Genomic DNA, 57,671 nt, shown 5'->3' with positions numbered 1-57,671 from the left:
CACCTGTTGTGCACCCCCTCTTATTTTGAATATAGGAAGCTGCTGTGCTAACTTTGTTGCTGAACTATTTATTGAACTAATCAATCTAATCATGTACTATTTGTTATTGACGCTGGTCATTTTTATTGCTGTTGCTGGTTTTTATTTCATCCGTAAACGAAAGGTTTCCAATTTTCAAGAGTATGCCGAAATGCAGGTTCGGGTATTGTTGGACCGTAATAATATGGATTATGTGAAGCAGTATGGTTGTGTGATCTTCCAATTAAATATTTTGGATGATCAGCTGAAGGAAGTGGTCGTTACGGAAATAAGAACCACTAACCGGAATTTTCTGATCAATAACTTTGAGAAATTGAATTTTTTTATCTCCCCATCGCATAAAGGGGAATCAGCGATGAGATCAGTTGGCTTTTCCATATATAATGATTATCTGAAGAATTACAAGCCGAAGAAGGAGGGATTGATTGTGAAGGGATATATCAAAGATGTGAAGAATATGAAAAGAGCTTTTATGGTGACATCGTATTTTAAGATGGAACCTTTGGGAAAGGAGATTGAACAGGAGACTTTTAATGGAAGGGCATCTTCATTGACAATTTGATTTTTTTCTGAATTTCGGGGTTATATCTGACATAGCGAGGAGGTTTTCCCCTGGTACCTCCTCGCTATGGATTGAATGTTCGACCATGACTATTTGCCTTCCATCAGCAAGTGCCAAATAAGTACCATGAATTAAAATGTAAGGAACTTTTAGCACTTCCCCCCACTTACTTCCCTTTACAACCCGAGGCTCATGGAAGTCAGATGGGGCCAGATATAATCACCAACATTAATAAAATGTTAAGTTTTCTTGTTTACTCATCAAAATTTGGTTTATAAAAAATCAATGAGTACTTTTGTTGCTCACAATACTAACATGCTTGATACGATCATCACGTCCAAGACCAGGCTTAAGTTGCTGATTAAGTTTTTTGTGAGTTCCACTAACAAGGGATACCTTCGTGGGATAGCAGAAGAGTTCAATGAGTCGACCAATGCCATCCGGAAGGAGCTGAACCAGCTTTCTGATGCCGGATATTTGTCCAGGACCTCTGAAAACAACCGAATCTACTACCAGGCCAACACCCAACATCCCTTATTCCAATCCTTACAGAATCTAGTCCGTACCTATCTGGGTATTGATCAGGCCGTGGATTATGTTCTGGAACGCGCGGGTGATGTGGAAACGGTATCCCTATTGGGCGATTACGCCAAGGGGGTGGATTCTGGAACGATCGAGCTGATGGTATTGGGCGATGAGCTGGACAAGGCATACTTATTGCAGTTGAGTGCCAAACTGGAGAAACTTCTGAATAAGGAGATCAAGCTCTATTTCGAGCGGCCTGAGGAAGTTCTTCAGCAGATCATTTTGTACCAGGGAGAAGATTAGGAAAATTTTTTACACTCCAACAGAAACACGGAATTTATATTCAATGGAAATAAAGAAAATAACATGTATTGGCGCAGGCTACGTTGGGGGACCGACCATGTCTGTGATTGCCCAGAAGAACCCCGATATCCAGGTGACGGTTGTGGATCTGAATGCACAGCGTATTGCCGATTGGAACCAGGATGACCTGAGCCAATTGCCGGTCTACGAACCGGGATTGGACGCGGTAGTTGCTGAAGCGCGCGGAAGAAACCTTTTCTTCTCTACGGAGGTGGAAAAGGCGATCCAGGAAGCCGACATGATCTTTATTTCAGTGAATACACCAACCAAAACTTACGGTAAAGGCAAAGGACAGGCGGCAGATCTGAAGTTCATCGAACTTTGTGCACGTCAGATTGCGGATGTTTCTACCAGCTCGAAGATAATCGTGGAGAAATCTACCATTCCGGTCCGTACGGCTGCAACCATCAAGAATATCCTGGACCATACCGGAAAGGGCGTGCAATTCCAGGTCTTATCCAATCCGGAATTCCTTGCGGAAGGTACGGCGATCCGGGATCTGCACCATCCCGACCGCATACTGATCGGTGGAGAAAATCAAGAGGCTATCCAGGCCTTGAAGAAGATCTATGAAGCCTGGGTACCATCGGAAAGGATCATAACGACCAATCTTTGGTCATCGGAACTGTCCAAATTGGTGGCCAATGCGTTTTTGGCGCAACGGGTATCCTCGATCAATTCTATCTCGGAGCTTTGCGAGGCAACTGGGGCCAATGTGGATGAGGTGGCGAATGCCATCGGACAGGATTCCAGGATAGGATCCAAATTTTTAAAGGCCTCTGTGGGCTTTGGGGGCTCCTGTTTTCAAAAAGACTTATTAAATTTAGTTTATATTGCCCGTTCGTATAATCTACATGCCGTAGCGGATTATTGGGATCAGGTCATCAAGATCAATGATCACCAGAAGACGCGGTTTGCGGAAAAGATCATCCAAACGATGTACAATACGGTAAATGGCAAGAAAATTGCTTTCTTGGGATGGGCATTCAAGAAGGATACGAATGATACGCGGGAATCGGCAGCGATCTACGTAGCGGACCATTTGTTGGAGGAGCAGGCAGAGATTGCGGTGTATGACCCAAAGGTACAGGATGTGCAGATTTACAAAGACTTAGACTATTTAGCGACAAGAAGCCTGGAAGAGAACAAATACCTCTTACAGGTAGAAACTAACCCTTATGATGCAGCAGCAGGTGCGCATGGCTTGGCGATATTAACCGAATGGGATGAATTCAGAGATCTCGATTGGGCTAAGATCAAGACTCACATGAAGAAACCGGCCTTTATTTTCGACGGTAGGAAGCTATTGGATGGAAAGAAACTGACGGAGATGGGATTTGTGTATTATGCGATTGGTGAATAACAGGAACTTATGCTAATTTCTTATGGAAAAGAAAGAAAAAAAGGTGAAATTAAAGGATTATAACCCTGGTCCTAGGGTGGGGATTACATTTAGTACGTTCGATCTATTGCATGCGGGACATATCATGATGTTGGCAGAAGCAAAACGTCAATGTGATTACCTGATCTGTGGATTGCAGATGGATCCGACATTGGATAGACCTGAAAAGAATGCACCTAGCCAGACTGTAGTAGAGCGTTATATCCAATTGAGGGGCTGTATCTATGTGGATGAGATCGTTCCATACTCTACGGAACAGGATCTAGAGGATATTCTGAAATCCTTTAAGTTGGATGTTAGGATTGTTGGGGATGAATATAAGGATAGGGATTTTACAGGTCGTAAATATTGTGAAGAAAAGGGAATTGAGCTTTACTTCAATAGCAGGGACCATCGCTTTTCTTCTTCTGGATTGAGAAAGATCGTGGCGGAGAAGGAAAATTTGAAAAACGGGAAATAAAATAAAAATCAACATAAATAAATGAGCAAGATATTAATCACTGGAGGAGCTGGCTTTATTGGTTCCAATCTAACTGAGTATTTTTTGGGTAAGGGACATCAGGTTGTCGTTTTAGACAATTTTGCTACTGGTCATCGCCACAATTTAGCCCAGCATGAGGGTAATCCAAACTTTGAATTGATTGAAGGTGACATCAGAAATACCGCAGATTGTGAAAAGGCAGCTAAAGGAGTGGATTATGTACTTCACCAAGCTGCACTGGGATCAGTACCACGGTCGATCAAAGATCCTCAAACATCCAATGAGGTTAATGTCTCAGGCTTTTTGAACATGTTGGTAGCTGCTAGAGATGCAAACGTAAAGCGTTTCATCTATGCTGCTTCTTCCTCAACTTATGGTGATTCTGAAAGTCTTCCAAAAGTAGAAGATAAGATCGGCAAGCCATTATCCCCATATGCCATTACTAAATATGTAAATGAATTATATGCGGAGATTTTTTCGAAAACCTATGGAATAGAAACCATCGGTCTGCGATATTTTAATGTGTTCGGCCGCCGTCAAGATCCAAACGGCGCATATGCTGCTGTAATTCCATTGTTCGTTAAGAAATTCATGAACCATGAAAGTCCTGTGATCAATGGAGCTGGCGATTATTCAAGGGATTTTACTTATGTGGATAATGTAATCCAAATGAATGAACGCGCCATGTTGACTGATAATCCAGAAGCGGTTAATACAGTTTATAATACAGCGGTAGGTGATCGTACGACTTTGAATCAATTGGTAGGATACTTGAAAGAATTTCTTACTGAATTTGATGCCGAGATTGCGAATGTGGAAGTTATCCATGGACCAAATCGCCAAGGAGATATCCCTCATTCCTTAGCTTCTGTAGAAAAGGCAAAGAATCTTTTGGGATATGAACCTTCCCATGTTATCCGTGAAGGGCTGAAAGAAGCTACTAAATGGTATTGGGAGAATTTAAAATAAAAAACTTATAAAAAAAGCTTTTCAACATAAAGAAATCAGCAAAATGAAAAAAATTGCCGTTATAGGATTAGGTTATGTGGGTTTACCATTAGCACGTTTATTTGCTACGAAATACCCAGTATTAGGATTTGATATCAATCAAAAAAGAATCGATGAACTGCGTTCAGGCAAGGACTTGACTTTAGAGGTTGAAGATGATGTTCTTCAGCAGGTTTTGGTAAAAGAGAATCCATTCCATACTGCATCAAATGGTCTATATTGTTCTAATCAATTAGCAGATATCGAAGATGCTAATTTCTATGTGGTAACTGTTCCGACTCCTGTGGATAAGCATAATCGTCCTGATTTGACACCATTGTACAAAGCTTCTGAAACAGTTGGTAAGGTGTTGAAAAAAGGGGATATCGTAGTTTATGAATCTACTGTATATCCAGGTGTAACAGAAGAAGAATGCATTCCGGTTTTGGAGAAAGTTTCCGGATTGAAATTCAATGTTGATTTCTTTGCTGGTTATTCTCCAGAACGCATAAATCCAGGAGATAAACAACATACGGTTGAAAAGATCTTAAAAGTTACTTCAGGTTCTACTCCAGAAATTGGTAAAGAAGTGGATGAGGTTTATAAATCTGTGATTACGGCCGGTACACATTTGGCTCCTGCAATTAAAGTTGCTGAAGCAGCTAAGGTTATTGAAAATTCGCAGAGGGATATCAATATTGCATTTGTGAATGAATTGGCCAAGATCTTTAATATTTTAGAAATTGATACTCATGCAGTCCTTGAGGCAGCAGGAACCAAATGGAACTTTTTACCATTCAAACCAGGATTGGTTGGGGGTCACTGTATTGGTGTTGATCCCTATTATTTAGCGCAAAAAGCTCAAGAACATGGTTACCATCCAGAAATTATTTTGGCAGGTCGTCGATTAAATGATTCCATGGGTGAATATGTAGCTTCTCAGGTGGTAAAAACAATGATCAAAAAAGGAATCAATGTGAATGGCGCAGAAGTATTGATGTTAGGTGTAACTTTTAAGGAGAATTGTCCTGATGTTAGGAATACCAAGATTGTTGATGTTATTCGTGCTTTAGAAGATTATGGAATTAAGGTTACTACTTATGACCATTGGGCAAATCCAGCAGAGGTAAAACATGAATATGGAATTGATAGCGTTTGTGAGTTGCCAAGCAATAAATATGATGCAATTATCTTGGGTGTAGCTCATCATGAATTTCTGAACATTGAATTTGAAAAATTAAAAAGGGAAAATGCCGTTGTTTATGATGTGAAAGGTTATTTGTCTTCTGAAGTTGATGGAAAATTATAAAAGGTGGCCTCTTTAAAAAAAGAAATTATAAGGGGTAGTTTTTGGACTACTTTAGGGCAAATTTCCGTATTAGGATTATCCTTACTCACCAACATATGGCTTGCAAGATTGCTTAGTCCTATTGATTTTGGTCGTGTTGGTATTATAATGTTTTTTATTTCAATAGGATATGTGTTGAGTGAAGGTGGGCTTTCAGGTGCTTTAATTAGGAAAAAAGTGGTTTCTGAAGAACAATATTCAACTGTTAGTGTATTTAATTTGATAATTTCAATTGGATTTAGTTTATTAATTATATCATTTGCTGGGTCAGTTTCAAAATATTATAATGATGACTTTTTAAAGTTACCACTAATCATTTCTTCTTTAATTATAATAATTAACGCATTTCAATTTGTTAAACTAACACAACTATACATTAATCTAAATTTTAAGGATAAAGCTATATTTGAATTCATTTCAGTTTTAATAAGCTCAATTATTGCAATTGTCTTAGCCTACAACGGGGCAGGGATTTGGTCTATTGTTTTGTATAATATACTTAGATCATTATTAATGTCAATATGTTTATATATTAATAACCCAAAAGGGGTTGGATATAAATTTAATATTAGTGTTTTTAAAGATATTTATGGATTTGGAGTTAATACTTCTTTTTCTTCTGTTCTAACCATAATTTTTGATAATATTTATTCACTTATATTAGGGAAATATTTTAATCTTTCTCAAGTCGGTTATTATTTTCAAGCAAGAAGATTGCTCGATGTTCCTTCAGGAGTTCTCACCACATTAAGCAATGGCCCAATTTATTCAGGACTTTCAAAAATTCAGGATAATAAGGACCAGTTTTCACAAGGCTATATTAAAACAATTAATATTTTAATGGCAATTTCTGGGATTATGGTAATTTTTGTATACTTATTTTCAGATGATATCATATTAATAATTTTCGGAAATAAATGGATTCAATCGGTGATTTATTTAAAAATACTCTCTCTATCTGTATTAATTTTTATTCAGGACTCATTTAATAAGGTTATTTTTAAAATATATAATAAAACCAGAACCATGCTTAAATTAGACCTATTCAAAAAAGGAATTCAGCTAATTGGAATTGGTATCGCTATATATTTTCAAAATATTAATGTTTTATTGATTAACTACATAATTTCTTTGTTTATTGGTTATTTATTAACTAATTATTACTCAAGAAAAATATTAAATAGTGTCTATTACGTTGAACAGAGGAATTTTATTTATCTAGTTGTTATAATTTCAATATTATTATTTGGAAGTGATTACTTTTATACTATTTTTAATAAAACTATAGTTCGTTATTTGTTTTTTGTATTTATTACCATTCCAGTATATGCTTTTTTGTTATATAGATTTAAAATTTTAGACGTTAAATCAATTTTTAAAGGGGCATTAATTTTAAAATAAATGGGACTCAAAATTATTTTACTTTTTTTATCTTATGCATTTTTTATATATGCTCCGGATGTATATTCTTTGAAATACTGTAATTATATTTTTATTCTATTTTTAATTACCGTCATCCCTTTCATAGTTCAGACTAGTAAAAACAAAAACTATTTTAATTTTCATCTATTTTTTCTTTTAAGTATTTTCTTCACAAATTTTGCTTATCCATTGTTTATTTACCCATTTAATCCAGAATACTTTAGTGTATTTAGTTTTGGATTTAATCAAAATATTATTACTAAAGCTACGGCATTAAGTCAATTAGCAGTTTCTTCATATGTTTTTGGTGTCAGTATTTCCACAAATAAGAATAAAAAAAGAAAAGAAATACTATATGTATTTTCAAAAGGGTTAGAAATATTTACTATAAACATCGCATTGTTTTTTTCTTTTATTTTTTGTGCATATGTAATATATACAGCATTTAATAATTCAAATGAGGAAGTTTTAAATACCCAAATCGTTAGTGTAACAATTGTTTTCTTAGTTATTGCAATATTAATTAGTTTGTTGAATAATAAACATGAATTATATCGAAGTCCCTTAAAAGCATTATTGAGAAACAAAAAATTACTTGCAACATGTATTCTAATTTTATTATCAAGTATTTGGTTTGGTGACCGTGGTCCTGCTATTCAAGTCTTTTTTATTGGAATGTATTTTTATGTCACATACATTAAGAAGATAAGCTTAAAAACTTTATTGATGCTGGTTGTATTTGGCATGTTTATTCTAACTATGATTTCTTATACACGTGGAACAAATAGTAATTTGCGTTCGGGATCTTTAAGTGGAACTGTATCAGAAGCCTATAATCAAATGACATCGTTTAATACTTTTTGGGATTATGGGATGGATTTAATAGGTACTAATCGAAATCTTTTTATAGCTATGGAGCTTAAAGAACGAGAAGGATTGTTATATGGTTCTAGTTATTTTCCAGTAATATTCTCCCCTATCCCCGGTTTACCTTATTTTATAACTACATCAATTTTTAACAATACGCCCGATGAATTGTCTACAGCCTATATTATTACAGATTATACCGGGATAAAAGATTGGGGTATGGGAACTAATTCAGTAGGTGATATTTACATGAATTTTGGAACCTTGGGCGTAATAATTTTATTTTATTTATTTGGTTATTACATCCATAAGTTATCAGTTCAACGAGATATATATAGCATTCTTGCTTATGCTTTATTTTTTGGACTAGTTATTTATTATCCCCGAGCGTCTTTGTTAGATCAATTAACTTTAATTATAAGAGCGATTATAATTTTATATGTTATGTTAAGAATTAGTGGAAATCCAAGAAAAATAATTAAATAATGAATATTGTTGTATTTGATAATTCAGGTCTTGTAGAAAATGGAGATGATTTTTGCGTCGAAGTGGGCACAGGTTCATTTGCTAAAGAATTAGTTGATCTTGGACATAAAGTTACTTTCTATGGTCAAACAGTTGGAGGTCTATCAAATACTACCGACGTTTTTCCATTAAAATCTAACGGGATAAAAGTAATCGGTATAAAGAGATTAAATAATAAGATTTTCTCTTATTTGAGGATATATTGTTTGGCATTAAAACCAATTTTGAAAGCCGATATAGTATATTTTTTCTATCCATCAGCGATGAGATTCCTAATTTTCACTTGTATTTTATTCAGGAAGAGATATGGTATTTATATACGTGGAATTGATGATTTGGAGAATTTCGAATCGAAGATATTTTTTAAAAAAGCTTCATTTGTTTTAACAGTTGCGGATTTTTTTACTGATTATGTAAATGATATTGCAAAAAGAAAGATTGCATCCAATATCCGACCTATGATTAAACTTGGTGAACAAAATATTGTTTGGAATAGGAGTTATTCTGATGGAAAGAATTTAGAGATATTATTTATTGGTAGAATGACCAATGATAAGGGTGTAATAGAATTAATACATTCTATATCTCAATTAAATCGAAAGGGAATAATTGTTAAAGCAAATTTAATTGGGGATGGAGAATATATAAATGAGTTAAAAGATTTGTCTAATAATTTGGGATTACATGATTTAATTCATTTTAAGGGACCGCTTTTTGATAAAGAAGAAATAATTAAATATTATTTAGATGCAGATTTATTTGTTCTACCGACTTACCACGAAGGTTTTCCCAGGACATTATATGAAGCTATGATTTTAGGAATTCCCATAATAACGACCTTTGTGGGAGGAATTTCAAGTGTAATGATCGATAAATTTAATTGCTTGAGAATAGAGGAAAAATCTATTGAAAGTTTGGAAAATGGTATTCTCTTTGCAATAGATAATTACGAAAAATTTATTGAATATGCTGAAAATGCTAGAGATACAGTATTGAAAATTTTGACGAATAGAAAAGAATCTCACGCAGAATTGTTTAATTCCATAATTAAAAAATCATGAAGGTCTTGAAACCATTTTTATTATTTCTATTTATTTTTACTTTATCAAATGTCGGAGTATCACAAAGTTTTATATATAGAGATTTACCAAATAATTTAAGAAATTTATCAAGTAGTTCATCAATTGAAATTGATGAAATTAAAACAACTTTATTTCGCAATGGTTCTGATCTAACAACTTATCTGCCAAAAAAATATAACACTAGCGGTAAAATTGATTATACTAATTTTCTTCAAAAGGGAATTGATCAAAATTCTTTGGTAATTTTACCGAATTTTCCAATTTTAATAAATAGTTCTGGTCTTCGATTAAAATCAAATTCCAAGATTTTATTTCAAAAAAATAGTTTGTTAATTGTAAAAGCGAATGATAAAGAGTTTTATTCAGCATTAAATATTGAAAATGTATCAAATGTGGAGGTGTATTTTGCCAAATTAAAAGGAGATAGGAAAGTTCACTTAAGTAAATCTGGAGAATGGGGGATGGGTATATATATCATACATTCAAGAAATATAAAGCTATATAAATCAAATATTTCTCAGTTTTGGGGAGATGGTATTTATATTGGTCGAAACCAAGGTAATACTTCTCAAAATATTCAAATAATAGGATCTATATTAGATAATAATAGACGCAATGGGATTTCAATTATTTCTGGGAATAATGTCTTAATTAAAAATACCGTAATTTCTAACACAAATGGTACATCTCCAGAATATGGAATTGATCTAGAACCAAATGGACCTGGAGATATTATGCAAAACATAGTTTTTGATAATGTAATAAGCTATAACAATAATGGAGGAGGTGTTTTATTTGCCTTTGATAATTTACAAGGTGGAAATAAAAAGTTTATAGGGGTCTCCATAAATAAATTTGACGATTATTACTCAAAAAACAGTTTTGGATTTTATTTTGATAGAGGATATCAAAAATACGCCTATCCTTTGGGCGGAAATATTAACATAACGAATGTTAACCTCAATCAAATTAAAAGACCTATAGAGACTTTTGAAAGTCGTAAATCAAATATTACAGTAAATATTTCAGGTTTAAAGATTAATAATAAATCAAAAACAAATAGTGAAATAAAAGGATTTGTTAAGAATATTCATACCGGAATAAATGGCATATTAAAATAATGAAATAATGAATAAACTCGTTAGTGTAATAATACCATTTTATAATGGTGCGAATTGGCTTGTGGAGGCAATTGATAGTGTTTTAAATCAAACTTATAACAATTTTGAAATTATTGTTATAAATGATGGATCTCCAGAAGATATCAGTTTTATAACTGAAAAGTATGCCGATAAGGTGATCTTTATAAGCAAAAAAAATGGTGGTCCGGCATCTGCAAGAAATATGGGGATTGAACGTTGTAGCGGTGATTATATTGCTTTTTTAGATTCGGATGATATCTGGTTGCCCACTAAAACTGAAGAACAAGTTTCTTTCATGGAGAAGAGAGATATTATGTGGTCTCATACAGGTTATTGTAATTGGTATCCAGAAAGTGATTTATGTGTGTCAAAAAGCAATAAGAATGATTATGGCGATGTATACATTCGGAGTTTTTTATCCTTAAGAGCTCCTACACCTGCCATTATGATTAAAAGAGATTATATGACAAAACATGGTGATTTATTCTTTTTTGAAGATATGAGGTTTTCGGAGGATTCTGCTTTATGGTCAAAAATCGCTATAAATTATAAACTTGGACTAATTAATAAGTGTTTAGTTAAGGTTAGGCAAAGAGGCTCTAATGCAGATCTGTTTGCAACCATTCGTTTTCAATCGAAAAATTCAATTTATTCAAAAATTGAAGAAGGTATTTATCCTAATTTACCCTTCTTAATTAAGTTTATATGTAAGATTTACATTTTCGAGGGGAAAATAGTTGAGTTTTTAGAAAAGAGATTGAAATTGAATAATAAAACTGTTGAATTTATCGGAAAAGTATTATGGAGTTTTCCATTTGTAATGGAAAGAATTTATTTAAAAACATTGAATTCTAAAAGAGATTTAAGATTTATAAAATGAAAGAAATTAGAGAATACCAAATCTGCACAAAAACTATAATGGATACTTCGGATCCTAATATAATTTTTAATGAAAAGGGAGAAAGTGATTATTATATTAATTTTGTCAATGAAATATTACCCAGCTGGAATACTGGAGAAGAGGGGTATAAACTCTTAATGCAAACAGCAGATAAAATTAAAAATGATGGGAAAAATCGTGACTTTGATTGTATAATAGGATTGAGTGGTGGACTTGATAGTTCATATGTAGCTTATATCGCAAAAGAAATTATGGGTCTACGTCCACTATTATTTCATGTGGATGCTGGTTGGAATACAGACAAAGCTGTGGGGAATATAGAAAAACTTGTGAATGGATTAAATGTAGATTTGTATACTCAAGTTATTAATTGGGAGGAAATGAAGGACTTACAAAGATCATTTTTTAAATCTCAAATACCTGATCAAGATATGCCTCAGGATATTGCATTTTTTTCAGGACTATATAAATTTGCAAAAAAGCATAAAATAAAATACGTATTAACTGGTGGTAATTTTTCCACAGAATGTTGTCGAGAACCAGAAGAATGGGGAGCCTATCCAGGAATTGATAAGAAATTAATTCTCGATATCCACAAGAAATTCGGTGAAAAAAACCTGAAAACCTTCCCAATTGTAGATATTTTACAATACAAAATTTTTTATAAATATTTTCTAGGCATGGAAGTTTTCAAACCATTGAATTTGATACCATATATTAAAAATGAGGTTGAGGAATTATTAGAAAATAAATTTGGATGGGAACCTTTTCAACATAAACATCATGAATCCCGATTTACAAGATTTTTTGAGGATTATTGGTTACCTAGAAAATTTGGGTTTGAAAAGAGAAGAGCCCACTTTTCATCTTTAATTTTAACAGGTCAAATGACTAGAGATGAAGCTTTAATTAGAATTTCTAAGCCTGAGCTTTCAGAAGAATTCTTGAGAAAGGAATTTGAATATGTGGCTGAAAAACTTGATTTTAAAGTTGAAGAACTTGAAGCAATTTTCAATGGCCAAAACAAAACATTTAATGACTATAAAAATAAAAGGGCTTTGATAGGTCTTGGAGCTCAGACGATGAGAAAATTGGGATTGGAAAAACGCTTATTTAGATAGATGATTACATTAATTGATTACGGTGTAGGGAATATAAATGCTTTTGTAAATGTTTATAAAAGAGTAGATGTTCCTGTAAAAATAGCTCGAAGTAAAGAAGAGTTAGCGGGTGCTGAAAAGTTAATACTTCCTGGTGTAGGTCATTTTGATCATGCAATGACACAACTTAATACTTCGGGAATGCGAGATACCTTAGATAATTTAGTTTTAGGAGATAAAATTCCTGTTATTGGTATTTGTGTAGGTATGCAAATGATGGCAAATAACAGTGATGAAGGAAATTTGGAAGGGTTAAAATGGATTGATGCTACAGTTCGAAAATTTGATGAATCTACTATTAAACAGGTGACTCGATTGCCCCATATGGGATGGAATGATGTCAAACCTGTAAAAGACATTAGTTTATTTCGTGGGTTAGAAAAAGAAGCTATTTTTTACTTTTTACACACTTACTTTTTTGAATGTAATTATAAAGAGGATATTATGGCAGTAACAGATTACGGTATCACTTTCGCATCTGCAGCTAATCATGAAAATAAATACGGAATTCAGTTCCATCCTGAAAAGAGTCATCAATATGGGGAGATTTTATTACATAATTTTGCAAAACTCTAATAACAATGTTACGACCTAGAATCATCCCAAGTTTACTAATACAAGATAATGGATTGGTAAAAACAGTTAATTTTAAGAATCCGGTATACGTTGGAGATCCTATCAATGCGGTTAAGATTTTTAACGAAAAATCTGTTGATGAATTGGCTATTTTCGATATTGATGCCACGGTTAAAGGATATGAACCGAACTATAGCTTAATTGAGAGAATTGCTAATCAATCCAGAATGCCTTTATGTTATGGTGGAGGAGTAAAAACTGTTGAGCAAGCTCAACGTATTTTCGGATTAGGTATTGAAAAAATTGCTCTTTCCTCTGCTGTTTTACAAAACCCGCAGCTTATTACAGATATCGCAGACCGTGTTGGTGCTCAATCTGTAATCGTAGTTTTAGATGTAAAAAAGAAGATATTTGGAGGTTATGAAGTTTTCATTCATAACGGTAAAAAGGGAACTGGTATTAATCCATTTCAATTCATTAAGGAAGCTCAAATGAAAGGTGCCGGAGAAATTATTATTAACTCTATTGACCAAGATGGAGTTATGAAGGGATTTGACCATACGTTAATTGATAAAGCTAGAGAACAAACTTCTTTACCTATGACAGTCTTAGGTGGTGCAGGAAGTTTAAGCGATATAAAAAAAGTCATAGATAAGCATCAAATAATTGGTGTAGCTGCAGGAAGTTTATTTGTATTTAAAGGAGTTTATAAGGCAGTACTAATTAATTATCCCACTAAGGAAGAAAAAGATAAACTGTATACTCAACATTAATTATGAAAATTAAAAATGAAATCTTACTTATAACTGGTGGGACTGGTTCTTTTGGAACAGCAGTCTTGAACCGTTTTTTAGATGCTGATCATTTTCGGGAGATAAGGATATTTTCTCGTGATGAAAAAAAGCAAGATGATATGCGAAATCTATATAAAAATAATAAAATCAAATATTATATAGGTGATGTTAGAGATTTCAATTCTCTAGAACCCGCTACACGTGGAGTGGATTATATATTCCATGCTGCAGCTTTAAAACAAGTTCCATCTTGCGAATTTTTTCCAATGCAAGCTGTAAAGACAAATGTTGAAGGAACACAAAATGTAATTCGTGCAGCCGCTTCTAATGGAGTTAAAAAAGTAATCTGTTTATCAACCGATAAAGCCGCATATCCTATAAATGCTATGGGAATTTCGAAAGCAATGATGGAAAAAGTAGCTGTGGCAGAGGCAAGAAATCTAAAAGAAACAGTAGTATGTCTAACTAGATATGGAAATGTTATGGCTTCTCGAGGATCAGTAATTCCTTTATTTCTAAATCAGATTCAAAAAAATGAACCGATCACTATTACAGATCCAAATATGTCTCGTTTTTTCATGTCCTTAGAAGATGCGGTTGATTTAGTATTATTTGCGTTCGAACATGGTAAACCAGGTGATTTATTTGTAAATAAAGCACCTGCTGGAACAATTGGCGATTTAGCAAAAGCTTTAATTTCTTTGACAGGAAAAGAAGTGCCAATTAAAGTTATTGGCACTCGTCATGGCGAAAAATTATACGAAACATTGTGTACTCGTGAAGAAATGTTAAAGGCAGAGGATATGGGTGATTTTTACCGAATTCCTGCAGATAATAGGGATTTAAATTACGCAAAATATTTTTCAGAAGGCGAAAAAGATATTTCAGAAATTGAAGATTATCACTCACATAATACTGAACAGCAAGGGGTTGAAGGTTTGAAGAATTTGATTTCTAAATTACCATTAATTCGAAAAGAAGTATTTGGGGAAAACATTTTGCAATACCCATATTAATTTTTAATGATTGAAAACTAATGTTTGGTTATCATCAAGAAATAAGATTTAGAAAAACGTTGTTATAAAGATTTTCGATATATTTTATAATTCTTAAATACAAAAAAATTCTAATAATTATTCAAGTCCGAGAAAATTTTAATTAATAAAAATAATAAAATGATAAATATAGGAATCACTGGTCAAAATGGTTTTGTCGGACAGCATTTATATCATACTTTAAAATTAAAACCTGATAAATTTAATGTTGTAGAATTTCAAAAGGATTTTTTTGAGGATGAGTCAGAAATGGATAAATTTGTATCTCAGTGTAATGTCATTGTGCATTTAGCAGCCATGAATCGTCATGAAAATGAGCAATTTATTTATGATATGAATATTATGCTCGTAAATAAATTGGTTGCCTCATTAGAACGTACAGAAACAACACCCCATGTCCTTATTTCATCATCTACCCAAGAAGAACGCGAAAATTTGTATGGGAGGTCCAAAAAAGAAGGTAGAGAGACTTTGCTAAAATGGGCTTCTGAAAATGATGCAAAGTTTTCAGGGTTAATTATTCCAAATGTATTTGGAGCCTTTGGAAAACCATTTTATAATTCATTTATTTCTACATTTTGTCATCAGTTGACCCATGGTGAAATTCCTACAGTAGTAAATGATGGTGAAGTAAATTTAATTTATGTTCAAGAGTTAATTGACCATATTATTGCGGAAATAGATTCGGAGAAACCTTCATCAAATTTGTCAATAGAGCCTACAGCTACTAAAAAAGTTTCAGAAGTATTGTCAATGCTTTTAGATTTTAAATCAAAATATTTTGATACAGGTGAAATTCCTGTTTTAAACGATGATTTTGAACATAATCTTTTTAATACATATAGGTCATTTATAGATTATAAAACACATTTCCCCGTAAAATTTATACAACATAAAGATCCCAGAGGTGCTTTCGTGGAAATAATTAGGTTAGGTATCGGAGGACAATGTTCATTTTCTACTACTGTCCCAGGAATTACCAGAGGAAACCATTATCATACAAGAAAAATTGAACGTTTCGCTGTGATAAAAGGAAAAGCATTAATACAGTTAAGAAAAATAGGCACGTGTGAGGTTTTGGATTTTTACTTAGATGGTTCTGATCCTGCATATGTAGATATGCCTATTTGGTATACTCATAACATTAAAAATATTGGAGATGAAGATTTATATACTAATTTCTGGATAGATGAACCCTATAATCCAGAAGATGCGGACACCTATTTTGAAACAGTTTAAAAATTATAAATAAATGAAAAAATTAAAAGTAATAACGGTCGTTGGCACACGTCCGGAAATTATTAGATTATCTCGTGTAATTTCAGCTTTGGATTATTCTGAAGCAGTTGAACATATAATTGTCCACACTGGTCAAAATTATGATTTTGAATTAAATCAAATTTTCTTTGATGATCTTGGTTTGCGGAAGCCAGATTATTTTCTTGAAGCAGCTGGGAAAACTGCCACGGAAACCATCGGAAATATACTGATAAAAATAGACCCTTTATTGGATCAGTTGAAGCCTGATGCATTTTTGGTATTAGGCGACACTAATTCATGTTTATGCGCAATACCTGCAAAAAAGCGGCATATTCCAATTTTTCATATGGAAGCTGGTAATAGATGTTTTGACCAAAGAGTTCCTGAAGAAACAAATCGTAAGATTGTAGATCATATAGCTGATATTAACTTGACATATTCAGATATAGCTCGGGAATACCTTTTGCGCGAAGGACTGGCTTCAGATCGAATTATAAAAACTGGATCTCCAATGTTTGAAGTATTGTCACACTATTTGCCACAAATTGATTCATCTGAAATATTAAAAAAGCTTAATCTTGAAGACAATCAATATTTTGTGATTTCATCTCATCGTGAAGAAAATATTAATAATGAAAAAAACTTCCGTAGTTTAATGGCTTCTTTAAACGCTATAGCGGAGAAATATAATCTTCCAGTAATAGTATCTACTCATCCCCGTACAAAGAATATGATTGATAAGATGAAAATTGAAATGCGACCGCAAATACAATTTCTCAAGCCTCTTGGTTTTCATGATTATAATGCCTTGCAAAAAAGATCATATGCTGTTTTATCAGATTCAGGAACTATTTCAGAAGAATCATCCATTCTTAATTTTCGTGCACTTAATATTCGGGAAGCGCATGAACGTCCTGAGGCTATGGAAGAAGCTTCTGTCATGATGGTTGGACTATCTCCAGAACGAATTATTCAAGGCTTAGTCCAGGTTTTAAATCAAAAATCTGGTGAGAATAGAAATTTTCGACTTGTAGCGGATTACTCTATGCCTAATGTTTCAGAGAAGATTGTCAGAATTATTATTTCTTATACTGATTATATCAAGAGAACAGTTTGGTCTGAAGAAATTTAAAGATGAATATTTTATTCTTAACATTAGCTGAGATCAATTCTATTGAAGATCGTGGTATATATCAAGATCTACTACGTAAATTCCGTAATGAAGGACATTCTGTTTTTTTAGTTACTCCTGTCGAACGAAGAAAACATGTCTTAACGAATTTTGAGAAAAAAGAAGGGGTTTCCATACTTCAAGTAAAAACCTTTAATATTCAAAAAACCAATAAAATTGAAAAAGGTCTAGGAACTTTGGCTATTGAGTATCAATATTTGTATGCAATCAAAAAATATCTTAAAAATATTAAATTCGATTTAATATTGTATTCTACACCACCAATTACCTTTGCAAAAGTTATTGAATACATTAAAAAAAGAGATAATTCACAAACCTATCTATTGTTAAAGGATATTTTTCCCCAAAATGCTGTGGATATGAAGCTGATAAAACAAGGAGGTTTTATACATCGTCAATTTCTAAAAAAGGAAAAAAAACTTTATCAAATTTCCGATACAATAGGATGTATGTCACCAGCTAACATACAGTATATTATATCTAATAATCCTGAAGTTGATCCTGCAAAAGTAGAAGAGAATCCAAATTCAATTTATCCGATATCATTTAATTATTCATTTGAGGATAAAGCAGCAATTAGAAATAAATATGATATCCCATTAAATAAAAAAGTTCTTGTTTATGGTGGAAACTTGGGAAAACGACAAGGGTTAGATTTTCTATTAGAAACAATTCATAATTTTAATAGTGATGAAATCTTTTTTTTAATAATAGGAGATGGCACAGAATATCAGCGAATAAGAGATTGGTTTAGAGTTTATTTGCCAAATAATGCAATTTTAATGCAGCGATTGTCAAAGGAAGATTATGATAAATTATTGGCAGCTTGTGATGTTGGACTGATTTTTTTAGATTCCAATTTTTTAATTCCAAATTTCCCATCACGATTATTATCATATCTTGAAATGGGATTGCCAGTATTAGCGGCTACGGATGTGAATACGGATATTGGTAGGATTCTTGAAGAATATAATAGTGGTCTATCAGTAAGAGCAGGGAATCTAGAAGATATGATTGAAAAGTTAAACAGCCTTTTAAAATTAGATCTAAAAAATATGGGTATTAATGGTCGGGATTTATTATTAAAAAATTATACGGTAAACAGGTCATATAATATTATCATGAATAGAATGAGGTATTAATTATGTATAAAGAATATTTAAAACGGTTAATAGATTTTTTAATTTCGTTAATTGGATTTATAATTTTGCTACCTGTCTTTATTGTAGTAACAATTGGTTTATATTTTGCAAATGATGGCAAACCTTTTTTCTTTCAATCAAGGCCAGGGTTAAATGAACGTATCTTTCGAATCGTTAAATTTAAAACTATGAATGATAAAAAAGATATGAATGGAAATTTGTTGCCAGATTCTGAAAGGTTAACAATAATTGGATCTATTGTTCGAAAAACATCAATAGATGAAATACCTCAATTAATTAATGTGTTAAAAGGAGATATGTCTATTATTGGCCCTCGACCTTTATTACCAGAGTATTTAAATTTGTATAATAAAAATCAAAAACGAAGACATGAGGTTAGACCAGGAATTACTGGTTGGGCACAAATAAATGGAAGAAATGCTATATCTTGGAAACGAAAATTTGAGTTAGATATTTGGTATGTAGAAAATGTCTCATTCTGGTTAGATATTAAGATATTTTTTTTAACTATTAAAAAAGTGTTTGTAAGAGAGGGCATATCTCAAGAAGGTCAAGCAACAATGGAGGCGTTTAACGGAAAAAATTAAAAATATGGGAGCACAAATATTAGGTATTGAATATATATTACCGTCTAATAAAATCACTAATAAGGATTTATCTGATAAATTTCCAGATTATGATTTTGAAAAATTTGAAGAAAAGGTCGGAATAAAAAATAGATATTGGGCGAATGGAGGACAAACTGCATTGGATTTAGCTATTGATGCATGTGAAAAATTATTTAAAAGGTTTAATAAGAGTGAGATTGATTATTTAATATATTGTACTCAAAGTCCAGAATATTTTTTACCAACTACTGCTTGCATACTTCAGAATAAATTAGGTCTTAATAAAAATGTTGGGGCTTTCGATTATAATTTAGGATGTTCTGGATATGTTTATGGTTTAAGTTTAGCTAAAGCCTTAATAGAGAGCGGACAAAGTAAGAACGTTTTACTAGTAACTTCTGAAACTTATTCTAAATATATACATCCACAAGATAAATCAAATTTAGCAATTTTTGGGGATGGAGCGACTGCAACATTAATCTCGACTTCAAGCGCCAATAAAATAGGAGATTTTTTATTCGGAACAGATGGAAGTGGAGCTGATAAGCTAATTATTAAAAATGGGGCTGGGAAAAATAAGCTGGAATTTTCTCCAAGCTTATTATCTTATGGCTCAGATAATGTTTATACAGACAATCATTTGTATATGAATGGTCCAGAAATTTTTAATTTTACAGCCGAAAATATCCCCAACTTTACTAATGAAGTCCTATTAAAAAATAGCATTCCAAAAAGTGAAATTGATTTTATGGTACTTCATCAAGCAAATGCATTTATGTTAGAATTTCTTAGGAAAAGGATAAAAATTGAAAAGGAAAAATTCTATATAGACTTAGAAGATTCTGGAAATACTGTCTCAAATACAATCCCAATTGCATTAAAAAAACTTGGAAGAAAGTTGCTAGATGAGGAAGACAAAAAAGTAATTGTGGTTGGCTTTGGTGTGGGATTATCCTGGGCAGGTGGATTAATTAATATAAATAAAAATATTTAATAAAAAAATCATGAAAACAGAAAAATTTTTAGAATTGTTGGTTGAAGAACTTGAATTAGAAACTCCTATTTCTGAATCTACTAATTTAAAAGAATTAGAAGAATGGGATTCTATGGTTGCAATGATGCTAATAGGTGTAGTTTCTAACGAATTTGATATGACTCTATCTGCTAAAGATATTGAAGAAATTACCACAGTTCAGTCATTAATTAATAAGATAGGAGCAGAAAAGTTCTTGTAAAAGAATTCAATTGTGAAAAAAACTATACTCGTAACCGGAGTAACATCTGGTATTGGAAAAGCATTAGCGCAAGAATTATTATTAGATTCAAATGTAGAATTGTTTGGAATTGGGAGAGATGATTCAAAAATACAAGATCTATTAATTGGGCATAAAAACTTTAATTTTATAAATTTTGATTTAGCTCAAATAGATAGAATTGAGGAGTTATTTAAAAAGAATTTTAAAGACGTTAAATTTTCAGGATTTGTACATTGTGCAGGAATTGAAGAAACAATTCCCATTTCACTTTATACACCTGAGAAAATTTTACAAATTTTTCAAATAAACGTTTTTTCAGCGATTGAACTATTGCGATTTATATCTAAAAAGAAACATTCTGAGGATGCTGCTAGTTTTATTTTAGTTTCTTCAGTGATGGGTGAGTTAGGGCAAGCAGGTAAAGTTGGTTATTGCTCTTCAAAAGCTGCACTCTTAGGAGTGGTAAAATCGCTAGCGTTAGAACTTTCTAAACGACTAATTAGAGTAAATGCTGTTTTGCCAGGAATAGTGAATACGCCTTTGACACAAAAATTATTTGATCAACTTGATGAAAGTAATGTTGAAAGAATAAAACTAATGCATCCTGTTGGAATCGGAAGTCCATCAGATGTTGTAGGAATATTAATGTATTTACTTTCAAAAAAATCAATTTGGATGACAGGACAAAATATTAAAATTGATGGAGGATATTCAACTCAATAAAATAAATACTACTATTATTGGAGCAGGTGGATTAGCAAGAGAAATAGATTCGTGGATTGCGTTAGACAATAAAAGTAATATTAAAATAAATGGTTTTTGGGATGATAACCAATTAGCATTAGATAATTACAATATTTCCAAAAAAGTACTTGGAGACCTAAGTGATCCTCGTATTTCTGGTTCTGTTTTAATTGGAATCATGGATTGTAATTTTAAACAGATTATCTTTGAAAGACTTAATTCTTCAGATAAAATAAAAATATCTTCATATTTAAATGAATCGGTAATAATAGGTTTAAGATCAGAATATGGGATAGGTTCGATATTATTCCCAAAAGTAATTGTTTCTTGTGATGTAAAAATTGGAAATGGCTGTTTTATTAATTTGGGAACTCAAATTGGACATGATGCTAAAATTGGTGATTATGTAAGTATTATGCCTAAGGTAGATTTAGGCGGTGGAGTAGAAATTGGCAATAATGTATTCATTGGTACTGGCGCAACTATTTTACCCGGAGTTAAAATTGCATCCAATACGAGAATAGGTGCAGGTAGTGTTGTTTTGAAATCAATAAAAAATGGGGGAACATATTTTGGTAACCCAGCAAAAAAAATATTTTGATATGAATGATAAAATTTGGTTATCCTCTCCTCATATGGGGGGGAAAGAAATAGATTATATTCAGGAAGCATTTGATGAAAATTGGATCGCTCCTTTAGGCCCAAATGTGAATGGGTTCGAGCAAGACTTAATTAATTTTTTAGATGAGGATGTTAAAGTTGCAGCTTTATCTGCAGGAACTGCTGCTCTTCATTTAGCTTTAATTCAATGTGGTGTAAGCCATGGTGATGAGGTAATTTGTCAATCAATGACTTTTTCTGCATCAGCAAATCCTATTGTTTATCAAGGAGCTATACCTGTATTTATTGATTCTGAAGAAGATACATGGAATTTATGTCCATTTGTCTTAAAAGAAGCAATAAAAAGTCGAATTGCAAATGGTAAAAAACCAAAGGCAATTATTGTTGTACATCTTTATGGAATGCCAGCAAAAATGAATGAAATATTGGAGGTTGCGAATGAATTTGATATTCCAGTTATAGAGGATGCTGCAGAAGCGCTTGGCTCTAGTTATAATGGTAAAAAATGTGGGACCTTTGGTAAATTTGGGATCCTTTCCTTTAATGGTAATAAAATAATAACTACTTCTGGAGGGGGGGGCATTGGTATGCCATAATCAAGAAGACAAAGATATGACAGTATTCCTGTCCACCCAAGCTCGAGATAACGCGCTTCATTATCAACACTCACACATTGGATACAATTATCGTATGTCAAATATTTCTGCAGGCATAGGTCGTGGACAGATGGAGGTATTAAATTCTCGTGTTGAAGCTCGCAGATTAATGCATGATTTTTATTCGGATTTGTTCGAAGAAATTCCAGGAATTAGAGTCTTATCAGAACCTAATTCAGATTTTTTTTCTAACCATTGGTTATCAGCAATTACTATTGAACCAACAATTACCGATATTAGTAGGCATGATTTGCATTTAGCTTTATTAAATGAAAATATTGAATCAAGACCTCTATGGAAACCAATGCATATGCAACCTATATTTTCGAATGTACCTTATTTTGGAGAAAATATTGCGGAAAATTTATTTAATAAGGGACTGTGCTTACCATCTGGATCAAACTTGTCAAATCAAGATAGAGAAAGAATATTTACTGCAATAAGTCATCTATTTGGTAGATAAATATTAAATTTTTTAAGCATTAATGATTTTATGATAGAGATAATTAAAGGAGGAGAAGCTAAAGATTTTAGAGGTAATATACGTTTTGTTAACGATTTTGATATGTCTTTGGTTAAGCGTTTTTATATTATTAAAAATTCTGACATTGAATTGATAAGAGGTTGGCGAGGTCATCGAGTTGAACAACGTTGGTTTTATGTATTAACGGGATCTTTCATATTAAATATTATTAAAATTGATGATTGGAATAAACCTTCTTCAGATTTACCAATAGAAAAAAAAATTATAAGATCCCAGGATATGCAGATTATCCATGTTCCTAAAGGTTATGCTACAGCGTTTCAGGCCATGGAAGAAGGTTCAGAACTTATGGTTTTTGCAGATTTTGGAATAGAAAATGCTCCCAATGATAATTATTTATGGGCTCAGGATTATTTTTCTAATTTAAGGAGTTGATTCAAATTAAATTTTGATGGGGATAGAGATTTATTTTTTTGATGATTTTTTTATATACTTCCCTTTAGGAATGAATAGACTCCCGAAAGAAAAAGAAATTTTTCTTTTTAAAAGCTCTTATATTCAATAATCATTATATATAGAATTATTTATATTACTTTTGTATTCATTTAGGTAAAATTGGATTAATTTTTGCCAACAGCCTATAAAATTGTCTCGATGAAAAAAATTTATTTAGCATTTGTTTTGATTTTATTTTTGGCCTCATGTGCCTCGCGCAAAGAGATAGTTTATTTACAGCCATCACAAATCCAATTGGAGAATATGGCAGACAATTACGCGCCAAAAATTCAACAACAGGATCTACTGACTATTACAATTTCGGCACCTGATGTAAAGGCTACTGTTCCATTTAATCAACAAAACGTTTATCAAGCGACAGCAGGAAATGCTACTGATATGGCGTTTAAACCTACTTACTTAGTTGATAATAATGGAGAAATAGATTTTCCTGTACTGGGTAAAATTAAAGTAGGAGGGTTGAGTAGGTTAGAGGCTACTGAATTGCTGCGAAATAATTTAAAACAATATATTAATGATCCTGGAGTAAATCTGACATTTTCAAATTTTAAAATAACAGTATTGGGAGAGGTAAATAGGCCAGGAAGTTATACATTAACACAAGAAAGAATAACAATATTAGAGGCATTAGGTCTTGCAGGTGACCTTACTTTAAAAGGTAAGCGCGAGAATATTCTTTTGATTAGAGAACACAATGGGGAGAAAAAGATGGAAAGGTTAAACTTATTAACGGATTCAATTTTAAATTCTCCTTATTATTATCTAGCTCAAAACGATGTTATATATGTAGAGCCCAACAACTCTCAGGTTCGAAATACTCGGTATGGTCAAGATACCAATGTATGGATATCCATAACCTCCCTAATCATTACCATAACAGCATTAATTGTAACTAATAGCAAATAAGCTCATGCACCAACCTACCAACAATTCTTATAATAATACAATTATGGAAGAACAGGAGATAAATCTGAAGCAATTGGTTGAACAATATGCTTATTATTGGAAATGGTTTCTTGTTTCAATAATTCTTTCACTTTTAGTAGCCTTCATTTATTTACGATATGCTACTCCTCAATATAGGGTTGATGCAAAAATTTTATTAGAAAAGGAGGATAAGGCAGGTGGGGAATTATCCGGATTAGCTGAATTATCGAGCTTTACTGCTGGTCCTAGTCATTCAGCATTCGTTACAGATCAGATGGAAGTTCTAAAATCGCGTAGAATTTTACGTAAAGTAATAGAGCAACATAATTTTCAAAATTCATATTTTCTTAAGGGTAATATTAAAGAAAGTGAAGTTTTAGAATCACAATCGCCAATAAAAGTAATTGTTTCACAAATAAAAAACTTAAAAACGGGAACTTTTACAGTCAGGATTCTAGATGATTCAAATTATTCTCTTGTAGAAAAAAATGGAATTGAAGAAGAAAAGTTGCAATTTGGCAAAATTGTACAAACAAATTTTGGACAATTATTAATTACTCCAAATGTTAACTTTAATAAATCTATTGGTCAAACAATTCGATTAACCTTACAATCTCTCGATAAAACTATCGATGATTTTAAAAATGATATACAAATTTCTCCAAGTTCCGAAAAGCAATCATATGTAATTTCATTTTCGTTAGCAGGGCCAATAAAAGAAAAATCTGAAATTATTATAAATAGCCTTATTGATCAATATAATATAGATGTTTCAGAGGATAAAAATAAAGTTACATCTGCAACTTCAAAATTTATATCATCTAGACTAGAACTTATTTCAAAGGATTTGGATTCGGCCGATGAGAAAGTTCGTGATTTTAAATCGAATAATAACCTTACCGACCTAATGGCGGAAGCGGAATTAAATTTAAAGACCCTTAGTGAAGCAGATAAGGAAGTTTTAGAGAAAAGAACTCAAGTTGAATTAGCTGATTTTATGAAAGAATCAGTTAGTAATAACTCGGATTTGCAATTATTACCAACCAATATAGGATTGCAAGATCAATCAATAGAAAAAACGCTAATTGAATATAATAAACTTGTATTAGAAAGGAATGATCTGTTAAAGAGTTCTACATCTGATAATCCTGTAGTAAAGAACTTAACCGAAAACATACGGTCTTTGAATAAAAATTTAATGACCTCTCTTAGTAATTATGAATCTGTATTACGCTTATCATTAAATAATTCATTAGCGAAAATGAATAATCTAAAGGGGCGTATTTCAGCTGTTCCAAGGCAAGAACTTGGATTTAAAGATATTTCAAGGCAGCAGCAAATAGTAGAATCAATTTATTTATTCCTTTTGCAAAAACGGGAAGAGAATGAAATAAAAGCGGCTGCGCGACCTGATATTTTGAAGGTAATAGATTCAGCTTATGGTTCAGATGTTCCTGTAGCTCCAAAAAAAATGATTTATTTATTAGGCGCATTTATTGTAGGTTTATTGTTGCCATTTACTATTTTGTATGTTAAATTTTTATTGGATAATAAAATTCATTCACGTAAAGATATCGAGGAGAAATTTAATGCACCAGTATTAGGTGAAGTTCCTAGTTCTGAAGATCCAATTGTAAAAGATAATGATCGATCATCACTTGCTGAAGCATTCCGTATATTAAGAACTAACATAAGTTTTATGTTAGGTGCTAAAAAGGACTCTGCGGTAATTTATGTTACTTCAACCACTTCCGGGGAAGGTAAATCTTTTGTGTCTACAAATCTCTCTAGAATATTGGCAATGTCTGGTAAACGAGTCCTTTTGATTGGAGCTGATATTCGTTCGCCAAAAGTTCTTGATTATTTAGGATTATCGCATTTGCAGCATACGAATATTGGAATTACACAATATTTGATTAATCCCGATATGGCTGTGGAAAATATTCTTATAAAGAAACCTGCGCCATATAATTTCGATATTATTTATTCCGGATATATAGCGCCAAACCCTGCAGAGCTCTTAATGAATGGACATTTTAATGATGTGATCGATTATGGACGTAAAAATTATGATTATGTTATTGTCGATACTGCGCCAGTTAGTTTAGTTACTGATACTTTGTTAATTGCAGATAATGCAGATTTAACCATTTATGTAGCTCGTGCAAATTATCTCGATAAACGCTTATTAAATGTTCCTAAAGAACTTTACGAAGATGGTAAATTGAAAAATATGGCAGTTCTAATTAACGACGTTGACTTTGCTAGAGGATATGGTTATGGTTATGGTTATGGATATGGATATGGTTATATTGATTCTGATGCTGTATCTTTGAGAGCAAAATTGAAAAAAGAATTCAAAAAGCTCTTTAAGAAAAATAAAAAGAAATCACAGTAAATTTTAAAGACTACAATTAAAAAATAAATGCCCAGATATTAAATTACCTGGGCATTTTTAATTAGGCTTTTCTTTATTTAGACGTATCCGGCCTACCAAGTACATATTGTTTAGTCTGATTACGAGGCCGATCTTTGTTTCATGAGCACAGAAGAAAAAAGAGAAAAGATGTTTTCCATGGTTGAGGATTGGAAAGCGAGCGGATTGACCCAAAAAGCATTTGGCCTATTGCACGGGATCAACGTTGCGACCTTGGGTTACTGGGTCGCCAAGTCCAAGGAACAGGGAACCGGTAGCAGAGGTTTTATTGAGATGCCCTTCGGATCAGCTGTGAAAGGGGAACAAATAGAGATTATCTACCCTACGGGGGTGAGGCTGAAAGTACCGCGCGATCTTTCTCTGATATCGCAGCTTCTCCGATTGTAATACCATGTTTTCATTAGGATCATCTCACCGTTTCTATCTTTACGACGGTCATTGCGATATGCGTAAAAGTTTTGATGGGCTTTGTGGCTTGGTTGTTTCGGTGATGCAACGTCAGCCGACCAGTGGCGAGGTGTTCGTTTTCCTGAACCACAAAAACAGCTTTTCTGATTGCAGGAATGCATGAAAATCCGTATCTTTAAGGTATGGAAACAGCGCTGGAAAACCTCTCGAAAGAAGACCTTCTGAAGGTCATTTCCAGCCGTGATGAAAAGATAAAATCACTTTCCAAAGACTCCTCTTCTAAAGATGAAAAAATCGAATATCTGGAATCCCAGCTTGCCATGTACAAGCGGATGCAGTTCGGCCAGAAGCGCGAGCGCTTCGAAGGCGACCCCAACCAGACCGAACTTCCATTTGAGGCAGAACCCGCAGAAGTAGAGCAGCAACAGGAAGAAGCCAAGCAGAAGATCGAGTATATCCGTAAACGTCCAAACCACAAAGGGCGTGCAAAGCTTCCCGAACATTTGCCGGTAATAGAAAAGCATATCCACCCTGAGGGTGACCTGTCTGAAATGGTGTGCATCGGCAAAGAGATCACCGAGGAACTGGAATGTGAGCCTGCAAAGTTCTACATCAACCGCTATATCCGCTATAAGTATGCCGCTAAAAACAGAGATGGCGTTAAGATCGGCGAGCTCCCTGAGCGTGTCATTGATAAAGGCATTCCTGGAGCCGGTCTGCTAGCGATGATCTTAACAAATAAATATGTCGATCATCTCCCGCTATACCGCCAGAAGCAGATCTTCGCCCGGGAGAACATACAGATCGCTTCTTCAACGATAGAGGGATGGACAAAGGAAGCCCTGATCAAACTCCAGCCGCTCTACGACCAACTGGTCTTCGACACAAAAGCAAAAGGATATCTACAGGTAGATGAAACACCTATAAAAGTATTGGACAGCGATAAAAAAGGCGCTGCCCATCAGGGTTATTATTGGGCATACCACGCTCCATTGGATGGGACTGTACTTTTTGATTATAGTCCTACCCGGGGCAGCAGTGCTCCCTTGCCCATACTGGGCACTTTCAAAGGCTATCTTCAGACGGACGGCTATGCCGTATATGAAAAGTATGGCAAGAAAAAAGAGATTACCCACCTGGCCTGTTGGGCACACGCACGCCGTGAGTTTGAAAAGGCACTGGACAATGATCGTCCGAGAGCTGAAAAGGCACTACTGATGATACAGGATCTCTATAAAGTAGAGCGCGGGGCAAAAGAAGAACAACTGTCCGCTGATCGGATAAAGGAAGTGCGATTGGAAGAATCGCTGCCGGTCATCAACGAAATGGGCAAATGGATCTTTGAAGAGATAAAAAACACCTTGCCCAAAAGCCAGATCGGAAAGGCCATGGCCTATGCCTACGCACGTTGGGATGCGTTATCAGCTTATCTATACGATGGAAACCTACAGATCGACAATAACCTTGTGGAGAATGCCATCCGTCCAGTTGCGCTGGGTCGAAAGAACTATCTCTTTGCGGGCAGCCATGAAGCAGCACAAAGATCGGCAATGATCTATTCCTTCTTTGCCAGCTGCAAAAAGCATGATGTGAACCCGTTTCAGTGGCTGAAATATGCCTTGGAAAATATCATGTCCATAAACCACAAAAACCTGAAGGACCTGTACCCACAGAACTATAAACGAATTATCGGATAATCAAATATGTAGTTCATAGGGAGGATACGAAAGCCCCAGCAATAACAAGGTAAACGTTATGGAGTTAATAACCATGACCATAAAACCGATCCAAATACTTGTCCTTTTTTTCGTGTCATAAAATCTTTTATGCACAATAAAGAAATAAATAATGGAATAGATAATCCCAATTGTAAATAACCAGTTTTTAGCATGTCCCAGCCAAGCATAACTTTCAGAAATCTGAGTGACTATATTCAATAAAAGAAAGAATGTCACGATCAATAATAAGAAGGAGAAGTAATTGGATATTCTGGAGTAAGCTGACCCCAGCAATCTGGACAAAAAAGAAATCACCATCTGCATTTAGAGGCTGTTAAAGCATGGCATTCTGGCGGATATTGACCCCTCAAATAAGGGTTTGGACAATTTATTCTGGAGCAAGCTGACCCCTCTTTCGAGATATGGTCATTTTATTCTGGACGATGTTGACCCCTTATTGAAAAGATTGCTCATGAAGCCCATAAATAAGCGATTGAATAACTGATGACGACAGAAAAAACATATTATCAGATTGGGGGTCTGGTCATGGAAATCAGCTCGCCCTCATTATTTCCAATTCAGGAATTTTTAACGAGTTTCGAGGATTTTCAGGTGGATGAACCAAAAGATAAAGCCTCATGCTCAGTAGAAATAAGCTTCGACTATCGCGCTGTAGAATTGGAATTGGGAGTTGGATCGAAGAGCTTGACAGGCAAACTTCTTACCGAATCTATTATTTGGGGCGATGATTTTAGGTTTTATGAAATGGGAAATAGCTATCTGGCAAGTATTTATATAAAGGATCAAAACCATTATTGGTATATGCAATGTAGCAAGGATTTCCGACAGGCAAAGATCTTTATGCAGTAAGAGCCGTGGCCGAGAATATCTAGCCTAATTTCCTGGTTCTTGATGATGCTATATGGGCAAAGTGCGATCTGGGAAGGCGTGATATTAATCCATGCCTCTTTGGTTGCCCTAGAAGGAAAGGCGTATGCTTTTTTGGGAAAAAGCGGAACCGGTAAGAGTACACATAGCAGCTTATGGTTGAAAGCATTTCCAAATGCCGAATTGCTCAATGATGATAATCCAGCCATCCGTATCAATCCTGATGGTAAATGTTTTATTTACGGAACTCCTTGGAGTGGAAAGACCGCCTGTTATAAGTCGATGAAAGTGGAACTGGCCGGTATTGTTCGTTTGCATCAGTTTAAGGAAAATGGTTTTGAACGGTTAGAGGAGATGAAAGCTTTCTTAGCGTTGCTCCCCAGCTGCACCGGTATTCGCTGGCATAGCGAATTGTTCCGAAGGATGAACGACATCGTTGAAGGAATTGTTAATAATGTTCCAATTGGTTTTTTACGATGCTTAGCAAATGTTGATGCTGCAACCGTTTGCAGAAAAGGATTTTTATTGAATAGGTATAATCATGTTGTTAATTTCATATTAATTTTTTCTGTAAATTAAGTTTACTATATGCTTAGGCATATTTTATTGTATTTTTGTTCGGGCATTTACCTGTTTAGAGATATTAACCATATCATACTAATTAAAAGCATAAAACAAATAAAATGGTTAATGGCATCAACTTTGCATGTTTATTATAAACATTCCTGAAACTAAACTTGGTTCCGCACGTTTGCTATAATATTAATAAGCTCGAATTAGAATAGAATGAATTTAACAGGTTATAATAAATATTTCCGAAAGGATAGCCCTCGATGGGTTATTTTGATGATTGATATATTGATGGTAGTATTTTGTTATTACCTGTCAAATTTTGTAATAACGAGTTTTAGTGGCAAATTTTCCATCGAATTAATGGTAAAAAAATCCATTATAGTCACCATTGTGTATTACTTCTCCTTCCTATATTTCAAAACCTATAGAGGTATCATCCGTCAAACCGGATTTCGAGATGCTTGGTCTATATTTAAGGCGGTAGCAGTGGCATGGTTTGTTTTGATGTTGATCGCTGCGTTTATTCGTCCTAATTACACCGACAATGATAGCATAGGTCAATATTTTAGGCTTTCCTATGCCGTTTTATTTACCCACGCTTTCTTTACCACCGTTTGTTTGGTAGCTGCGCGCGTACTCTACAAAAACATTTACGAGATGTTCTTTTTCGGTGGAAGACAGGTGGAACGCGTATTAATCTTTGGCGCCGGTAATATGGGAACAACTACTTTGAACCTCCTACGGAACGATGTAAGAAAGAAAGTTAAAGTAGTGGCCTTTGCCGATGATAACCCGAGCCGTATTGGAAAGTTGATCAATGGCTATAAAATATTAGACCAAAAGGAACTCAATGCAGAATATGTGCGTGGATTGAAGATCGACAGCATCATCATTGCATTGGATGATAATAATAAAGACAGGTTATCCCGTATATCTTCATTGATAGAACCCCTTCCGGTAAAATTGAAGATCATGCCTACCTCCGCCAAAATGTTGAGCGGAAAAGTAGCCACCCGACAATTACGGACCTTGAAGATCGATGATCTTTTAGGACGGGAAGCCATTAAACTGGAAAACCCTGTCATCCACGAGATGTTCCGCGAAAAGATCATCCTGGTTACCGGTGGTGCAGGTTCCATCGGATCAGAATTAGTCCGTCAGATCGGATTTACCGATTTTGATAAACTGATCGTTATTGATCAGGCGGAATCAGCGCTCTATGATATTCAACAAGAACTGAAAGGCAATTGCCATAAGGACGTGTTATTTATTGTAGGAAACGTAAGAGACAGACAGTTCATGGACACTGTTTTTGAGCAGTTCCGTCCGCAGATCGTATTCCATGCAGCAGCCTATAAGCATGTACCGTTGATGGAGCAGAATCCGTACGAATCAATCTTGACCAACGTATGGGGTTCTAAAAACTTGGCCGATATGGCCGATAAATACGGCGTTGAAAAATTCGTGATGGTTTCAACCGATAAGGCGGTGAATCCGACCAACGTAATGGGAGCAACCAAACGTGTTGCCGAGATCTATGTATCAGGATTGAGCAGACGCAGCAAAACCAATTTCATAGTCACTCGATTTGGAAATGTGTTGGGTTCCAATGGTTCCGTTATTCCATTGTTCGAGAAGCAATTGAAAAAGGGCGGTCCATTGACCGTGACCCATCAGGATATTACGCGGTACTTCATGACCATCCCTGAAGCCTGTCAATTGGTACAGGAAGCGGCCGTGATGGGTAAAGGTGGGGAGATCTATGTGTTCGATATGGGGCAACCAGTTAAGATCATGGATCTGGCTATCCGTATGATCCGATTGAAAGGATTCAATTATCCAGAGGATATCGGTATCGAAGTTACAGGTTTGCGTCCAGGCGAGAAGATTTACGAAGAATTGCTTGCTGATAATGAGAATACGACCAAAACACACCATGAAAAGATCATGATTGCAAGAGTAAATACTGATGATCTGGAGATGAAACAGTCGAAGATTGAACACCTATGTGGTATCGTGGTGAAACAGAGTGGAGACCATAACCCGATGTTATTGGTCGAGCTATTGAAGGAAATCGTTCCAGAATACATTTCCAAGAACTCCATATTCGCAAAACTGGATAAAAAAGAAATTGCATAGTTTTTAACTATTATTTAAGGAAAAGGTTGTCTGCTTAGTAAAGACAACCTTTTTATTTTTCCCTATATTTGTGAGAAAGGATATTAGCTTTGATTACTAAAGAAACGATTGATAAGGTACTGGATGCGGCTCGTATAGAAGAGGTGGTGGGTGATTTCGTGGATCTGAAAAAGCGAGGAACTTCCCTAATCGGGAATTGTCCATTCCATAAAGAGAAAACACCTTCCTTTCACGTTTCTGTTTCCAAAGGCATATATAAATGCTTCGGATGTGGAGCGGGAGGCGACTCCCTAAAGTTCATCATGGAGCATGAGAAATACCCTTATCCCGAGGCCATTCGATACCTCGCCAATCGCTATAATATTCCCATTGATGAAGTGGAACGATCGCCGGCGCAGATTGCTGCGCAAGATAAACGCGAAAGCCTTTATGTCACCAACCAATGGGCAAATAAGTTCTTCCGCGAACAACTCTGGGATTCTGATCTTGGTCGTTCCATTGGTCTATCCTATTTCAAGGAACGCGGCTACCGTGAAGACATCATCAAGAAATTTGAACTTGGTTATTCCCCGGATGCCTGGACGAGCTTGGTCGACAAGGCGCAGGAGGAAGGATACATCAGGGAATTCCTCATCGAATTGGGACTGGCGGTAGAAAGGGATGATAAATCGCTCTACGACAGATTCCGGGGAAGGGTGCTCTTCCCGATCCATAATCTTACCGGTCGGGTATTGGGATTCGGCGGAAGGACCCTAAAAACGGATAAGACCGTTCCGAAATATGTGAACTCTCCGGAATCGGAAATCTACCATAAATCGAATGTACTTTATGGTCTCCACCTGGCAAAAAAAGCCATCATGGACAATGATGTCTGTTATTTGGTGGAAGGCTATGCCGATGTCCTTTCCTGTCATCAGGCTGGGGTAGAAAATGTCGTATCCTCTTCGGGAACATCCTTGACGACTGGACAGATCAAGTTGATTTCCCGCTATACCAAGAACGTGGTGATCCTCTATGACGGGGATGCGGCAGGCATCAAGGCTTCCCTGCGAGGGACGGATATGTTGTTGGAGGAAGGCTTGAATGTAAAGGTATTGTTGTTCCCAGATGGAAATGACCCCGATTCGTATATACAGACCTTCGGTGCCAGTGCATTCAAGGAATACCTGAGCAAGCATCAGGAAGATTTTGTTTTCTATAAAACGAACATATTATTGAAGGATACCGGAGGGGATCCGATCAAGCGGGCGGAGGTGATCCGGGAAGTGGTGCAGAGTATTGCTCTGATTCCCGATGAAATCAAGGTGTCCGTCTATCTGAAACAATGTAGTACCTTGTTGGATATCGAGGAAAGAGTATTGTTGAGCGAGCTCAATAAGATCCGGATCGATAAAGCGAAAGCAAAGGATAGGAAGGAGGCTAACCAGGCTGCTAACCAAGCCGCCGCAGCTTCAGCCCCTGATCTGGATGAATTTATTCCGGCCGAAATGTTGGCGGCCATGCAGGCAGAAGGAATCGCTTTACCGGAGGTTTCAAAACCGAAGGTTATTTCCTCCGAGCTCCTCATGGAACGGGAATTTGTTCGCGTACTGTTGAATTATGGTCGGGAACTGGTTACCTGGGAAGGTAATGGCGATGTGCCGGTTGCTCCATTTCTGTTGGCAAGTTTGAGTGATGTGGAACTGGTAGACCCTACCTGTAAGCTCATTGTAGAAGAATTTAAGAAACAAGCGGAGAAATACCAGGTGCCCGAAGCGAAGTTTTTCTTCGCCCATGAAAATGAGGAAGTTTCTGCCTTGGCTGTGGATTCCTTGGCCAAAAAGTACGATATCTCACCGAATTGGAATGATGACAAACGCAAGATTTTTGTGCCTGAGGAGAAGGATCAACTAAAAGATTTGGTGAATCAGTTGATTTTTCGATTGAAAAAGAATAAAATTGAACAGCAAATGCATCAGATTCGCGAAGAATTGAAAACGGTGCAGGATGCCGACGAGATATCCATGCTGTTGACCAAATACCAGATGTTGAAGGAGGGAGAGAAATTGTTGGGGAGCTTACTGGGGAATACGGTGGTTAAATAATTTCTGGAGGATAGGACGTGTCGGATTTAGGGAAGAGAGGCGAAGAAATGGCACGGTTATTCTTAGAGAGGCAGGGACTGAAGGTGCTGGTCTTTGTGGAAATCAAGTTGCGGGGAAAGGGTGAGTTTGTGGAAAGCCATAAGATCTTAAGTAAAGAGAAGAAGCAACGATTGAGCAGGGCAGCGCAAGCCTACCTCCGGATCTCCGGATTTGAAGGCGAAATCCGCTTTGATCTGGTGACATTTATTGAGAATAAAGTAAACTATATACGAGACGCTTTTTGGAACTATTAATATGAAAATGAGCATGAAATTATCGGGTTTAACCCTTTTGATGATACCTTTTTTGTTGGTGATGAGCTGTAAATCACAAAAAGGAAAACTGGAATTTGTAAATCCGGTCACCGGCAGTAAGGTGCTGAAAGGCGATAAAGTACAGGTGAAATTGAACTTTAAGGATGCCAGTCTGGATTCAGTCGTCTATGCGATCGATGGTGAAGTTTTCGAACGTAAATCGGATACCTCTACCGTGGTATTCGATTCCAATGAGATCGGTTATGGAAATAAACAATTAACCGCTAAGATCTATTCGGGCGGAAAAGAGGACATGGCCTATAGTGAATTGTTGATCGTTCCGCCTACACCTAAGAACTATGTTTTTGAAGTGGTCAATACCTTTCCACATGATTCAACGGCCTTTACCCAAGGGCTATATTACGATAATGGGGTATTGTACGAATCAACTGGAATGCAGGGACGTTCTTCCCTACGTAAAGTGGATCTTACTACAGGAAAAGTATTGCAGAAACATGATCTTCCTTCGGAAAGTTTCGGAGAAGGGATGACCGTGGTAGGAAATAAAATCTACATGCTGACCTGGGAAGAGATGAAAGGGTTGGTGTTCGATAAATCCAGCTTTAAGCAACTGAGTACTTTTGCCTATGGCGAGAGTAAGGAAGGTTGGGGTTTGACCTATGATGGGAAGCGTTTCATCAAATCGGACGGTACCAATAAACTATTCTTTTTGGATCCTTCTACCCTGAAGGAAACGGGTTCCATCGTTATCTATGATGATAACGGTCCTATTGATAGCATCAATGAACTGGAGTTCATCGATGGCAAGGTCTATGCGAATCTTTACCATGCAGATAGGGATATCATGGTGATCATTGACCCGAATACCGGAATAGTGGAGGGAAAAGTGAATTTTGTGGGTTTATACGATGGCAAACGCGCTTCGACAGGCAATGAAATGAATGGGGTTGCCTATAAGGCTGATTCCAAAACTTTATTGGTAACGGGAAAGGATTGGACAAAACTTTACGAAGTAAGAATAAAGTAAGCGGATGATTTTTAGATTTTAATTTGTAAATACTATTCTTCCCAGATGATGTCCAGCTCAACTCTTTTAGACTTATTATAAGGTTAGGTGTTTCCTGTAGAACTGTGTGAATGGGAAGCAGATCGCTTCCATAGGGGCAATCCTATAATTCCTGAAAAAAGAATTAGTAAGCCTTTGAGTACGATTGATCCTAGAAAAGGGTGTTTCAATATCAGGGTTTCCAGTATCATAAAAAGAGAAATTTCCACCCTTTAGCATGAGGTCAAGCGTCTGATCATTCCATTTGGGATGTCTCCTAGGAGCAAAGGGGAGAAACTCTTTATCTAAATCTAAAATCTCAGTCAACATGTAATGATGGGCTTCCGCCCATCTTAGAAGCCCTAGCTTTTTATATGCATATTTTAGTTGCTCTTTATGACTATACCAAGCTTACTCTGTACGGTAGGGGCATGGAAATAGGTTTATTTTGTAAATAATATATTTAGGTCTTTATAATTCCCTTTACCAAAGCCTCCCATTGTACAGAAGAGGCACCCAACTTTGCTCCAAGAGCTACAAACAGGTTCCTTATCCTGTCCATAAATGAATCTAGTCGCAGATTCATCAGCTCGTTTCGACCATAATAATTAGCGGTTACGGTATTGCCCACCCTATTTACTTGGAACGTAGAAGTTGCCAAGTTCTTAAAGAAATGTTTGGTCTCATGGTCATCTTCGACATTGGGTTGTGAGCTCGGACGGACAGTTAAAGTAATAAGATCCTGGTCAATCCCAGAAGTTACACTTATCTGTTCGATTTGCACATAGTCGTACCCTCCTGTACTCTTTAGGCCAGGACCTGGAATATCAATTTTTATAAAATCTCCTTCTTGCGGTTCTTCATTACTGTGTTGTCCGGATGCATCCAGAAGTTCAAAACTTGAAGCGGGCAGTTCAGCAACTTGAAACCATTTGTTGATGCTGAGTAATCGAGCCTTTGCCTCTGAGAAAAATTCTTTTGCCATGGTTTCATTTTGAAAATCTACGGATTCCACAATGTCCATCTTTTTGCCTTCGTGATGGGATGGTATCTTATGTTCCATAATACGTTTTAGTTAAGGAACAACCTGAAGACTGGATTAGTTTAAATTTTATCTGCGATTTTTGGGGATTTCCTCCCAAGGATTTGGCAGGGGGCTCAAGTTTAGCCTTGCGGGTATTTCTGCCGCAGAAACGAAAAGGTAACCTAGAATACCAGCTTGGAAACTCTGTGTGGCTTTTTCCAGAAATCCAAACAAGATATCAGACCATTGGGGAATTTGGAATCGTTTGAAATTGCCGGTTCCAAATGGGGAATCACTATTGAGGACAGGTTTGTTTTATGTAGATGTACGGTTGTGGTCAAGTAAATGATTGGTTGGTTTGTCACTTTGGAGTATTTGAAAAAAATATGGCAACCTTCATTGGCAAAGGGCCAACAATGTGTATTTTTGTCCTAAAAGTAAAGATATGCGAATAATGGCCTTTGATTATGGGACCAAGAGACTGGGGATAGCGGTTACCGATCCCTTGCAATTGATCGCAACGTCACTAAAGACCCTGCACCCAGATGCGATATGGGATTTTCTGACGGAATATTTTAAGACGGAAGAAGTGGTAACGTTTGTCGTGGGAAGCCCCAGGCAGATGGACGGGACTGAATCGCAGTCTGCCCAACATGTTCGCGGTTTCATACGTAAATTACGGAAGCGTTTCCCCAATATCCCTGTGGTCGAAGTTGACGAGCGGTTTACTTCAAAAATTGCCCAGCGGACAATCACCGAATCTGGTCTTAAAAGGAGACTACATGATAAAGGTCTTGTGGACAGTATTTCTGCCACCATTATTCTGCAATCTTACATGCAAAGTAAATCATCATAATGGCATTAAAGGATATTCATTTTTTCTCGGAGGATATAGATTTTTCCATAAAAAATAAAAAGAAGATAAGGGAATGGATCGCTGCGGTAATCAAGCAGGAAGGTTTTAGGCGCATTGGTGAACTGAGCTTCGTGTTCTGCTCTGATGCCTACCTTCTGGAGATCAACAGGCAATATCTGGCCCATGATACCTATACGGATATTGTAACCTTTGATTCTTCCCAGGATGGGAATACCATTGCGGGAGATGTTTTTATTTCCGTGGACAGGACGCGAGAGAACGCGATAAAATTTGGGGTAAGCCAGACCGATGAACTTCATCGCGTGCTGATCCATGGGATCCTCCACCTCTGCGGCTATCAGGATAAGGACAAGGGAGATAAATCCCGGATGAGGGCTAAAGAGGATGAAGCACTCTCTCTTAGGGGATTCGTTTAGAAGTTCCATCTTGTGGGCTACAATCCTTCCAATCAATTGTAAGGTTTACATTGGTCCACTCCTACATTTGTTATAGCATGAATTTCCAGGGATGATAAGGAAGATTGGACAAATCATTTTTTTGAAACGACTAGGTGCCTGAGGGAAGGATCGGACAATAGCCTGTCCATTTCCGATATGACCAGATCGGATACCTCGGATTTTACTAACCTGTAATTATCATGGACATATTTCTCCTGTAGGTTTCCAATCTGCTCAGCGGGGGAATACTCCTGTTCCTCTAGTTGCAGTGAGTGATGGTCATTGATGATCCTGGCATGGAATGATTTCAGTTCAACCGGGTTCTTTGGATCATCAGCGACAAGACCTACGAATTCTCCGGCGGATAGGGAGGAGATGACCGATGCAGGGATGGCCGTATCCAATTGTGTTGAATGGCTGACGGAGGTGTCATTGGAATTGACCGAAATACTCCTTTTGGGCTGGACGATCCGTCCGAAACGGTCCGATAGCTGTTTTGCGGTCTCACCTGAAACCTGACCTGATATTACATTTCCCACGATGTTTAATATGACATCAGCGAGATCCCTGCCATAATCTTTTCTTAATTGACTGATATCCTGTACGCAAAGTGTCGTGGATACCCGGTTGCTCCGGGCAGTAGCGATCAGACTGTCTATGTTGTTTAGATAGATCGTTGGGAATTCATCGAACACCAGGCTACTTTTGAGCACACCTTTTCTATTGACCTGTTTGATCAAACGGTTCACATAGAGCGAAAGCACGGCACCATAGGTCTGTATCTTTTGGGGATTGTTTCCCATACAAATTATCTTCGGATTGTCCGGATTGTTGATGTCAAGGTCAAAATCGTTACCTGAGAGAACATAGTAGATCTGGGGAGAGGAAATTCGGGCAAGGGCGATCTTTGCCGAAGCTACCTGTCCCTCGAGCTGCTCCATGGCATCATTCAAATAAGCGTTGACAAAAGGGTTCACCAAGACCTGGATCTCTGGCTGGCTCCTCAGAAGTGAGAAGAGCCGGTCATAGTCCTGTTGCATGAGTTCGATGACATGGGGGAGGGTACAATAGGTCCCCTCATCATATTTTCTGAGATACCATATGACTGCAGTCAGGAGGTTGATCGCTGATTCCACAAAGAAATCGCCCTGACGTTTAATCCAATCCCTGTTGAGCCCCAGAAGAATCGTTCTTGCCGATTCGGCAGCATCGGTAATGTCCTTCATGGCCGAAGGTTCCAGAGGGTTACATCGGTGCGTCCTTTGGAGATCATCGAAATCGATCCTGAAGAATGATGTGGATTTCGTTGAACCGCTACGGTTTTTCTTCCAATGGTGGTAGGCGATCCGGCTAAGGTCGTCATATTTGAAGTCGTATACGAACATGGTGAACCCTTTTTGGATATGTTGAGAAATGATATGTCTTATGACATAATAGGATTTTCCTGATCCGGGGTTTCCAAGTACCAGAATTGCCCGGAACGGATTGATAATGTTGATCCACCCATTCTTCCTTTTACTTCCAAGGGGGAATTCAGTCGGCAGATTGATCGAATATTCATTCTCCAACCGGACCTGTTGCTGGGGGAAGGTCTGGTTGATTGAATTAAAGATATCCTGAATACCCATTTCCAGATGGATGATCCGGGCAAATTGGGTCATACCGACAATAAGGAGAAGGTATCCTAGTGAATTAATGATGGTATAGCAGATCAGCGAAAGAAAAAGGTTCCCGGTTAGCGCAAGAGCCATATGACCAAACAGGTAGAATAAACATCCTATCAAGGAGATGGACAGGGCAATGTGGCTTTTGCGACTCTTATCCTTTTTGCCTTTTACCCCCAATAGGGAAAGTACCAGAAAGAATATAATCGCAGATTTTATGACCGGAACATCCAGAAATCCTGTTTTGAATAAACCGGCCAAGAGCCTGTCGGAAAACCTATTGGTCAGACCGGTACCTAGCAGTTCTGGATAGAACAGAACGTAATAATGGAGCATCAGAAGTACTACCGAAATACTTCGGCTCAGATCGCCCACTTTTCGAAGGCCCTGGATATTCTCTCCGGTATTCATGATATGTCCTGTTTTAACTGCTGCATATGAACTCCCTATGAAATCAGGTGCTCAATAAAGTTAAGTGTAGAATCATTCAGGAAATATACCCCTAAAAAATTAGATATATCCATGTGCCTAGAAAGAGGGGTAATTGACCATAGACTTTAGGATAAGCCGACATGTATGCTTCCTGGACCACTTTTTTGGATTTAAAATCTTCTGATCATGGGCATTCCGGTTTTCCCAGGTTCTTTTCTGAAACTAAAATGTTTTAACATCTATCCGACTATCGAATATTTTCCATATTTTGGCTATTTCAAAATTGAATCAATTGTGTCTCTTATACTCAATAACAATCGACCTACGGTCAGACTTAGGGCATTTCGCGCGATCGATGATCCTGAAACGTGCAAAAGGTTCATCAAGGGGCATGAACACGTTCTGACTGCCATTGGAGTCAAAAAGGTCACTTCCTCAAAAGATGATTGGATGTTCAATCCGGCAGCTTTCGTACTGATAGTTGAATCCCTTGATGGCAATTTCGTTTATGGGGGTGCCCGGATCCATGTGGCTGGCGGAACACAGGCCCTTCCCATAGAAGAGGCGACGGGAATGATGGATCCCAAGATTTTTGATCTAGTTTGGGCCCATGCCCAGTCCGGCACTGGTGAGGGATGTGGACTGTGGAATTCCCGGGAGATTGCAGGCTATGGTATCGGAAGTATATTTTTGACCAGGGCTGCAATTGCCATTGCACCGAAGATTGGGTTAAAGTCACTTTTTGCGCTCTGCGCGCCATACACCATAAACCTCACGAAGGCTGTCGGTTACCGGCAGGAGACGGGTGTGGGTAACAATGGTACCTTCTATTACCCTAAATTGGACCTCTTGGCAACAACCATGGTCCTTGATGACGTTGAGGAGCTCTCCCTAGCCAGTGAACTGGATCGTCAGGCCATTCTGGACCTGCGGCAAATGGGGGTCGGAGCAAGGATTGAGACCCTTCGCTCAAAGGAGATAGAGATACATTACGATCTTGGCCTTAATGATCTGGAGGGATGGGACCTGAATCGGATCATTCAGATGTCCAATGGTCCCCGCAGCATAACAAAAGAGAACGATCCTGATAAAATCATAATCCTATAGTATGAAAGAACCTGATTTCCCGAACCGGGAGTGGCAATACCGCCCCAGTTTTTACGATCTGTCTAACCCCAGTGACCTACTGAAGCTCAATATGCTGCGGATGGACGGCCACATCGATCAGGAATACGATCAGATACAGAGCCAATTGGTGGACCTCTATCTGTGCCGATTTCCAGCTGATGGGGAGCTTTCTGGTTTCGGTGATTTTCTCCATTCCGTTCTAAAAGGAATTCCAATTGAAGAATTTGGCCTATGGGTGTATTATCCCTGGAGGCGTAGCCTAGTGCACATTCTTTCTGAGGAGGAATTCATAGAGGTCAGGACCAACCGTAACCAACTGAAGATCCGATCGGAGGAACAACAACTTTTAAGGGGAAAGACAATCGGCATTATTGGTCTGTCTGTTGGAGCTGCTATCGCACAGACGATAGCGATGGAAAGGACTTGCGGGAGGCTTAAACTGGCAGATTTCGATACACTGGATCTGAGCAATATGAACCGTTTGAAATCCGGGGTGATGGATCTAGGGATGCCGAAAGTTGTCCTGGCAGCCCGAGAGATCGCCCAGATAGATCCTTACCTTGAAGTGGAGATCTTCCCTTTAGGGATGGGAAAGGACAATTATACTGATTTCTTCGGCGGAGGATCACCATTGGATCTATTGGTGGAAGTCTGTGATGGATTACAGGTGAAGATCGAAAGCCGTATGATGGCGAGGGATTTGGGTGTACCTGTCATCATGGAGACAAATGATAGGGGGATGTTGGATATAGAAAGGTTCGATCTGGAACCGGGCCGCCCGATCTTCCACGGTTTATTGGAGGGAACGGATATTGGGGATCCGGAGAAAATCGACCCTGCCAAACGTTTGGAGATACTGATGAAGATCGTTGATCCGCGGAAAATCTCTCCGCGGATGCAGGAATCCCTTCCGATGTTGGGTTCAAGGCTAAAATCTTGGCCACAGTTGGCCTCCGAGGTCATGTTGGGGGCAGCCCTTTGCTGTTGGACCGCAAGAAAGCTGTTGTTGGGTGAGGCTCTTGCTTCAGGAAGGCAATATTTTGACCTTCATGAACTTTTGACCGGTAAACCATACTAAAAAATAACAAATGCGAAAGTTCCGTCCCTTTTTCCTTTGCCTTGTTCTGTTATCCATTTCGGCCAAAATCCTGGCAGGGGACAACATTATACGTTACAAGGGCGAGGATATCCTTTACTTGGGGAAGAAACTGCAAATTTATTCCCAGGAATCGGACCAACTGGAATTACGCGAAGTTCTTTCCAGGCCGGAGCTTTTCGAACAGAGCCGGATCGAGGTCCCAAATCTCGGTATCGACCAGGGTGTCCATTGGATAAAATTCGAGATACTCAATGAATCCGATAAGGAGAACCTGATGCTGGACCTTTCCATGCCTAATATAGACCGGGTGAAATTTTATCGTGTAGGACCTAGCGGAACCGACAGCACGGTCTACTTTCTGGGAGAGCCCTTGAGCAGGAGGAAGTTCAAGCATCAGTTCTTTCTTTTCGATCTGCACCTGAAAAAGGGAGAAAGGGCCATCTGTTACCTGAAGCTGACCAGTAGCACACAGCTGACTGTACCCGTTTCTCTTCATTCGCTTACTGGGCTTTTCCGTTTCCTCCAGCAGGAGGATACCCTCTCGGCCATATATTTTGGTCTGATGCTCTCCCTTATCTTCTATAACGGCTTCATATACATATCCACCAAAGACAGGAACTACCTCAGCTATGTTGGCTATGTGTTCTGGGTGATGTTCGCTCAACTAGCCATACTTGGCCTTTTCGAGCGGATATTCCAGGTGGGCAATGAATGGATCAATTCCAGGATACTGACATTCGGGGGTGCTATGTCGGGCATTGCGACCATAAATTTCGTTAAGACCTTCCTTCAGACCTCCACAAGAACAAAGTATTTCAATTCCTTGTTGAACATATTTTTGTTGGGTTATCTCCTATCGATGGTCCTATTATTGATGGGGTATATATCCTTATCCTACAAGGCAGTTAACATGATCGCCGGAGTGGGTGGAATAATCGTACTGTTGATGGCCTCCATTTTGGCAAAGACTGGAGGAAGACAGACTAGGTTGTTCCTGTTCGCCTGGTATGTTTTTATCATCTCAGTTCTGGTTTTCATCCTAAAGGATTATCAGATTCTTCCGACAAATGTCTTTACTACACGGGCCATTCAGATCGGATCTATAATCGAGGCGCTGATCCTGTCGTTTGCTCTTGCCGATAAGATCAACAGTTATCGAAAGGAGCTCATTGCAGCCAAACTACGTGAGCTGGAAATCTCCCGCGAGAACCAAAGGCTGATCATGGAACAGAATACTATCCTGGAAGATCAGGTTCATAAACGTACCCATGAACTTCAGATGTCAAATGAATCGCTCAATAAAACACTGGTCGATCTTCGTGAGACTCAGGCTCAATTGGTGGAATCGGAGAAAATGGCATCCCTGGGACAGCTTACCGCGGGGGTAGCTCATGAAATAAACAACCCGATCAATTTTGTGACATCCAGTATAACCCCTTTAAGAAGGGACATTGAAATACTCTGGGAACTCTTGGAGAGGTTGGAGGATATAGCGATCTCCGATGGTCTGGGAACGGAACAGAAAAAGGGCTTGATCGAGCTTGCCAAATCGGACCAGGATATTCCCTACCTCAAACAGGAGATCCACTTTTTGCTAAAGGGTGTCCAGGATGGGGCGGAGAGGACCTCGGAGATCGTCAAGAGCCTGAGGGTCTTTTCGCGTGTTGATGAGGATTCGCTGAAGTTCGCTGATATAATCCAGGGGATCGAGTCCACTCTGGTAATCCTAAACACCATGATCAGGGAATCTATCCAGGTCCATAAGGAATTCCAGGAAATCCCCCTCATCGAGTGCTTCCCGGGAAAGCTCAACCAGGTTTTCATGAACATCCTTACTAATTCCATACATGCCCTTAGTGAAAAGTTCGGTGAATCCTTCGGTGCCAGGATAACCATCCAGGTCCGTCTGATCGATGAAAACGATGAGGTAGAAATCCGGTTCCAGGATAACGGAACTGGGATCCCAAGGGAGATCATGAACAGGATATTCGACCCGTTTTTTACTACCAAGGAAGTTGGCGAGGGTACAGGTCTGGGAATGTCCATTGCCTACAAGACGATTGAGCGCCATAACGGAAAGATCCTCGTTGAGTCAGTTCAGGGTGAGGGGACTACATTTATAATCATTCTTCCGGTCAGACAGAACAATTAGGCATTTGAGCGGTAATTCATTAAAAAGTGTTAACAATGGAAAAGAAATTTGATATATTATACATAGACGATGAACAGGCCAACCTGTATTCCTTCAAGGCACTCTTAAGGCTTAGATACAATGTCCACATTACCGATAATACCACAGAGGCACTCAATCTGCTCACCATGAATCCCAATATCAGGATCATCTTCTGTGACCAGAAGATGCCTGGAGAGCAGGGTGTGGAATTCTTTGAGAGGATCCAGGTTGATTTCCCGCGACCTGTTCGGATCCTCCTAACAGCATATGCTGATCCCCAGATCGTCATGGATTCCATCAACAGGGGACATGTTTTCCGTTTCATGGGCAAACCCTGGAACGAGGGAGAACTTCTTTCATGCATTGAAGAGGCAAATAGGTACTATCTCGCAAATACACTTCTTGAGCAGAGGAACCAGGAACTGGTCAAGGCATATGATGAACTCGATAAATTCTCATACAGCGTCAGTCATGACCTGAAGGATCCATTGGCAGGGATGATGAGCGCCATCAAACTTGCCCTTGAGTTCAACAGTGTGGACCAATTGCACGAAATACTAAAGCTCATGAGAAAGTCATTGGTCAAATTGGAGGACTATATCGACAGTCTAAGGGACTATTACCTCTTGCGGAGAGGGGGGCTGAACCTGTCAAAAATTAATTTCCAGGAAGTATTTGATGATCTAACGGATTTCTATAAGGTCTATGCAAATGGGAGTGGTGTAAATCTTGATACGCGTGTCGACCAGGTCTATGCCTTCATAAATGATAGATCGATCATCGAACTCATCATCCACAACCTGGTTTCCAATGCCATCAAGTACCAGAAGGAAACCGAGAAGAACAAGAGCATATTTCTGTCCGTGGTCACCCATCCCGATCATGCGGTTCTGGAGGTCATGGATAACGGGATCGGGATCCCAAAGGAGAGCCAACAGATTATTTTCAATCTATTCCAGCGTGCAAGCGACCAGGCGCATGGAATGGGATTTGGATTGTATAATGTTAAGAGCGCGATCCAGAAGCTCTCAGGTGAGATCCTAGTGGATTCAGAGCTTGGGATGGGGGCAACCTTCAAGGTCATTATTCCCACCAAGTGATTGCTAGGAGATTCCTAGGACAGGAGTTTCTGCCTTAATAGGAATTCAAGCTGTTCATTGGAAAGTTCCAGCCTGGAGTTCTGTTCGATTATCTCCTTCTTGTTCAGGTAGATCTGGAAGGCCTTGGAAATGATCCCATCTATTTCGCTCTCGGTCCAGGGCTTGTTCAGGTAGTGGAATACCTTACCTTTATTGATTGCATCGACCACCGCGGTCATATCCGTATAACCCGTAAGGAGTATCCTCATAGGACTGGGGTCCAGTTCGATCACCTTTTCAAGGAACTCCACTCCAGTCATCCCCGGCATTCGCTGATCGGTGATAATGATGTGGATTTCATTCTTGGAAATTATATCCATTGCATCAGGGCCATTCAAGGCGGTGAAAACATTATATTTAAGCCGAAAGCTGGCCTTGAAGGAGAATAGATTGTTTTCTTCATCATCCACATACAAAATATTGATCTTTTCGCCTGTTTCCATCTACTTTTAATTTCTTACAAAATTAGCAATATTTTCCCGAATCTCGGAATATGTATTTTAAGCGGTGAACGGGGACGAAACGCTTACTTCACCTGTTTGGTCCATGAATTCGTAGAGTCCGTTCCCTAATGGATTGCTTTTGGGCGGTATATTGAGGTGGAATTCCTTTTATTATGATGTCCCTTAGGAACGGCTGCTGCAAACGTGATATGCTAATAGTACAGCCTTGTAGGTGGTCTATGAATATCGTATCCGTTGGGGTTGCTGCACTTTTAATCAGCTGGATCCCTTGTTGAAGAAGAGCATCTTCTATTTTCCTGTCGTTTTCAGGCAACAGTGCCTGCTCTCCAAGAACTACTCTGAGCCTCCTCAGCGATGATCCTACCCGCTCTCCATGGGCACGGAATATTTCCTCCAGTGAAGCCAGTGTTGGTCGGTTTTTAAGTCTTGATGCGGGAATGCCTACGCTCAGGGAGACACCATTTCTGTTGGTTATGAAATATAGAAGGCCGGTAGAGGACCTTTTTTCGGATGGTTGGAGCAAACTGCACTTTATGCCAAAGGTCTTGAGCAGTGTGTTCCATTCACGAAGGTCGCCAAAGCTATATCTTTCCATCAGATGGGCAGTGGTACGTTCAATGGATAGTTTTGTTGGAACTTTTCCGTAATTCAATTCCTGGATGTTATTGGTGTCTGATTGCCGAATGAGGGGTATTGTCTGCTTCGCCCTTACAAGTCCAAAGATCCGTTCAATTTCCCTCTGTGCAGGATCTGATCTTAGCAGACCTATCCTATGCATCCTTATCCTTCTACCATTTGCCAATATATTGGTTGTTACAATATGTATATGGGGATTCTGGGTGTCTCGATGTCTATATGCGAGGTATGGTTGTTTTCCAAATCCTACGGCTTCCATGAATTTCCAACAGATGGCCAGCTGGTGGTGGTCAATTCTGGAAAGATCACTTGGATGGAAATTCAGGATGATATGTACAGCCGGTAACAGCACATTCTCATTGAGGGAACATCGTCTTGCCAGATATTTATTCTTTAATCCCAGATCAAGCGATTGCGTTCCTAAGGGAAAATTTCCCGCTAGGATATAGTCCGCCCTATCCAATGCCACTTTTTTTTCATTATATAATAGGATCTCAGTTGTTCCCTTTAATTCGTATATCAATGCTACCATACCTCCAACATTTTCTCAACAGCCGAATCAAGGGAAAATAGTTCTTCTCTCAGGATTTGAAGGATACCTATGGTGTCCTCCACTTCTGTTTGACCGATCCGCACATACAGCAGTTCTAGGTTCTTTCGCACCTGGGAGACCTCATGTAGGATATCATCCTGGGATCGGTTCCTATATGTGGAAACGATCCGGTTGGAAAAAAGCAGTTTTCTGAAGTAAACTCCCATATTTGGACAGGTTGAGTTTTGTTGTCTATGCTTGATCTTCAGGAACTCCTCATGTGTAAAATAAAGTAGCAGTCTCTTTGTCCTTAAATTCTTCTCATTTTTCATAACTGATATTTATTGCCTGTGGTTCAATCTTCTGGTTGTTCTGTATGGTTTTAGACCGATTTTGGTCGCCCAATCATTCAGGTCCTTATGTCCATCATAAAGCCCGCTCTGGTCATTGAACTTAGGGTCAAGGGAGACAGCATATTGGGTAAGGTTCTTTCCAGGCGGATCATTATCTAGAAAAAGGGAGACTTTTTCATGGGCTTTGAACTTCGGTAAAGCCCTCTCAAATAGGGAAATACCGTTGAGTACAACGAAATCTACTGAATCTGGGCCTATTCCACGGTTCAGTGTGCGAAATGTCAGGAAATCCATGAATCCTTCGAACACCATGACCTCTTTGTTACCTGATAATATACTGGTGATATCCTTTGGAGAACTACTTCCCTTGAAATACGGATTCCTGAGTTCGAGACCGCCCTGGTCATTGGCGAATCCAATTGCGAGATAGGATCTGTCGCGTACCTTAAAGGTTATCTCCCTACAATACTCATCAGCGATCGAAATCGATACCCTTCTTTCCTGGATATACCTCATTAAACTATCTGAACGGAGAGATACGTTACCAATGATTTCCATTTTATGATCAGCATGGTGCTGTGTCTCGGGAAAAGCTAGCCGATGCGGGCGTAAATGACCTGAACCGGACATGTTTTTTATGAGTTCTTTAATGCTCGTGCCCTGATGGATGATAGCAAAATCGATGAGATTGCCGCCTTTTCCGATTCCATAATCATACCAACGGTTCAATTTCCTGTTGATCTTGAAGGATGCTTCGGTTTCATGGCGTATTGGTGAAAGATACCAAAAATCATTTCCCCTGATCCTCTGTGGAGATATTCCACAACTGGCAAGGTAATCCACCAGATCCAAATTCCGGATCAGATCTAGGATGTCACGTGGGTTTGAAGGTTCCATTTCAGCAGCTGGGTTACAACGGTCTAATTTCAGAATCAGATTCCAAATCTGGAATACATATATAAAATCGGCAATGGGTCCAATGGAATAATACACCGTAGGAAAATATATCTGAATTTTATTTCCTGGGTTTGTACAGGGGGATTTTGGTGGAATAGAAAATCGGATCATTTTCAAACCTATAGATTCATCTTTCTTTACAAGAATAATGTCATATACCCTTCGACATGAGATACGTGCATAAGCTTGTCTGGAACTTTCAGCCAAGGCATCTTCCTGAGCTTTATATCGGGCCAGTAAAGAAACGGCCCACAAATTAGAGTGGGCCGTGGTGTGTCTACAGTCTTTTCATAGAGAGTTATAAACCGGATCTATTCTTCATTCCATAATTCCTGGACCCTTTCCACAAAAAGCCCTATGTGGTAGCCATCCATCAATCCGTGATGTCCATGAATGGAAACAGGCATTGTGTTTCGTCCGTTATCCTCTGTTACTTTTCCAAAGGAAATTTTTGGCGAACTGTCAGGGTAGGAGAAACTTCTGGCGTGGGAGAGGGCTGTGAAGTCTATCCATGGAATGGCCGAAAAGTGGATGATACCTTCGCCAGAAACAGCAGGGATTAAATTGTTGGACTGCTGGACTCGTTCAATCTCTTTAAGTGCTGCTGCATAAAAATCGATTTCGTCCTTGTAGTAATCCATATAGGCAAAGCCAAAAGTGCCATTTGGTCGGTTGATGGTAGGCGAGGCATTTATACTGTCAAAGAGATACACCTGCCTGTCGTTGATCCTGTAACGGAAATTTTCTATTTCGTCGGCGGCCCTTAATGCTCTGAATAAATAGTATAGAAAAAAGGAATTTCCCTTTTCTTTGGCGGTTTTATATGCCTGTGTGCAGTCAATGTTAACCGTTGCGCCAAAAAACGGTTCTTCAAATTGGGAAAAGAATTGGAAATGTTCCTTTCTGTTCCACTGTTCAATGTCAATCAATGTTTTCATATCTACAAATAGTTCAGGATTCCGCCAATGCACTTCAGTTCCACAAAATTAACGTGTTTCAAATTATGTTCATGCCGTTCGTATGTCCATGTCACATGGTAGGGAATGTGTCCGCCGTATCCGCCCAATTCCAGAATAGGCAGTATATCCGATTTAATGGAATTGCCCAAAATCAGGAAATTTTCCGGCCTGCAGTCCAAATTTTTTAACAGCTTTTGATAATCGCTCACCTTTTTATCGCTCATTATTTCGATATGATCAAAATAGTCCTCCAATCCGGATCTTTGTAGTTTACGTTTCTGGTCTAATAAATCACCCTTGGTGGCTAAAATCAGCCTAAACCTGCCTTTCAACTGTTCCAGCGTTCTGGGCACGCCCTGCAGTAGTTCGATAGGTTTTTGTAGAAGTTCCTGTCCATTGGCTATGATTTTATCAATCAGTTCCAATGAAGCAGTTCGGTTGGAAACACGGCTAGCGGTTTCCATCATACACAGCATAAAACCTTTCACTCCGTAGCCATAGAGGCTCAGGTTCTTCATTTCGGTATTAAACAGTTCCTGCGATACCGAATGCTGGGGCATATAGTTTTCGAGCAATTCGCAGAATTGTTTTTCCGCTTCCTGAAAGTATGGCTCGTTCATCCATAAAGTGTCGTCTCCGTCGAATGCTATTGTTTTTATACTGTCTTTCATTTATTTACTTTTGTATTATTGAAATGCAAAAATCAACAAACTGAAAAACTAAAAAAAGGACATTTGTCCCGACCGATATATGTTGCGAACTAACCAAACTTTTTTAGGGTATGTGAAGGAGCTTTACGATAATCAGCAACGTAGGGAAAATATTATCGAAAAGCAATATTCCAAAGGGCAGAAGTTGTTCTTTCAAAATGAAAGGGCAACTAAAGTTATGTTTATCAAAGAGGGTGTCGTCAAATGCTTTTTTACGGAAGACAACGGCAAAGAATATATACTTGAGTTTTTAGGCAAGGGCGAAATCATTGGCGAAATTGAATTTATCAGAAAAATCGTTAGTCTTTGCAATATCGAAGCAATGACGGACGTGACGGTTTATGCTGTATCTCCTGGATATTTTGCGGAACTAATAAAGAATGACATAAAACTTAACAATCTGTTAGTAGATGCTTTTGCGGAACGTATAATCAATACGGCAAGTCGGGCTTCATTCCAACAATTGTATACCATAGAGCATAGCTTGGCTAAACTCTTGGAACTACTATCCAAACAGGACATGCACATGTCAAAAGAGGATATCGCTTCATATCTCGGTATTACAGTAAGAAGTCTTAACAGGGCGTTCAAAGGTCTTTCGGAATGATTTAGGAGATCCAAAAAACGGCCGATTGCTTTGGACGGTCTCCGGGATAATTTTGAAGGTTCAAAAAAGAGAATGACCACCCGTTAAATCTCTGCAATTTCTTTAAAATAACATTGCTGATATTTTAGTCAGATATATTGGCATAAATTTGCATTGTGGCGATTTCCTTTTCCTTGCTTTTTTTCCAGGATACCATGCGGAACCCCTTCGGTAAAAAAGCTTTGCTAAAGGTGAGACTTGTCAAATAACAAGTTTTTTTCATAAGGGAATCCGCTTCTTTGTGGGAATATTCAGCTAAGTGCTGAATCCTGCTTACTTTCCATTTACTTTAATCCTACAAATAACCTGAACTTTCCATTTTTCTCCCAAGCGGTCTTTTTAAGTTAGGATATCTCTAATGATTAAAAGTAACTTTTTGGTAAACCTAATTTTTCCAGCTTTCTATCACCATACCAAAAAAATATTTTCATGCCTTTTTTTATCATTGTGGTAAGAATTAATCCACCGTGAAGTTATTATTCGTTTTCATGAAATATTTGCAGTGGTGCTATTCAAGGATTGATGATAAAATCATAAATTAGGAATATATAATTTAAATGGGCGGATGTTGGACATAATAGTAAATAAACCATAAAGTTATAGCAACGATATGAAAGAATTTTGGGAAGAACACTTTATTGAAAAGCAGGAAATGTGGGGCTTTGAACCTGCCAGGTCTGCTCTGATAACCAGAGATTATTTTAAAGACAATTGTGTGAAGAATTTGCTTATTCCCGGTATCGGCTACGGACGAAATGCCCAAGTTTTCAAACAGATCGGAATAGATGTGACCGGCATAGAAATATTCCAAACTGCTATTGATCTAGCAAGGAAACACTACGGAAGTGGAATGGTCATTCATCACGGTTCTGTAACTGAAATGCCTTTCGATACCATCCAATATGATGGTATATTTTGCCATGCGTTATTTCATTTGTTGAACAGTAAGGAAAGAGCCGCTCTAATTGCGGGTTGCTATGACCAACTAATCCAAGGAGGGCTTATGGTATTTACTACCATTACGAAAGAAGCCCATACATACGGTCAAGGTAAATATATCAGCAAAGATCGTTATGGAATGTTTGGCGGAGTAACGATGTTCTTTTACGATAAAGAGACGATACAGGAGGAATTTGGGAGATATGGACTGATTGAAGTAACCGAAGTGAATGGAAATTACCCATTTTATTTGATAAAATGCAAAAAAAAGTGAAGGAAATGAGGGAGTTATCTAGTACATGACCCTATAGATCGTAAGATTGTTATTTCAATCCAGAGGACAATTCTTCTAATTTAGAGCTCCTCCTTTGATGAGAAGATGATTAGTGATCCCTTATTCGTGTGTGTACCTTCTGTTTATGCTCTTTTTGGATTTATTGAAAGGTGCTTGATTGTAATTGAGGGGCATAGCATATCCGTGAAAAACCGGTCAGTGCGCTTGGCCACATCCTTTATCTAAGTTAATTCCTCAATTTAAACGATACCTATTAATAGGTTAAAAATAGTCCTCGGTAGAGTTTAGATGGTTTGAAATAATCTGAATGACCAAAATGATTATTATCAATAAAACGATTACAAATACAATCGATATCAAATCGATCATTTTTTCCTTCTGTTCGTTATTTTCCATTATTGGCCGGTTTTGGAGGTCCTACCGAAACCAGATCAGGTCCCAGATTTGTTTCCTCCAACAAAAGTAAACAAAATATGGCTGGAGGGGAAATTATTTTCGTCATTCTAAAGATAAATATTGATATTCCGTAATATTTTTTCGGTTCTGTATTTATGTTTATAGTGGGCCGTTTGGTTTATTGCTCTCCGATAGATGTCTTTCTGAGGCCCATCTGGCCATCTTGGCGTTCGAACGTTTTGCAAACCACGTATCCTATGGTAAATTCCGTCTTTCAGCAGGAATTTTAATGGTATTATATTTTTGTTGTTTTTTTGTAATCCCAATGCAAAGTACATAAAGAATCCTTTGACTTATATCGGTTGTTATGTTTTCTAAAATCATTGGTCATACATTCTCCAAGGTAGCTGGTATCGTTTCCAATAAAATAGTCCTTAATCAGTTCACGATCCTGCCAGTTGACCAAAGGAAGTTAATCCGGTCCATATCCCTAATGGATATCGAAGTAAGCAATCGGCCCACCATTGAAGTTCTCTCGGGAATTTCTATTAAATAGATTACAAAATTACCTGACTTAAGAATACACTCCGGAGAAGAAAATGAATGGAATTTTAACGATGAGATTATTATAAATCTCACTAGATATTCTTTAGAGATCAAGGTGAGATTATTTAAAGGAGTATATAGAGAAATCTTTATGGAATCATTATCCGTCGGCTCCATGCATATTTGGCAAAATCCTCAGTTTCCCCTAAGATATAGTAAAGTACCGATCCTAGAGTATAGAAAGCAATTGTATTTTTCCCAATGGGGTTATTTCAAATTCATATGGATAATTTAGCAACTTATCGTTCCCCTTTTTCTTTGATGCAATCTTGGACTTCTTTAATAGCTTTGATAGAGATTGTTTAAATTCCGGATAAACCTCCAGATCAAGTAAACTCATGTTGTGATATAACCTGTTCAGGATAACGTGTTCAAGATTTAATAACTCCATAGCACATTTGTATAAAGCCATAATTTTTATCAGAAGAATTAACGTTTTAGTTAGATATGATTTAACGTTGTGTATTATACAAAAACCAAAAGGAATTGTTTTATATTTTTTTGAACTTTTGGGATTTTCCGTTCTACTATATATAATCAATGACTTTTCCATTGTTATTATAGTAATTGTTTCAAGATGTTACAATTGTGCCATCTTTTTTTGAAAGTATATCTTCCCAATTAAATAATTCCATTTGACTAATTTCAAAAGTCAAGATGTAATTTAATTTTTTTGGTTAGCTTTAACCTGATAATATTAGTCACCCTGCCATTGGGTAAATTGGTTCGCAAGCCTACATCACTCGATCGTAGGCTTGTTTGTTTGGGTTATAAGGGTCGAATTATTACTGGGCCGGAAAACATTAGCGTTTTTTCATTCTGCTAGGGACCCATGGTAGTATTTGCTATGGATAGCATTAAACAGGATTTTCCCTTTTTCGGGGGCTCTATTTCATTACATTCTATGGTTCCCAAAATATTTATCTGAAGGAAATTTTTACAACGCAGTAAATCCAATATTTTTTATTCCAAAAATAAAAAAACCACTCCGAAGAGTGGTTCTGAGATGAATAATTATAGAATAGAATATTTAATCCGCTTTACTGTTAAGGTTTGTGTCCGCCAAAGCCGTGAGATTTTTATCGCAAGCTTTTTCCTCCTTTAGTGTGGCCAAAAGTAATTTCACTGCTTCTTTGTGCCCTAGCACCTTGGCAAATGCAGCCAAAGTCCCATAAGTAGCTATTTCGTAATGTTCAACCTTCTGTGAAGAAGCTATTATACCTGCGTCCCTAACGGGGCCCACCTCAGTTTCCTTCATTATACCCTCACTTTCCTCCAATAGACCAGCCATTGCATCGCATTTTTCTGCCGAAGCCTTCTTGCCTATGGATTTAAAAACTTCTTCCAACCTGGAAACATGTTCCTTGGTTTCTTCTAGATGGGATTGCACCGCTGATTTCAATTCTTTAGCTGTAGCATTTTTTTCCATTTTAGGTAGAGCTTTCACCAATGCCTTCTCTGCCCAATAGATATCTTTCAGGCCATCCTCAAAAAGGCCTTGAAGATCTTTGGCTGCATCTGCTTTTGCTTTAACTTTTGTTTCGCTGGTAGGACTTTTTTTTGTTGTAGCCATAATTTTAAAATTAGATTGTCTTTTTAATAGTAAACACTAACCATCCTTTATGGTTTTATTTTTTTTTATGCGCGGTAGATCTCTGTACTTTTGATTTTAAACCATTCATTTTTACGAAGCGTTAAATGTTTGTTTTTGATAAATGGTAATTACGCGATTGTCATATTGCGATTAATTGACTTCATTAGTTCAGGATTATTCCTATATTTCAGGAATGAAAAACACCATCACGGCTAGGATGACTATACCCAACCATATATTCTTGGAGCAGGGTGGTCTATCATACCTTCAAAGTCAGATCAATTTAATCTCAAAAGACCTGCAGCAAGAATATGGATATAATCACATTGAATATCTTGATCATAAATTGGAGGATTCTTCTGTGGATACTGCCGATTCAGACCATCTCGTATTTGTGATAACTTTTGGGGTGGAATAATTTTTATCTTGCCTCAACCTTTTTATTGGAATTATAAACCTGCATATTTTATTATTCAATTCGAATTGATAAGGAATCCTTATTATCTTAATTAATTTGCATAAATGGTTTAATATCCGTTTTATTAAACTTTCCTTAAAATTTAACATCCCTCCTTCTGCCATCCCATTTCGAAAATATTAATTATGAATAGCTCTAATATTGAAATTAGATAGCAGGACGCCTATACTTTCTTAACATTTTGTGGAATTATTACAAAATGTGGTATCATTTTAATTATTAAATTTATAACATGGAAAAATTAGCTCATTTACCATTGGATAAAAGGGAACAGATTTTGGATATTCTTGAAATCATTAAGGATGTGGCTTTACCTGAAAAAGTGATCTTATTCGGGAGTTTTGCTAGAGGGGACTGGGTGGATGATGAATATCAAGAAGGAGGAGCAACCTATAGTTATCGAAGCGATTTTGATTTTTTAGTTGTTTTAAATAATGAATTAAAAGAAAAAGAATATGAGATTGTTAGTAAGATAGAGAATAGAACCTTAGGATTTGATCATGATGTAAGTCCTATTGTCCATACAATTGAATATATAAACAAAGGTTTGTCCTCTGGACAATATTTTTTCAAGGATATTATTAAGGAAGGAATTGTGTTGTATGATTCTAATAATGTTGTTTTTTCAAGCTTAGAAATTATTTCTCCAGAAAATGAATACCAATTAATTAAACAATATTATGAAAATTGGATAATTTCAGGGAGTGAATTTTTAGAGGGCACCAAGATCTTGTTTAAAAATGCATTAGATAAAAAATCTTCTTTAAACCAAGTCATTTTTAATTTAAACCAGAGTATTGAAAAATTTTATGGAGGGATTCTCCTAATTTATACAGGGTACAAGCCTAAAACTCATAAAATAAAAATTTATCGGAAATATTCTAAACACATTTCTCAAGAACTGAATCAACTATTTAATTTTCCTATTGGAGATTCTGAAGAAGTTAGGCTTTTTGATATATTAAATAAAAGTTATATTGATTCAAGATATCAAGAAGGCTATTTTATTGATGTTGTTGACTTAAAAAAATTGATTGAAAAAGGTGAGAGATTAGAAAAAGTAGTTATAAAGCTAAGTAAAGTTAAATTAACAAGATAATTAGATATCTTCAAAAAGGTCTTGAATAGTACATTCAAGCGCTAAGGAAATAATATAAATATTATAAATTGAGGTTGTTACTCTACCATTTTCAATTCTAGCCAGAGATTGATAATCTTTAAATCCCAACAAAGCAGAAAGATCGGTTTGGGTTAAATTGCGTTTTTGTCGCATTTCTTGAATTTTAGCACCCAATTTTTTTCTAAACTTTAATTCCTTTGCATCCATACAATCTAAACAAAGGATTCCCTATATTTATTTACCAAACAAATTTGTTTAGTTGTAAAATGTTTTATATCTTTGTTAATCATTTATTGGTTAGGCGTGAGAAACCTAGAGCCAATTTGAATGAATATTATAAACTTACATTTCCCTATAAAGAATTCAGGAGAGGCCTCCTTTGGTTTGTGGACGCGTAGTTTCTCACGCCCACCCATGGGACAAAGGAGCCGCCTTTTCTGTCAGTTCCATCTGTAACCCTCCCGAAAATTCGGACTGTCTGAAACGCGAAAATTCGTAACTTAGAACAGTACAATGAAAAAGACAAGAATCAGCGAGAGCCAGATTGTTTCTGCGATCAAGCAACATGAATCGGGTAAAAGCACTTCGGACATCTGCAGGGAGTTGGGTGTCCACCAAGCAACCTTTTACACTTGGAAGAAGAAGTATTCCGGGATGGACAGCCAAGAGCTGCGCCGTATGAAGGAACTGGAGGAAGAGAACCGCCGTCTCAAGCAGATGTATGCGGACCTCGCCCTGGACCACAAGAT

General features: G+C 37.2%; 59 protein-coding genes. 48 read left to right on the top strand and 11 right to left on the bottom strand.

Going from position 1 to position 57,671, the window contains the following annotated elements:
• Window positions 1-91 precede the first annotated feature (91 nt).
• From CRJ00_RS00300 to CRJ00_RS00120, 37 genes are all read left to right on the top strand, one after another.
• Window positions 92-601: a hypothetical protein gene (locus tag CRJ00_RS00300; RefSeq protein WP_099364944.1), complete on the top strand. Its 510-nt coding sequence runs from the start codon at window positions 92-94 to the stop codon at window positions 599-601.
• Between the two features lie 285 nt (window positions 602-886).
• Window positions 887-1,429, top strand: a complete 543-nt coding sequence (locus CRJ00_RS00295) for a winged helix-turn-helix domain-containing protein (protein ID WP_257213643.1) — start codon at window positions 887-889, stop codon at window positions 1,427-1,429.
• Between the two features lie 43 nt (window positions 1,430-1,472).
• Window positions 1,473-2,852: a nucleotide sugar dehydrogenase gene (locus CRJ00_RS00290; RefSeq protein ID WP_099364942.1), complete on the top strand. Its 1,380-nt coding sequence runs from the start codon at window positions 1,473-1,475 to the stop codon at window positions 2,850-2,852.
• Window positions 2,853-2,874: 22 nt separating this feature from the next.
• Entirely contained in the window at window positions 2,875-3,351 is a 477-nt protein-coding gene (locus CRJ00_RS00285; protein WP_099364941.1) for an adenylyltransferase/cytidyltransferase family protein, read from the top strand.
• Window positions 3,352-3,372: 21 nt separating this feature from the next.
• The gene (locus tag CRJ00_RS00280) at window positions 3,373-4,341 is read left to right on the top strand and encodes an SDR family oxidoreductase (protein ID WP_099364940.1); all 969 of its coding nucleotides are present in this window, start codon (window positions 3,373-3,375) and stop codon (window positions 4,339-4,341) included.
• Window positions 4,342-4,384: 43 nt separating this feature from the next.
• On the top strand, window positions 4,385-5,668 hold the full coding sequence (locus CRJ00_RS00275; RefSeq protein ID WP_180268385.1) for a nucleotide sugar dehydrogenase: 1,284 nt from the start codon (window positions 4,385-4,387) through the stop codon (window positions 5,666-5,668).
• A gap of 3 nt (window positions 5,669-5,671) precedes the next feature.
• Window positions 5,672-7,108 carry a lipopolysaccharide biosynthesis protein gene (locus tag CRJ00_RS00270; RefSeq protein WP_099364938.1) on the top strand — a complete coding sequence of 479 codons (1,437 nt, stop codon included), beginning with the start codon at window positions 5,672-5,674 and terminating at the stop codon, window positions 7,106-7,108.
• Window positions 7,109-8,482: an O-antigen polymerase gene (locus CRJ00_RS00265; protein ID WP_099364937.1), complete on the top strand. Its 1,374-nt coding sequence runs from the start codon at window positions 7,109-7,111 to the stop codon at window positions 8,480-8,482.
• Entirely contained in the window at window positions 8,482-9,582 is a 1,101-nt protein-coding gene (locus tag CRJ00_RS00260; RefSeq protein WP_099364936.1) for a glycosyltransferase family 4 protein, read from the top strand. The genes CRJ00_RS00265 and CRJ00_RS00260 overlap by 1 nt, the downstream gene beginning before the upstream one ends.
• Entirely contained in the window at window positions 9,579-10,724 is a 1,146-nt protein-coding gene (locus CRJ00_RS00255) for a right-handed parallel beta-helix repeat-containing protein (protein ID WP_099364935.1), read from the top strand. The genes CRJ00_RS00260 and CRJ00_RS00255 overlap by 4 nt, the downstream gene beginning before the upstream one ends.
• A gap of 7 nt (window positions 10,725-10,731) precedes the next feature.
• Window positions 10,732-11,625 (top strand): glycosyltransferase family 2 protein, encoded by an 894-nt coding sequence (locus CRJ00_RS00250; protein WP_099364934.1) that lies wholly within the window; start codon window positions 10,732-10,734, stop codon window positions 11,623-11,625.
• Window positions 11,622-12,767 carry an N-acetyl sugar amidotransferase gene (locus tag CRJ00_RS00245; RefSeq protein WP_099364933.1) on the top strand — a complete coding sequence of 382 codons (1,146 nt, stop codon included), beginning with the start codon at window positions 11,622-11,624 and terminating at the stop codon, window positions 12,765-12,767. The genes CRJ00_RS00250 and CRJ00_RS00245 overlap by 4 nt, the downstream gene beginning before the upstream one ends.
• Entirely contained in the window at window positions 12,768-13,382 is a 615-nt protein-coding gene (gene hisH / locus CRJ00_RS00240; RefSeq protein ID WP_099364932.1) for an imidazole glycerol phosphate synthase subunit HisH, read from the top strand.
• Between the two features lie 5 nt (window positions 13,383-13,387).
• On the top strand, window positions 13,388-14,155 hold the full coding sequence (locus CRJ00_RS00235; RefSeq protein WP_099364931.1) for an AglZ/HisF2 family acetamidino modification protein: 768 nt from the start codon (window positions 13,388-13,390) through the stop codon (window positions 14,153-14,155).
• 2 nt (window positions 14,156-14,157) lie between these two features.
• Window positions 14,158-15,192, top strand: a complete 1,035-nt coding sequence (locus tag CRJ00_RS00230) for a polysaccharide biosynthesis protein (RefSeq protein ID WP_099364930.1) — start codon at window positions 14,158-14,160, stop codon at window positions 15,190-15,192.
• A 159-nt stretch (window positions 15,193-15,351) separates the two neighbouring features.
• Window positions 15,352-16,470: a polysaccharide biosynthesis C-terminal domain-containing protein gene (locus CRJ00_RS00225; RefSeq protein ID WP_099364929.1), complete on the top strand. Its 1,119-nt coding sequence runs from the start codon at window positions 15,352-15,354 to the stop codon at window positions 16,468-16,470.
• 13 nt (window positions 16,471-16,483) lie between these two features.
• Entirely contained in the window at window positions 16,484-17,623 is a 1,140-nt protein-coding gene (gene wecB / locus CRJ00_RS00220; RefSeq protein WP_099364928.1) for a non-hydrolyzing UDP-N-acetylglucosamine 2-epimerase, read from the top strand.
• 2 nt (window positions 17,624-17,625) lie between these two features.
• Window positions 17,626-18,825, top strand: a complete 1,200-nt coding sequence (locus CRJ00_RS00215; protein WP_099364927.1) for a glycosyltransferase family 4 protein — start codon at window positions 17,626-17,628, stop codon at window positions 18,823-18,825.
• Window positions 18,826-18,827: 2 nt separating this feature from the next.
• Window positions 18,828-19,433, top strand: coding sequence for a sugar transferase (locus CRJ00_RS00210; protein ID WP_099364926.1), 606 nt, complete (start codon window positions 18,828-18,830; stop codon window positions 19,431-19,433).
• Between the two features lie 4 nt (window positions 19,434-19,437).
• Complete coding sequence (locus CRJ00_RS00205) at window positions 19,438-20,448, top strand: ketoacyl-ACP synthase III (protein ID WP_099364925.1); 1,011 nt, start codon at window positions 19,438-19,440, stop codon at window positions 20,446-20,448.
• 10 nt (window positions 20,449-20,458) lie between these two features.
• Window positions 20,459-20,689, top strand: coding sequence for an acyl carrier protein (locus CRJ00_RS00200; RefSeq protein ID WP_099364924.1), 231 nt, complete (start codon window positions 20,459-20,461; stop codon window positions 20,687-20,689).
• Between the two features lie 12 nt (window positions 20,690-20,701).
• The gene (locus CRJ00_RS00195) at window positions 20,702-21,433 is read left to right on the top strand and encodes an SDR family NAD(P)-dependent oxidoreductase (protein ID WP_180268384.1); all 732 of its coding nucleotides are present in this window, start codon (window positions 20,702-20,704) and stop codon (window positions 21,431-21,433) included.
• Window positions 21,411-22,055 carry an acetyltransferase gene (locus CRJ00_RS00190; protein WP_099364922.1) on the top strand — a complete coding sequence of 215 codons (645 nt, stop codon included), beginning with the start codon at window positions 21,411-21,413 and terminating at the stop codon, window positions 22,053-22,055. The genes CRJ00_RS00195 and CRJ00_RS00190 overlap by 23 nt, the downstream gene beginning before the upstream one ends.
• Window positions 22,012-22,671, top strand: a complete 660-nt coding sequence (locus CRJ00_RS19270) for a DegT/DnrJ/EryC1/StrS family aminotransferase (RefSeq protein ID WP_306473091.1) — start codon at window positions 22,012-22,014, stop codon at window positions 22,669-22,671. The genes CRJ00_RS00190 and CRJ00_RS19270 overlap by 44 nt, the downstream gene beginning before the upstream one ends.
• 16 nt (window positions 22,672-22,687) lie before the next feature.
• Window positions 22,688-23,194, top strand: a complete 507-nt coding sequence (locus tag CRJ00_RS19265) for a DegT/DnrJ/EryC1/StrS family aminotransferase (RefSeq protein ID WP_306473090.1) — start codon at window positions 22,688-22,690, stop codon at window positions 23,192-23,194.
• Window positions 23,195-23,224: 30 nt separating this feature from the next.
• Window positions 23,225-23,650, top strand: coding sequence for a WxcM-like domain-containing protein (locus CRJ00_RS00180; protein ID WP_099364921.1), 426 nt, complete (start codon window positions 23,225-23,227; stop codon window positions 23,648-23,650).
• Window positions 23,651-23,869: 219 nt separating this feature from the next.
• Entirely contained in the window at window positions 23,870-24,637 is a 768-nt protein-coding gene (locus CRJ00_RS00175) for a polysaccharide biosynthesis/export family protein (protein ID WP_099364920.1), read from the top strand.
• Window positions 24,638-24,680: 43 nt separating this feature from the next.
• Window positions 24,681-27,056 carry a GumC family protein gene (locus tag CRJ00_RS00170; protein ID WP_257213641.1) on the top strand — a complete coding sequence of 792 codons (2,376 nt, stop codon included), beginning with the start codon at window positions 24,681-24,683 and terminating at the stop codon, window positions 27,054-27,056.
• Between the two features lie 141 nt (window positions 27,057-27,197).
• Window positions 27,198-27,482 carry an IS66 family insertion sequence element accessory protein TnpA gene (gene tnpA / locus CRJ00_RS00165; RefSeq protein WP_257213640.1) on the top strand — a complete coding sequence of 95 codons (285 nt, stop codon included), beginning with the start codon at window positions 27,198-27,200 and terminating at the stop codon, window positions 27,480-27,482.
• A 4-nt stretch (window positions 27,483-27,486) separates the two neighbouring features.
• Entirely contained in the window at window positions 27,487-27,666 is a 180-nt protein-coding gene (gene tnpB / locus CRJ00_RS00160) for an IS66 family insertion sequence element accessory protein TnpB (protein ID WP_099364918.1), read from the top strand.
• Between the two features lie 19 nt (window positions 27,667-27,685).
• Complete coding sequence (gene tnpC / locus CRJ00_RS00155) at window positions 27,686-29,200, top strand: IS66 family transposase (RefSeq protein WP_099364917.1); 1,515 nt, start codon at window positions 27,686-27,688, stop codon at window positions 29,198-29,200.
• A 525-nt stretch (window positions 29,201-29,725) separates the two neighbouring features.
• On the top strand, window positions 29,726-30,091 hold the full coding sequence (locus tag CRJ00_RS00145; protein WP_099364915.1) for a hypothetical protein: 366 nt from the start codon (window positions 29,726-29,728) through the stop codon (window positions 30,089-30,091).
• Between the two features lie 42 nt (window positions 30,092-30,133).
• Complete coding sequence (locus tag CRJ00_RS00140) at window positions 30,134-30,688, top strand: hypothetical protein (protein ID WP_180268383.1); 555 nt, start codon at window positions 30,134-30,136, stop codon at window positions 30,686-30,688.
• A 354-nt stretch (window positions 30,689-31,042) separates the two neighbouring features.
• Window positions 31,043-32,821 carry a polysaccharide biosynthesis protein gene (locus tag CRJ00_RS00135; protein WP_257213639.1) on the top strand — a complete coding sequence of 593 codons (1,779 nt, stop codon included), beginning with the start codon at window positions 31,043-31,045 and terminating at the stop codon, window positions 32,819-32,821.
• Window positions 32,822-32,910: 89 nt separating this feature from the next.
• On the top strand, window positions 32,911-34,905 hold the full coding sequence (dnaG, locus tag CRJ00_RS00130; protein ID WP_099364912.1) for a DNA primase: 1,995 nt from the start codon (window positions 32,911-32,913) through the stop codon (window positions 34,903-34,905).
• Window positions 34,906-34,952: 47 nt separating this feature from the next.
• Window positions 34,953-35,198, top strand: coding sequence for a YraN family protein (locus tag CRJ00_RS00125; RefSeq protein WP_099364911.1), 246 nt, complete (start codon window positions 34,953-34,955; stop codon window positions 35,196-35,198).
• Window positions 35,199-35,205: 7 nt separating this feature from the next.
• Window positions 35,206-36,246 carry a glutaminyl-peptide cyclotransferase gene (locus CRJ00_RS00120; RefSeq protein ID WP_257213637.1) on the top strand — a complete coding sequence of 347 codons (1,041 nt, stop codon included), beginning with the start codon at window positions 35,206-35,208 and terminating at the stop codon, window positions 36,244-36,246.
• A gap of 481 nt (window positions 36,247-36,727) precedes the next feature.
• On the opposite strand, the gene CRJ00_RS00115 is transcribed toward CRJ00_RS00120, so the two are convergent.
• On the bottom strand, window positions 36,728-37,327 hold the full coding sequence (locus tag CRJ00_RS00115; protein WP_099364910.1) for a hypothetical protein: 600 nt from the start codon (window positions 37,325-37,327) through the stop codon (window positions 36,728-36,730).
• A gap of 406 nt (window positions 37,328-37,733) precedes the next feature.
• Between CRJ00_RS00115 and ruvX the strand changes: the two genes are divergently transcribed.
• Both ruvX and ybeY read left to right on the top strand, forming a co-directional pair.
• Complete coding sequence (gene ruvX, locus CRJ00_RS00110; RefSeq protein ID WP_099364909.1) at window positions 37,734-38,144, top strand: Holliday junction resolvase RuvX; 411 nt, start codon at window positions 37,734-37,736, stop codon at window positions 38,142-38,144.
• Entirely contained in the window at window positions 38,144-38,581 is a 438-nt protein-coding gene (gene ybeY, locus CRJ00_RS00105) for an rRNA maturation RNase YbeY (RefSeq protein WP_099364908.1), read from the top strand. Before ruvX ends, ybeY begins: the two co-directional genes overlap by 1 nt.
• 113 nt (window positions 38,582-38,694) lie before the next feature.
• On the opposite strand, the gene mobC is transcribed toward ybeY, so the two are convergent.
• Complete coding sequence (gene mobC / locus CRJ00_RS00100; protein ID WP_099364907.1) at window positions 38,695-40,677, bottom strand: conjugal transfer protein MobC; 1,983 nt, start codon at window positions 40,675-40,677, stop codon at window positions 38,695-38,697.
• A gap of 207 nt (window positions 40,678-40,884) precedes the next feature.
• Here mobC and CRJ00_RS00095 point away from each other — a divergent pair, with 207 nt between their 5' ends.
• From CRJ00_RS00095 to CRJ00_RS00080, 4 genes are read left to right on the top strand one after another with little or no spacing between them, the layout of a single operon-like run.
• Complete coding sequence (locus CRJ00_RS00095; RefSeq protein WP_257213636.1) at window positions 40,885-41,805, top strand: hypothetical protein; 921 nt, start codon at window positions 40,885-40,887, stop codon at window positions 41,803-41,805.
• 1 nt (window position 41,806) lies between these two features.
• A complete protein-coding gene (locus tag CRJ00_RS00090) occupies window positions 41,807-42,904 on the top strand; it encodes a ThiF family adenylyltransferase (protein WP_099364906.1) in 1,098 nt (365 codons plus the stop codon).
• Window positions 42,905-42,914: 10 nt separating this feature from the next.
• On the top strand, window positions 42,915-45,077 hold the full coding sequence (locus CRJ00_RS00085; RefSeq protein WP_099364905.1) for a sensor histidine kinase: 2,163 nt from the start codon (window positions 42,915-42,917) through the stop codon (window positions 45,075-45,077).
• Window positions 45,078-45,112: 35 nt separating this feature from the next.
• Window positions 45,113-46,198, top strand: coding sequence for a hybrid sensor histidine kinase/response regulator (locus CRJ00_RS00080; RefSeq protein WP_099364904.1), 1,086 nt, complete (start codon window positions 45,113-45,115; stop codon window positions 46,196-46,198).
• 14 nt (window positions 46,199-46,212) lie between these two features.
• Here the strand turns inward: CRJ00_RS00080 and CRJ00_RS00075 are convergent, their stop codons facing one another.
• From CRJ00_RS00075 to CRJ00_RS00050, 6 genes are all read right to left on the bottom strand, one after another.
• On the bottom strand, window positions 46,213-46,680 hold the full coding sequence (locus tag CRJ00_RS00075; RefSeq protein WP_099364903.1) for a response regulator: 468 nt from the start codon (window positions 46,678-46,680) through the stop codon (window positions 46,213-46,215).
• A gap of 88 nt (window positions 46,681-46,768) precedes the next feature.
• The gene (locus CRJ00_RS00070) at window positions 46,769-47,869 is read right to left on the bottom strand and encodes a relaxase/mobilization nuclease domain-containing protein (protein WP_099364902.1); all 1,101 of its coding nucleotides are present in this window, start codon (window positions 47,867-47,869) and stop codon (window positions 46,769-46,771) included.
• Complete coding sequence (locus CRJ00_RS00065; protein ID WP_099364901.1) at window positions 47,863-48,201, bottom strand: plasmid mobilization protein; 339 nt, start codon at window positions 48,199-48,201, stop codon at window positions 47,863-47,865. The genes CRJ00_RS00070 and CRJ00_RS00065 overlap by 7 nt, the downstream gene beginning before the upstream one ends.
• 9 nt (window positions 48,202-48,210) lie before the next feature.
• Window positions 48,211-49,290, bottom strand: coding sequence for a toprim domain-containing protein (locus CRJ00_RS00060; protein WP_144038044.1), 1,080 nt, complete (start codon window positions 49,288-49,290; stop codon window positions 48,211-48,213).
• Window positions 49,291-49,490: 200 nt separating this feature from the next.
• Entirely contained in the window at window positions 49,491-50,117 is a 627-nt protein-coding gene (locus CRJ00_RS00055) for a chloramphenicol acetyltransferase (RefSeq protein ID WP_099364899.1), read from the bottom strand.
• Window positions 50,118-50,119: 2 nt separating this feature from the next.
• The gene (locus CRJ00_RS00050; RefSeq protein ID WP_099364898.1) at window positions 50,120-50,809 is read right to left on the bottom strand and encodes an HAD family hydrolase; all 690 of its coding nucleotides are present in this window, start codon (window positions 50,807-50,809) and stop codon (window positions 50,120-50,122) included.
• Between the two features lie 79 nt (window positions 50,810-50,888).
• Between CRJ00_RS00050 and CRJ00_RS00045 the strand changes: the two genes are divergently transcribed.
• Both CRJ00_RS00045 and CRJ00_RS00040 read left to right on the top strand, forming a co-directional pair.
• Complete coding sequence (locus CRJ00_RS00045; RefSeq protein ID WP_099364897.1) at window positions 50,889-51,455, top strand: Crp/Fnr family transcriptional regulator; 567 nt, start codon at window positions 50,889-50,891, stop codon at window positions 51,453-51,455.
• A 649-nt stretch (window positions 51,456-52,104) separates the two neighbouring features.
• On the top strand, window positions 52,105-52,707 hold the full coding sequence (locus tag CRJ00_RS00040; protein ID WP_099364896.1) for a class I SAM-dependent methyltransferase: 603 nt from the start codon (window positions 52,105-52,107) through the stop codon (window positions 52,705-52,707).
• Between the two features lie 1,192 nt (window positions 52,708-53,899).
• Here the strand turns inward: CRJ00_RS00040 and CRJ00_RS00030 are convergent.
• Together CRJ00_RS00030 and CRJ00_RS00025 are read right to left on the bottom strand one after the other, a co-directional pair.
• Entirely contained in the window at window positions 53,900-54,283 is a 384-nt protein-coding gene (locus tag CRJ00_RS00030; protein WP_099364894.1) for a hypothetical protein, read from the bottom strand.
• A 477-nt stretch (window positions 54,284-54,760) separates the two neighbouring features.
• A complete protein-coding gene (locus CRJ00_RS00025; RefSeq protein WP_099364893.1) occupies window positions 54,761-55,303 on the bottom strand; it encodes a YciE/YciF ferroxidase family protein in 543 nt (180 codons plus the stop codon).
• A 214-nt stretch (window positions 55,304-55,517) separates the two neighbouring features.
• On the opposite strand from CRJ00_RS00025, the gene CRJ00_RS00020 reads away from it, so the two are divergent.
• Together CRJ00_RS00020 and CRJ00_RS00015 are read left to right on the top strand one after the other, a co-directional pair.
• Window positions 55,518-55,742: a hypothetical protein gene (locus CRJ00_RS00020; RefSeq protein ID WP_099364892.1), complete on the top strand. Its 225-nt coding sequence runs from the start codon at window positions 55,518-55,520 to the stop codon at window positions 55,740-55,742.
• A gap of 292 nt (window positions 55,743-56,034) precedes the next feature.
• Window positions 56,035-56,901 carry a HEPN domain-containing protein gene (locus CRJ00_RS00015; protein WP_099364891.1) on the top strand — a complete coding sequence of 289 codons (867 nt, stop codon included), beginning with the start codon at window positions 56,035-56,037 and terminating at the stop codon, window positions 56,899-56,901.
• Here CRJ00_RS00015 and CRJ00_RS00010 read toward each other — a convergent pair whose 3' ends face one another.
• Window positions 56,902-57,129: a helix-turn-helix transcriptional regulator gene (locus CRJ00_RS00010; RefSeq protein WP_099364890.1), complete on the bottom strand. Its 228-nt coding sequence runs from the start codon at window positions 57,127-57,129 to the stop codon at window positions 56,902-56,904. It abuts the gene before it with no gap.
• A 306-nt stretch (window positions 57,130-57,435) separates the two neighbouring features.
• On the opposite strand from CRJ00_RS00010, the gene CRJ00_RS00005 reads away from it, so the two are divergent.
• On the top strand, window positions 57,436-57,671 hold a 236-nt coding region (locus CRJ00_RS00005), incomplete at its 3' end, for a transposase (RefSeq protein ID WP_144038043.1).

The sequence above is a fragment of the Sphingobacterium sp. 1.A.4 genome, assembly GCF_002734245.1.
In the GTDB taxonomy this organism is placed as follows: Bacteria; Bacteroidota; Bacteroidia; order Sphingobacteriales; family Sphingobacteriaceae; genus Sphingobacterium; species Sphingobacterium tenebrionis.
Note: the sequence above shows the minus strand (reverse complement) of the source record. Positions and strands in the feature narration are given on the sequence as shown.

Bases quoted from the DNA above. Each gene is read 5' to 3' on its own strand.
- CRJ00_RS00300 (WP_099364944.1), top strand. From the start codon at position 92: ATGTACTATTTGTTATTGACGCTGGTCATTTTTATTGCTGTTGCTGGT.
- CRJ00_RS00295 (WP_257213643.1), top strand. From the start codon at position 887: ATGAGTACTTTTGTTGCTCACAATACTAACATGCTTGATACGATCATC.
- CRJ00_RS00290 (WP_099364942.1), top strand. From the start codon at position 1,473: ATGGAAATAAAGAAAATAACATGTATTGGCGCAGGCTACGTTGGGGGA.
- CRJ00_RS00285 (WP_099364941.1), top strand. From the start codon at position 2,875: ATGGAAAAGAAAGAAAAAAAGGTGAAATTAAAGGATTATAACCCTGGT.
- CRJ00_RS00280 (WP_099364940.1), top strand. From the start codon at position 3,373: ATGAGCAAGATATTAATCACTGGAGGAGCTGGCTTTATTGGTTCCAAT.
- CRJ00_RS00275 (WP_180268385.1), top strand. From the start codon at position 4,385: ATGAAAAAAATTGCCGTTATAGGATTAGGTTATGTGGGTTTACCATTA.
- CRJ00_RS00265 (WP_099364937.1), top strand. From the start codon at position 7,109: ATGGGACTCAAAATTATTTTACTTTTTTTATCTTATGCATTTTTTATA.
- CRJ00_RS00260 (WP_099364936.1), top strand. From the start codon at position 8,482: ATGAATATTGTTGTATTTGATAATTCAGGTCTTGTAGAAAATGGAGAT.
- CRJ00_RS00255 (WP_099364935.1), top strand. From the start codon at position 9,579: ATGAAGGTCTTGAAACCATTTTTATTATTTCTATTTATTTTTACTTTA.
- CRJ00_RS00250 (WP_099364934.1), top strand. From the start codon at position 10,732: ATGAATAAACTCGTTAGTGTAATAATACCATTTTATAATGGTGCGAAT.
- CRJ00_RS00245 (WP_099364933.1), top strand. From the start codon at position 11,622: ATGAAAGAAATTAGAGAATACCAAATCTGCACAAAAACTATAATGGAT.
- hisH (WP_099364932.1), top strand. From the start codon at position 12,768: ATGATTACATTAATTGATTACGGTGTAGGGAATATAAATGCTTTTGTA.
- CRJ00_RS00235 (WP_099364931.1), top strand. From the start codon at position 13,388: ATGTTACGACCTAGAATCATCCCAAGTTTACTAATACAAGATAATGGA.
- CRJ00_RS00230 (WP_099364930.1), top strand. From the start codon at position 14,158: ATGAAAATTAAAAATGAAATCTTACTTATAACTGGTGGGACTGGTTCT.
- CRJ00_RS00225 (WP_099364929.1), top strand. From the start codon at position 15,352: ATGATAAATATAGGAATCACTGGTCAAAATGGTTTTGTCGGACAGCAT.
- wecB (WP_099364928.1), top strand. From the start codon at position 16,484: ATGAAAAAATTAAAAGTAATAACGGTCGTTGGCACACGTCCGGAAATT.
- CRJ00_RS00215 (WP_099364927.1), top strand. From the start codon at position 17,626: ATGAATATTTTATTCTTAACATTAGCTGAGATCAATTCTATTGAAGAT.
- CRJ00_RS00210 (WP_099364926.1), top strand. From the start codon at position 18,828: ATGTATAAAGAATATTTAAAACGGTTAATAGATTTTTTAATTTCGTTA.
- CRJ00_RS00205 (WP_099364925.1), top strand. From the start codon at position 19,438: ATGGGAGCACAAATATTAGGTATTGAATATATATTACCGTCTAATAAA.
- CRJ00_RS00200 (WP_099364924.1), top strand. From the start codon at position 20,459: ATGAAAACAGAAAAATTTTTAGAATTGTTGGTTGAAGAACTTGAATTA.
- CRJ00_RS00190 (WP_099364922.1), top strand. From the start codon at position 21,411: ATGGAGGATATTCAACTCAATAAAATAAATACTACTATTATTGGAGCA.
- CRJ00_RS19270 (WP_306473091.1), top strand. From the start codon at position 22,012: ATGGGGGAACATATTTTGGTAACCCAGCAAAAAAAATATTTTGATATG.
- CRJ00_RS19265 (WP_306473090.1), top strand. From the start codon at position 22,688: ATGACAGTATTCCTGTCCACCCAAGCTCGAGATAACGCGCTTCATTAT.
- CRJ00_RS00180 (WP_099364921.1), top strand. From the start codon at position 23,225: ATGATAGAGATAATTAAAGGAGGAGAAGCTAAAGATTTTAGAGGTAAT.
- CRJ00_RS00175 (WP_099364920.1), top strand. From the start codon at position 23,870: ATGAAAAAAATTTATTTAGCATTTGTTTTGATTTTATTTTTGGCCTCA.
- CRJ00_RS00170 (WP_257213641.1), top strand. From the start codon at position 24,681: ATGGAAGAACAGGAGATAAATCTGAAGCAATTGGTTGAACAATATGCT.
- tnpA (WP_257213640.1), top strand. From the start codon at position 27,198: ATGAGCACAGAAGAAAAAAGAGAAAAGATGTTTTCCATGGTTGAGGAT.
- tnpB (WP_099364918.1), top strand. From the start codon at position 27,487: ATGTTTTCATTAGGATCATCTCACCGTTTCTATCTTTACGACGGTCAT.
- tnpC (WP_099364917.1), top strand. From the start codon at position 27,686: ATGGAAACAGCGCTGGAAAACCTCTCGAAAGAAGACCTTCTGAAGGTC.
- CRJ00_RS00145 (WP_099364915.1), top strand. From the start codon at position 29,726: ATGACGACAGAAAAAACATATTATCAGATTGGGGGTCTGGTCATGGAA.
- CRJ00_RS00140 (WP_180268383.1), top strand. From the start codon at position 30,134: ATGATGCTATATGGGCAAAGTGCGATCTGGGAAGGCGTGATATTAATC.
- CRJ00_RS00135 (WP_257213639.1), top strand. From the start codon at position 31,043: ATGGTAAAAAAATCCATTATAGTCACCATTGTGTATTACTTCTCCTTC.
- CRJ00_RS00125 (WP_099364911.1), top strand. From the start codon at position 34,953: ATGGCACGGTTATTCTTAGAGAGGCAGGGACTGAAGGTGCTGGTCTTT.
- CRJ00_RS00120 (WP_257213637.1), top strand. From the start codon at position 35,206: ATGAGCATGAAATTATCGGGTTTAACCCTTTTGATGATACCTTTTTTG.
- CRJ00_RS00115 (WP_099364910.1), bottom strand. From the start codon at position 37,327: ATGGAACATAAGATACCATCCCATCACGAAGGCAAAAAGATGGACATT.
- ruvX (WP_099364909.1), top strand. From the start codon at position 37,734: ATGCGAATAATGGCCTTTGATTATGGGACCAAGAGACTGGGGATAGCG.
- ybeY (WP_099364908.1), top strand. From the start codon at position 38,144: ATGGCATTAAAGGATATTCATTTTTTCTCGGAGGATATAGATTTTTCC.
- mobC (WP_099364907.1), bottom strand. From the start codon at position 40,677: ATGAATACCGGAGAGAATATCCAGGGCCTTCGAAAAGTGGGCGATCTG.
- CRJ00_RS00095 (WP_257213636.1), top strand. From the start codon at position 40,885: ATGGGCATTCCGGTTTTCCCAGGTTCTTTTCTGAAACTAAAATGTTTT.
- CRJ00_RS00090 (WP_099364906.1), top strand. From the start codon at position 41,807: ATGAAAGAACCTGATTTCCCGAACCGGGAGTGGCAATACCGCCCCAGT.
- CRJ00_RS00085 (WP_099364905.1), top strand. From the start codon at position 42,915: ATGCGAAAGTTCCGTCCCTTTTTCCTTTGCCTTGTTCTGTTATCCATT.
- CRJ00_RS00080 (WP_099364904.1), top strand. From the start codon at position 45,113: ATGGAAAAGAAATTTGATATATTATACATAGACGATGAACAGGCCAAC.
- CRJ00_RS00075 (WP_099364903.1), bottom strand. From the start codon at position 46,680: ATGGAAACAGGCGAAAAGATCAATATTTTGTATGTGGATGATGAAGAA.
- CRJ00_RS00070 (WP_099364902.1), bottom strand. From the start codon at position 47,869: ATGGTAGCATTGATATACGAATTAAAGGGAACAACTGAGATCCTATTA.
- CRJ00_RS00065 (WP_099364901.1), bottom strand. From the start codon at position 48,201: ATGAAAAATGAGAAGAATTTAAGGACAAAGAGACTGCTACTTTATTTT.
- CRJ00_RS00060 (WP_144038044.1), bottom strand. From the start codon at position 49,290: ATGATCCGATTTTCTATTCCACCAAAATCCCCCTGTACAAACCCAGGA.
- CRJ00_RS00055 (WP_099364899.1), bottom strand. From the start codon at position 50,117: ATGAAAACATTGATTGACATTGAACAGTGGAACAGAAAGGAACATTTC.
- CRJ00_RS00050 (WP_099364898.1), bottom strand. From the start codon at position 50,809: ATGAAAGACAGTATAAAAACAATAGCATTCGACGGAGACGACACTTTA.
- CRJ00_RS00045 (WP_099364897.1), top strand. From the start codon at position 50,889: ATGTTGCGAACTAACCAAACTTTTTTAGGGTATGTGAAGGAGCTTTAC.
- CRJ00_RS00040 (WP_099364896.1), top strand. From the start codon at position 52,105: ATGAAAGAATTTTGGGAAGAACACTTTATTGAAAAGCAGGAAATGTGG.
- CRJ00_RS00030 (WP_099364894.1), bottom strand. From the start codon at position 54,283: ATGGAAAAGTCATTGATTATATATAGTAGAACGGAAAATCCCAAAAGT.
- CRJ00_RS00025 (WP_099364893.1), bottom strand. From the start codon at position 55,303: ATGGCTACAACAAAAAAAAGTCCTACCAGCGAAACAAAAGTTAAAGCA.
- CRJ00_RS00020 (WP_099364892.1), top strand. From the start codon at position 55,518: ATGAAAAACACCATCACGGCTAGGATGACTATACCCAACCATATATTC.
- CRJ00_RS00015 (WP_099364891.1), top strand. From the start codon at position 56,035: ATGGAAAAATTAGCTCATTTACCATTGGATAAAAGGGAACAGATTTTG.
- CRJ00_RS00010 (WP_099364890.1), bottom strand. From the start codon at position 57,129: ATGGATGCAAAGGAATTAAAGTTTAGAAAAAAATTGGGTGCTAAAATT.